At 49.0% G+C, this 57,671-nt stretch carries 43 protein-coding genes and 1 tRNA gene (1 of these 44 running past the window's edge); 18 read left to right on the top strand and 26 right to left on the bottom strand.

The genetic code is table 11. The annotated features are described in order from the left end of the window. The 4 genes from V5T57_RS16300 to rnhA all read left to right on the top strand — a co-directional run. Nucleotides 1-2,256, top strand: the 3' portion of a protein-coding gene (locus tag V5T57_RS16300) for a response regulator (protein WP_332892312.1). Its footprint begins 1,866 nt before the window's first position; only the last 2,256 of its 4,122 coding nucleotides appear in the window; the start codon falls outside the window, past its left edge; it ends in the stop codon at nt 2,254-2,256. Continuing rightward, nucleotides 2,253-3,932 (top strand): CheR family methyltransferase, encoded by a 1,680-nt coding sequence (locus tag V5T57_RS16295; RefSeq protein WP_332892311.1) that lies wholly within the window; start codon nt 2,253-2,255, stop codon nt 3,930-3,932. Before V5T57_RS16300 ends, V5T57_RS16295 begins: the two co-directional genes overlap by 4 nt. Nucleotides 3,933-3,947: 15 nt before the next feature. After that, nucleotides 3,948-5,963 carry a hybrid sensor histidine kinase/response regulator gene (locus V5T57_RS16290; RefSeq protein WP_332892310.1) on the top strand — a complete coding sequence of 672 codons (2,016 nt, stop codon included), beginning with the start codon at nt 3,948-3,950 and terminating at the stop codon, nt 5,961-5,963. Nucleotides 5,964-6,365: 402 nt separating this feature from the next. Next, nucleotides 6,366-6,854: a ribonuclease HI gene (gene rnhA, locus V5T57_RS21000; RefSeq protein ID WP_442918230.1), complete on the top strand. Its 489-nt coding sequence runs from the start codon at nt 6,366-6,368 to the stop codon at nt 6,852-6,854. A 1,854-nt stretch (nt 6,855-8,708) separates the two neighbouring features. Here the strand turns inward: rnhA and V5T57_RS16280 are convergent. Beyond that, nucleotides 8,709-8,784: transfer RNA gene (locus V5T57_RS16280), tRNA-Phe, on the bottom strand. Between the two features lie 92 nt (nt 8,785-8,876). Between V5T57_RS16280 and prmA the strand changes: the two genes are divergently transcribed. From prmA to V5T57_RS16250, 6 genes are all read left to right on the top strand, one after another. Beyond that, on the top strand, nt 8,877-9,776 hold the full coding sequence (gene prmA, locus V5T57_RS16275; protein ID WP_332892308.1) for a 50S ribosomal protein L11 methyltransferase: 900 nt from the start codon (nt 8,877-8,879) through the stop codon (nt 9,774-9,776). Between the two features lie 100 nt (nt 9,777-9,876). Then, a complete protein-coding gene (gene mtnA / locus V5T57_RS16270; protein ID WP_332892307.1) occupies nt 9,877-10,935 on the top strand; it encodes an S-methyl-5-thioribose-1-phosphate isomerase in 1,059 nt (352 codons plus the stop codon). A 218-nt stretch (nt 10,936-11,153) separates the two neighbouring features. Then, nucleotides 11,154-11,906, top strand: a complete 753-nt coding sequence (locus tag V5T57_RS16265; RefSeq protein ID WP_332892306.1) for a motility protein A — start codon at nt 11,154-11,156, stop codon at nt 11,904-11,906. A 51-nt stretch (nt 11,907-11,957) separates the two neighbouring features. Beyond that, complete coding sequence (locus V5T57_RS16260; RefSeq protein ID WP_332892305.1) at nt 11,958-12,728, top strand: OmpA family protein; 771 nt, start codon at nt 11,958-11,960, stop codon at nt 12,726-12,728. A gap of 182 nt (nt 12,729-12,910) precedes the next feature. Further along, on the top strand, nt 12,911-13,513 hold the full coding sequence (locus V5T57_RS16255) for a PilZ domain-containing protein (protein WP_332892304.1): 603 nt from the start codon (nt 12,911-12,913) through the stop codon (nt 13,511-13,513). Between the two features lie 15 nt (nt 13,514-13,528). Next, nucleotides 13,529-15,097: a hypothetical protein gene (locus V5T57_RS16250; RefSeq protein ID WP_332892303.1), complete on the top strand. Its 1,569-nt coding sequence runs from the start codon at nt 13,529-13,531 to the stop codon at nt 15,095-15,097. A 416-nt stretch (nt 15,098-15,513) separates the two neighbouring features. Here the strand turns inward: V5T57_RS16250 and V5T57_RS16245 are convergent, their stop codons facing one another. From V5T57_RS16245 to V5T57_RS16215, 7 genes are all read right to left on the bottom strand, one after another. Continuing rightward, entirely contained in the window at nt 15,514-18,354 is a 2,841-nt protein-coding gene (locus V5T57_RS16245; RefSeq protein WP_332892302.1) for an FAD-binding and (Fe-S)-binding domain-containing protein, read from the bottom strand. Nucleotides 18,355-18,368: 14 nt separating this feature from the next. Continuing rightward, nucleotides 18,369-19,028 carry a LutC/YkgG family protein gene (locus tag V5T57_RS16240; RefSeq protein ID WP_332892301.1) on the bottom strand — a complete coding sequence of 220 codons (660 nt, stop codon included), beginning with the start codon at nt 19,026-19,028 and terminating at the stop codon, nt 18,369-18,371. After that, on the bottom strand, nt 19,021-20,445 hold the full coding sequence (locus V5T57_RS16235; RefSeq protein ID WP_332892300.1) for a LutB/LldF family L-lactate oxidation iron-sulfur protein: 1,425 nt from the start codon (nt 20,443-20,445) through the stop codon (nt 19,021-19,023). Before V5T57_RS16235 ends, V5T57_RS16240 begins: the two co-directional genes overlap by 8 nt. Continuing rightward, entirely contained in the window at nt 20,435-21,190 is a 756-nt protein-coding gene (locus tag V5T57_RS16230; protein WP_442918229.1) for a (Fe-S)-binding protein, read from the bottom strand. The genes V5T57_RS16235 and V5T57_RS16230 overlap by 11 nt, the downstream gene beginning before the upstream one ends. A 15-nt stretch (nt 21,191-21,205) precedes the next feature. Next, nucleotides 21,206-22,591, bottom strand: coding sequence for a TRAP transporter large permease (locus tag V5T57_RS16225; RefSeq protein WP_332892298.1), 1,386 nt, complete (start codon nt 22,589-22,591; stop codon nt 21,206-21,208). After that, nucleotides 22,591-23,175 (bottom strand): TRAP transporter small permease subunit, encoded by a 585-nt coding sequence (locus V5T57_RS16220; protein WP_332892297.1) that lies wholly within the window; start codon nt 23,173-23,175, stop codon nt 22,591-22,593. The genes V5T57_RS16225 and V5T57_RS16220 overlap by 1 nt, the downstream gene beginning before the upstream one ends. 124 nt (nt 23,176-23,299) lie before the next feature. Further along, the gene (locus tag V5T57_RS16215) at nt 23,300-24,355 is read right to left on the bottom strand and encodes a TRAP transporter substrate-binding protein (protein ID WP_332892296.1); all 1,056 of its coding nucleotides are present in this window, start codon (nt 24,353-24,355) and stop codon (nt 23,300-23,302) included. Nucleotides 24,356-24,721: 366 nt separating this feature from the next. Between V5T57_RS16215 and V5T57_RS16210 the strand changes: the two genes are divergently transcribed. Then, nucleotides 24,722-25,519, top strand: coding sequence for an FCD domain-containing protein (locus tag V5T57_RS16210; protein ID WP_332892295.1), 798 nt, complete (start codon nt 24,722-24,724; stop codon nt 25,517-25,519). Nucleotides 25,520-25,729: 210 nt separating this feature from the next. On the opposite strand, the gene amt is transcribed toward V5T57_RS16210, so the two are convergent. The 3 genes from amt to V5T57_RS16195 all read right to left on the bottom strand — a co-directional run bounded on the left by amt (nt 25,730) and on the right by V5T57_RS16195 (nt 32,192). Next, the gene (amt, locus tag V5T57_RS16205; RefSeq protein WP_332892294.1) at nt 25,730-29,524 is read right to left on the bottom strand and encodes an ammonium transporter; all 3,795 of its coding nucleotides are present in this window, start codon (nt 29,522-29,524) and stop codon (nt 25,730-25,732) included. Nucleotides 29,525-29,756: 232 nt separating this feature from the next. Further along, on the bottom strand, nt 29,757-30,092 hold the full coding sequence (locus V5T57_RS16200; protein ID WP_332892293.1) for a thioredoxin family protein: 336 nt from the start codon (nt 30,090-30,092) through the stop codon (nt 29,757-29,759). 9 nt (nt 30,093-30,101) lie between these two features. Next, a complete protein-coding gene (locus tag V5T57_RS16195; RefSeq protein ID WP_332892292.1) occupies nt 30,102-32,192 on the bottom strand; it encodes a protein kinase domain-containing protein in 2,091 nt (696 codons plus the stop codon). A gap of 439 nt (nt 32,193-32,631) precedes the next feature. Between V5T57_RS16195 and V5T57_RS16190 the strand changes: the two genes are divergently transcribed. Both V5T57_RS16190 and V5T57_RS16185 read left to right on the top strand, forming a co-directional pair. Next, entirely contained in the window at nt 32,632-33,657 is a 1,026-nt protein-coding gene (locus V5T57_RS16190) for a YjgN family protein (protein ID WP_332892291.1), read from the top strand. Nucleotides 33,658-33,677: 20 nt separating this feature from the next. Continuing rightward, nucleotides 33,678-34,727 (top strand): M48 family metallopeptidase, encoded by a 1,050-nt coding sequence (locus V5T57_RS16185; protein WP_332892290.1) that lies wholly within the window; start codon nt 33,678-33,680, stop codon nt 34,725-34,727. Between the two features lie 114 nt (nt 34,728-34,841). Here the strand turns inward: V5T57_RS16185 and V5T57_RS16180 are convergent, their stop codons facing one another. Beyond that, nucleotides 34,842-35,354 (bottom strand): bactofilin family protein, encoded by a 513-nt coding sequence (locus V5T57_RS16180; RefSeq protein WP_332892289.1) that lies wholly within the window; start codon nt 35,352-35,354, stop codon nt 34,842-34,844. Next, nucleotides 35,276-36,157, bottom strand: a complete 882-nt coding sequence (locus V5T57_RS16175) for a M23 family metallopeptidase (RefSeq protein WP_332892288.1) — start codon at nt 36,155-36,157, stop codon at nt 35,276-35,278. The genes V5T57_RS16180 and V5T57_RS16175 overlap by 79 nt, the downstream gene beginning before the upstream one ends. Nucleotides 36,158-36,434: 277 nt before the next feature. On the opposite strand from V5T57_RS16175, the gene V5T57_RS16170 reads away from it, so the two are divergent. Beyond that, the gene (locus V5T57_RS16170) at nt 36,435-36,854 is read left to right on the top strand and encodes a secondary thiamine-phosphate synthase enzyme YjbQ (RefSeq protein WP_332892287.1); all 420 of its coding nucleotides are present in this window, start codon (nt 36,435-36,437) and stop codon (nt 36,852-36,854) included. A 48-nt stretch (nt 36,855-36,902) separates the two neighbouring features. After that, complete coding sequence (locus tag V5T57_RS16165) at nt 36,903-38,465, top strand: tetratricopeptide repeat-containing sulfotransferase family protein (RefSeq protein WP_332892286.1); 1,563 nt, start codon at nt 36,903-36,905, stop codon at nt 38,463-38,465. 90 nt (nt 38,466-38,555) lie between these two features. On the opposite strand, the gene V5T57_RS16160 is transcribed toward V5T57_RS16165, so the two are convergent. Further along, complete coding sequence (locus V5T57_RS16160) at nt 38,556-40,070, bottom strand: SpoIIE family protein phosphatase (RefSeq protein WP_332892285.1); 1,515 nt, start codon at nt 40,068-40,070, stop codon at nt 38,556-38,558. A gap of 574 nt (nt 40,071-40,644) precedes the next feature. On the opposite strand from V5T57_RS16160, the gene V5T57_RS16155 reads away from it, so the two are divergent. Then, nucleotides 40,645-42,855: a SulP family inorganic anion transporter gene (locus V5T57_RS16155; RefSeq protein WP_332892284.1), complete on the top strand. Its 2,211-nt coding sequence runs from the start codon at nt 40,645-40,647 to the stop codon at nt 42,853-42,855. Nucleotides 42,856-42,907: 52 nt separating this feature from the next. On the opposite strand, the gene V5T57_RS16150 is transcribed toward V5T57_RS16155, so the two are convergent. Next, nucleotides 42,908-44,698 carry a tetratricopeptide repeat protein gene (locus tag V5T57_RS16150; protein WP_332892283.1) on the bottom strand — a complete coding sequence of 597 codons (1,791 nt, stop codon included), beginning with the start codon at nt 44,696-44,698 and terminating at the stop codon, nt 42,908-42,910. Between the two features lie 255 nt (nt 44,699-44,953). On the opposite strand from V5T57_RS16150, the gene V5T57_RS16145 reads away from it, so the two are divergent. Continuing rightward, nucleotides 44,954-45,310, top strand: coding sequence for a hypothetical protein (locus tag V5T57_RS16145; RefSeq protein ID WP_332892282.1), 357 nt, complete (start codon nt 44,954-44,956; stop codon nt 45,308-45,310). A 16-nt stretch (nt 45,311-45,326) separates the two neighbouring features. Here the strand turns inward: V5T57_RS16145 and trhP are convergent, their stop codons facing one another. From trhP to V5T57_RS16090, 11 genes are all read right to left on the bottom strand, one after another. After that, nucleotides 45,327-46,610, bottom strand: a complete 1,284-nt coding sequence (gene trhP, locus V5T57_RS16140) for a prephenate-dependent tRNA uridine(34) hydroxylase TrhP (RefSeq protein ID WP_332892281.1) — start codon at nt 46,608-46,610, stop codon at nt 45,327-45,329. Between the two features lie 49 nt (nt 46,611-46,659). Then, nucleotides 46,660-47,067: a group I truncated hemoglobin gene (locus tag V5T57_RS16135; RefSeq protein WP_332892280.1), complete on the bottom strand. Its 408-nt coding sequence runs from the start codon at nt 47,065-47,067 to the stop codon at nt 46,660-46,662. A gap of 27 nt (nt 47,068-47,094) precedes the next feature. Then, nucleotides 47,095-49,200 carry a two-component system response regulator gene (locus V5T57_RS16130; RefSeq protein ID WP_332892279.1) on the bottom strand — a complete coding sequence of 702 codons (2,106 nt, stop codon included), beginning with the start codon at nt 49,198-49,200 and terminating at the stop codon, nt 47,095-47,097. Between the two features lie 495 nt (nt 49,201-49,695). Further along, the gene (gene nrfD, locus V5T57_RS16125) at nt 49,696-50,889 is read right to left on the bottom strand and encodes an NrfD/PsrC family molybdoenzyme membrane anchor subunit (protein ID WP_332892278.1); all 1,194 of its coding nucleotides are present in this window, start codon (nt 50,887-50,889) and stop codon (nt 49,696-49,698) included. 15 nt (nt 50,890-50,904) lie between these two features. Next, nucleotides 50,905-51,636 carry a sulfate reduction electron transfer complex DsrMKJOP subunit DsrO gene (gene dsrO, locus V5T57_RS16120; protein ID WP_332892277.1) on the bottom strand — a complete coding sequence of 244 codons (732 nt, stop codon included), beginning with the start codon at nt 51,634-51,636 and terminating at the stop codon, nt 50,905-50,907. 86 nt (nt 51,637-51,722) lie between these two features. Then, on the bottom strand, nt 51,723-52,067 hold the full coding sequence (locus tag V5T57_RS16115; RefSeq protein WP_332892276.1) for a hypothetical protein: 345 nt from the start codon (nt 52,065-52,067) through the stop codon (nt 51,723-51,725). Between the two features lie 194 nt (nt 52,068-52,261). Then, nucleotides 52,262-52,555 (bottom strand): sulfurtransferase complex subunit TusB, encoded by a 294-nt coding sequence (gene tusB, locus V5T57_RS16110; protein ID WP_332892275.1) that lies wholly within the window; start codon nt 52,553-52,555, stop codon nt 52,262-52,264. A 25-nt stretch (nt 52,556-52,580) separates the two neighbouring features. Beyond that, the gene (locus V5T57_RS16105; protein ID WP_332892274.1) at nt 52,581-52,982 is read right to left on the bottom strand and encodes a DsrE family protein; all 402 of its coding nucleotides are present in this window, start codon (nt 52,980-52,982) and stop codon (nt 52,581-52,583) included. Nucleotides 52,983-53,000: 18 nt separating this feature from the next. Beyond that, entirely contained in the window at nt 53,001-53,357 is a 357-nt protein-coding gene (gene tusD / locus V5T57_RS16100) for a sulfurtransferase complex subunit TusD (protein ID WP_332892273.1), read from the bottom strand. 453 nt (nt 53,358-53,810) lie between these two features. Next, nucleotides 53,811-55,256, bottom strand: a complete 1,446-nt coding sequence (locus V5T57_RS16095; protein ID WP_332892272.1) for a cobyrinic acid a,c-diamide synthase CobB — start codon at nt 55,254-55,256, stop codon at nt 53,811-53,813. A gap of 32 nt (nt 55,257-55,288) precedes the next feature. Then, nucleotides 55,289-56,155, bottom strand: a complete 867-nt coding sequence (locus V5T57_RS16090; protein WP_332892271.1) for an Mrp/NBP35 family ATP-binding protein — start codon at nt 56,153-56,155, stop codon at nt 55,289-55,291. A gap of 414 nt (nt 56,156-56,569) precedes the next feature. On the opposite strand from V5T57_RS16090, the gene hemH reads away from it, so the two are divergent. After that, nucleotides 56,570-57,580: a ferrochelatase gene (gene hemH, locus V5T57_RS16085; RefSeq protein ID WP_332892270.1), complete on the top strand. Its 1,011-nt coding sequence runs from the start codon at nt 56,570-56,572 to the stop codon at nt 57,578-57,580. The last annotated feature ends 91 nt before the right edge of the window (nt 57,581-57,671 follow it).

Below are 57,671 nucleotides of genomic sequence, written 5' to 3'. Positions count from 1 at the left end.
CACTCAGAAGCGGCCACCCGTCAGGCCGAAGCCCAAAGCCGTCAATTGCAAGAAGCCAATGCTCAAATGGAAGAGCAGCAACAACAGCTGCAGCAACAGACCGAAGAGTTGCAACAAAGCAATACACAAATGGAGGAACAGCAGCAGCAGTTGCAGCAGCAGTCTGAAGAGCTACGCCTGAATAATGATGCCCTGCAACACTCCCAAGAGGCACTTAACCTACGCGCTCAACAGCTGGAAGAGGCCAATCAGTACAAGTCTGAGTTCATGGCAAATATGTCCCATGAACTCAGGACTCCTCTCAATGCCATCATCTTAATATCCAATTTAATCTCTAGAAATGAAGAAGGCACCATTGATGCTGAGACCGTGGAACGGGCACGGGTCATGTATAATGCCGGTAATGATCTGCTACGTTTGATTAATGATATTCTTGATCTCTCAAAAGTAGAAGCTGGCCGCATGGAGGTCTACCCTGAGAGTATTGCCAGTCGAGAGATATTAGAAGAGCTGGAAAAACTGTTCCGTGAAACCGCCCAGGAAAGTCGTGTCACCTTTAAGGTAGAAGACGACTTGCAGAGCTACTTTGTCAGTGACCGTCAGAAGGTCATTCAAGTTTTACGAAATCTGCTTTCAAACGCCTTTAAATTCACCCCTAAGGGTACGGTCACACTTAAACTGGAAAATACGGATCACCCCCGATGTCCTATCCGTTTAGCTGTGATCGATACCGGTATTGGTATTCCTAAAGATAAGCTGAAACATATCTTTGAAGCCTTCCGTCAGGTCGATGGTTCTGTCTCCCGCCAGTATGGTGGAACGGGATTGGGGCTCTCCATTACCCAACGTTTTGCTCAGATTTTAGAAGGCGAAGTGGAACTACAGAGCGAAGAAGGAAGTGGCAGTACCTTTGCCCTACTTTTGCCTCAGGATGAAGCGTTACTTCCTCTCGAACCCGAACCACAGATTGTCCAAACAGATCTTGAGTCTGTTGTGTTTGATGATAGAGACCCCAGCCCTGTTGAGGGGCAGGCCATCTCTTCTACCGAACCACTTTCTGCAGCATCCAGTCAGGATATCTCCCCAGACAGTCAAAAAATTCTGGTCATTGATGATGATCCTCTATTCTTGGAGAACATTGCTCACCTCAATCTCGCACAAGGTTTAGGTACCCTCTCTGCTCAAACAGGGCAAGAGGGGTTGGTTTTGGCGCAAAACCACCATCCTGTGGGTATTATTCTTGATCTTGTACTGCCAGACTTACGCGGAGAAGAGGTGCTGGAACGCTTAAAAACCAGCCCTGAGCTACGGCACATACCTGTCTATATCATCAGTGCACATGACAAACAGCGGGCCTTAATGGACCAGGGTGCCATCGGCTTTTTGCAAAAACCGGTGAGTGATGCACAAATTGCATCAGCCCAAAGGGCACTGTTACAGCGGGTCACCGCCAACTACCATACACTGTTAATTTTGGAAGGTCCGGCATTACAGCAAGATTTGATTGTTGAAAAAACCATGAGCTATGGTGCTCAACAGGTGGTAACACAAGATCCTACAGATGCCTTAAAGCAGTTGGCCCGTCAGCCTTTTGATCTCTTTCTAACCGACTATGATCTGCAGGGTATGGCGTGTGTTAATTTGTGTCAGCAATTGCGACTAAGACAGCCAGATTTACCGATCATTATCTACAGCAGCACAACGCTGAGCGAAGAGCAGTTAGGAGAGCTGCACCGTTTTACCGATGATATTATCCAACAAGCCCCTAAAGCCAGCCAACGTATCTTCCGTAGTATTGAGCGTTTTCTATCATCGGCAAGCTCTGAAACAAGCCCTGCGTCTTCCTCGATCCCGACCCCACTGAGCCCACAAAAAAGGCTGGATGGTCAAACCATCTTGGCGGTGGATGATGATCCGAGAAATCTCTTTGTCCTTTCGGCTTCATTGGAGCAAAACGGAGCTAGAGTGCTCAAAGCTCTTAATGGGCTAAAAGCTTTAGAGATGCTGGAACAGCACCAAGTTGATCTCATTCTCATGGATATCATGATGCCTGAAATGAATGGTTATGAAGCCATGCAGAAAATCCGTAAAAACCCACTCCATAGCAAGCTCCCTATTATTGCCTTAACAGCAAAAGCCATGAAGGAAGATCGACAACAGTGCCTGGAAGCTGGTGCCAACGACTACCTATCCAAACCCGTGGACTATGAAATTCTTGTCAACATGGTTCACGCTTGGATCCAAAATGAGTCATGAGCCTCTCTGTTGAACAGCTTCCTCATGGGCAGAAGCAGATCAATGTTTTAGGTAAGATTGATCCCGAGCTTGAAACAGCCCTGTTGGTCGCGTTGGAAGCCCCGTGTTCAGGGCCTATGGAGATTATCTTTTATGATGCACCGACCCTAACGGTTGCCATACTCAAAGCCTTAGTTATCCTGCAAGCCCAGGCACATGGTGTGGTGATCATTGCCTACCACCCAAACCTTGTTCAAGATCTACATCGGTTAGGTTTGCCTTGCCGTTTTAAAGGGATGATCCGCAAAGATCATCAGCCCAGCCCTATTCAAGCGCTTGCAATAGGGGGCTCTACCGATAGTCTCGACAAACTTCTCAATATTGTTGCCCTACTCCCTGTGAGCCAGTGCGTCCTGTTTGTCATTCAACACATATGTGAAGATAGGCTCTCCTATCTCGATCAGCTCCTTCAAAGTCGTACGGACTACCGTATGGTTGTACCACATCATCTATCTCCTCTTGAACCTGGCACCATTTATGTTGCCCCACCTGGCTTAAATATGCGGGTTGCACATGGTTTAATCTATGTTACAGAAGATGCTAAACAGGACTATGCCAGACCATCCATAGGGGTGCTATTTGAGTCTTTGGCACGGGAGTTCGGGCCTAAACTTTTGGCGGCACTGCTCTGCGGAGAGGGTAGAGATGGTGTCGATGCCATGGGCTTGATTAAACAGTTGGGGGGGTTAGCTCTGGTTGAGCAAGGATCTGACTGTTCCGCGACATCTATGGTAGAAAGTGCCGTGGTGGAGGAGAAGTTTTCACTGGTTCTCTCTTGGCAAGAGATCGCCAGTTTTTTTGCCGCTGCAGCACAACCTGAACTTCCTGCCAGCAGTGCGCTAATCGATACCTTTTTACAGGGGGTCGAAAGTCGCTATGGCTACGCGTTTAAAAACTATGCCCCTGGCACTTTGCAACGTCGGGTACAAAAAATCATTTCTGAATCAGGCATGGACAATTTTTTCCACTTTCAGAAAGAGGTTCTCACTAAAACAGGTTGTTTTGAACGCTTGTTCCAAGCTTTTTCCATTGGCGTTACACATTTTTTCCGACACCCTGAACAGCTCGACCACCTGCAGACCTATCATTTTCCCTACCTTCAGAGCTTTCCTCATTTGCGTATTTGGGTTGCAGGTTGTGCTACCGGTGAGACCTGCTACAGCTTGGCGATTCTTCTTCATGAAGCCGGGCTTCTACCCCGTACCCAGATATACGCCACAGACATTAACCCCATTTTTTTGCAACAGGCACGCAACGGGCTCTATCCCCTATCCGGACTGTCCGAAGCCAGCCAAAATTATCAATTCAGTGGTGGTCGTTACCATTTTGAAAACTATATCCATCAACATGGCCCTTTTTACGCGATGGATCCGATGCTTCAGGATAAAATCCTTTTCTGTCAGCATTCACTAGCAAATGATGGTGTTTTCAATACGTTCCAGTTGATTTTATGCAGTAACGTTATTATCTACTTTAATCGAACATTGCAAACAGAAGTCATGGATCTTTTTTCTCGCTCTTTGCATAAAGATGGGTTACTCATGCTCGGCCCTAAGGAAGGGCTAAGTGGAGGTGATGGAGAGAGGCATTTTAAAGCTGAAAATGCTAAAATGCGTATATACCGTTTAAAACTGTAGCCTTGGATACTTCTTTTGTCTGACTTTCACTATCATATCTTGGTTGTAGACGACACCTCAGCCAACCGTTTTACACTCAAAGCTGTGCTGGCTAAACTTGAGCATGCCATTGTGCTTGAGGCTGATAGTGGAGAACAGGCCCTAGTGGTCACCATTGAACAGAAGGTAGATTTAATTCTGCTGGATATTCAAATGCCAGGCATGGATGGTTTTGAGACAGCTCGCCTACTTAAAATGTCTGAAAGTACGCGAGAGATCCCCATTATCTTTATTACCGCCGTTTATAAGTCAGAATCCTTTGCCAAGCAGGGTTACCAGGTGGGGGCTGTTGACTACCTCACCAAACCCATTGACGAAAATCTGTTGCTCAACCGTATATGGCACTACACCCGCCTTTTTCAGCGCGAAAAGAGCTTGCAACGCACGCTTGATGAGTTACACCAGAAAGATCAAGCCTTACAGTACGCCAACAAACGTCTGGAACATACCCTTTTAGAACGTACTGTGGAGCTGGATCGTGCCACTGATGCCATCATATCAGCCAACGCTTTTGGGGATATTATTTTCTGGAACCACGGTGCAGAACGGATGTTTGACTATGACAAGGAAGAGATTTTAAAATCTCCTCTCACTCGCTTAATTCCCCACCATCTGCACGCCCGCTTTACAAAAAACTTTCAGGAAGTCATAAGTGATGGGGAGCTAAAAAGCCCGGATAGCATTTTTGAATTTACAGGTCTGCGTGCCAACGGACAGTCTTTCCCCATTGAGATCTCCATCTCTTTTTTTGGGGGGGAGGAGCATCAGTTTTTCTCAGCTGTGGTGCGTGATGTCAGCCAGCGCAAAGCGATTGAAGCCCAGCTTCGTCAAGCAAAACAGGCTTCAGAGTCGGCCAACCGGGCCAAAAGCACATTTTTGGCAACCATGTCGCATGAAATTCGCACCCCTCTCAACACTATTTTAGGCATGGGGCAACTGCTGGAAGAGACCGAACTTTCAGAGATGCAGCAGTGGTGTGTCAATATTTTAGGAAACTCAGGTAAAACCCTACTGACCTTAATTAATGATATTCTTGATCTTTCTAAAATTGAAGAGGGCCAACTTTCTCTGGAGTATACCTCATTTGACCTTCCAAAATTGCTGAGCGAGACCCTGGAACTGTTCGCCTATACAGCACTGGAAAAAGGGATTGAGCTGAGACATCGTTTTGATGATACGCTGCCACAATGGGTCATGGGAGACCCCACCAGACTACGCCAAGTCTTGTTGAACTTATTAGGTAATGCCGTCAAATTCACCAAACAGGGACATGTGCAATTTTCCGTTCGCGTACAAAAAGATCATACCCTGTACTTTGCCATTCTTGATACAGGGCCAGGCATACCCGAAGAGCGCCAACAAGAAATATTTTGCCCCTTCACCCAAGCAGACTCAAGCACCACACGTAAACATGGTGGTAGCGGCTTAGGGTTGACCATCTGCCGACGCTTAATTGAGCTTATGAAGGGTCAAATACAGTTAACAAGTGAACTAAACAAAGGCTCTACATTTAGCTTTTACCTACGCTTAGACCCTGCCAGTCCAGATCAAATTCCACTCCCAAAACCCAAGATCGAGGCTCACGACAAGCTTAGTGAGCAAATAAACCAAAATGCCCTCACCATTTTGGTTGTCGATGATTCCGATGATAACCGTATTTTAATTGAAGCCTTTTTAAAGAAAAGCCCCTATCGGCTGATTATGGCAAGCAATGGTCTTGAGGCTTTACAACAGTTTAAAAAACAAAAATTTGATCTTGTCTTAACTGATATTCAAATGCCTGTTATGGATGGTCATGAGTCTATTCGTTTAATGCGTAGCTGGGAAGCCAGCCAAAACAACCAGAGCCGAACACCCATTGTGGCCCTGACCGCTCATGTGATGAAAGAAGAAGCTGAGCAAATTCGTCACGTAGGTGGAGACCTGCACCTAAGCAAACCCATCCAAAAGAGCCGGTTGCTGGAAGTTATTCAAGATCTTACCAGCAACTAACGATCTTCTTGAGCAACACGGCCTCAACCCACGCTACCCTCATATTTATTCAATAGGATAAAAGGTTCCCAAGGCTACCTGTGATCGGTATGCTTGCCCTCTTTTTAATACCCACTAAGGATCATGTTGCTGATGGCTGCCAAGAAAAGTCCAACCGACCTGCTTATACAACGCATGACGGCTCTACAAACCCGCATAGATCATGCCTCAGCAGAGCTCAAAGAGGCGACCTCTGAAGCTAAGCAGCTACTTGGAGAAGCCAAGCAACTCCTCTCAGAACAGGCCCTCATGGACCTTATGGGTGGAAAGCCCTCTCTCCAAGAGCCACAACACACAGACCCTCAACCGCCCTCGCCTCAAACCGGCAAGGCGGAGCCTCAAGCAGGCAATGAACAAAAAGGCTTGTTTGATACATCTTCAGCGGATACTGAGCCCGTTATTATTTATACGGATGGGGCGTGCAGCGGTAACCCTGGACCAGGTGGATGGGGTGTTCATGGCCAATTTGGGGATCAAGTACGCAACCTACAGGGCTGGTCAAGCAATACGACGAACAACCGTATGGAAATGCTTGCCGCGATTCATGCCTTGGAACCTATGGCTGCAGGCAGCCGGGTAACCTTAATTACAGACTCTTCTTATGTGAAAGATGGCATCACCAAGTGGATTCATGGCTGGAAGAAAAGAGGTTGGAAAAAGAGTGATGGCAAACCTGTCCTCAATACCGACCTTTGGCAACGCCTTGATGCGGCACGTCAAGAGCTGGATGTGACCTGGAAGTGGATTAAAGGTCATGCCGGACATGAGGGCAACGAAAAAGCCGATCAACTGGCTGTTTCAGCTATTACCAAAGGCAAATCAGGTCAGTTGCAAGAGGACCCTGCAGGTTAACAGGGTTTTCTTTTCCTGGGGGGGGGATCCCCCCAGCAACTGTTGAGAGATATTTGTTTGATATGATCAGCTTGTACCTAAGCCTAAATGACCACTCAATCGCTTAGTATACCGATCAAACCACCGACTCTCTTTCCACCTAGGCTCTCCTAATCACAAAGTAGACTGGTACAGGTGCGTGGGTTGGTATTACGGTAGTTGCGAGCATCCCCCAAAGTTGGTTTTTTGGGGTAAATACGTGGTGCAGGGCTGCCTAAACTCGGTTTATCATAAGGAGATCTCGCGGGAATAGGATTGTAGGTACCCGTTGCATAGTTATAAGAGCCTGTAGCAGGCCCATAGCCTTTATGAGTCCAGCTATAATCGTTACCTTCATTATAATAACCCTGAGCATACACAGGCCCCACCACAAACAAAAACAGAAAAAACATGAATGACCTAGCCATACCACACCACCTTTTGTTGTTTTGGTTGTATTTTGGCTATTTTCACCTCGTGTGCTACAGGAGTCAAGTCCATTCCTTACAACTTTTAGCGTTTCTCTCAAAAAAACAAAAACTCTTTGACATGGTACTCCATCAACATCATCAGAATTATTCATGATATATCTCATATATAACGCTAAAAACAGAGGACTGGAAAAAACTAAACCTCAAAAAAAAAAACATCTTAACATCTCCACCCTCGACGCATAATAGTGCAGGGACGACTCCACACACACCAAGGAAGGCATTGATTATTTCATCCGCAGTTGAAATGTATCTATCGTGGAGACATGGTCCATTTTCATCCATAAAGAGACCAGTTCTACGACAAGAAATATGACCTCGTCTTTTTTGCATCACGCTGCACGAGCCCTACGGCTTAGCTGACCATACCGGCTACGATAAATTGACCGTGATGAATACATGGTAAAAAATCTACATTGTGTTCATTAGGTCAGTTCCTCGTATTTAGACCACAAACAGTGGCAGACCTTATGAGTTTTTGTTGTATTCCACCCTCCCATCATGACACGCCCGGGGGCCCGTTCGAATCATCAACAACAATCGCTTACACGCATTACCTGCCCCGTCCACTTTTACTTGAAGGGTATATTTAGGCATAAAGCCCTTTGTGCCTTTATTTCAGGTTTCTGGTATGCACCTCACGCAATATAAGTTTTGCAGGTTCACCATCTCTGGCCTTTCTGGAGTCGTGCCGAATTGAATGTATACGGCTTATCACAACACCCTAGATCGTTCATTTTTAAGTATCAGGCAGAACAACATGTGAACCATTCTCAGTGAACGGTAGAATATTGGGACCTTCAATCTCTTAACTTTGCCATCCCTCCCTACCCCAGAGCATTTTTTCAATGACTTACATCTACCACCTAATCCCCATCTCAGCTTCAGCCCATAAAAAAACCCTCCACGATGAGAGGGTTTGATTTAAGGTGTTTTAGCAACGTTTTATAGCCTACAGGCTAAAGCATTGTATCAAGAGTTCCTCATCCACCTTCTGTTTCTCTATCGCCACCCGAGTGACCTTATCAGCAGTGTCTTTTCCAACTTCCCGAATAAAGCTCAGCGGTTTACGGTGTCATCAAGCGTTTGCAAAGTTCACTTACATGCTTAATTAGCCCTTTTGCTGATGCCCGACTGTAAACAGACTTCAGCCCCCCTCCATACGAGAAAAAAGGCATCCATATTGTGCCCATTAGCCCTTCAAAACAGCTAAACATCCAACGACCCAGCAACCAGATCTAAACCGCTATAATTTTCTCAACAAGACACGAAAAAGCCCTCTCAGAAAACACTGAGAGGGCTTTGTATACATCGTCCTGATTCGATCTTCAGGAATATTCTCAAGTGGTGCCCAGGGGCGGAATCGAACCACCGACACGTGGATTTTCAATCCACTGCTCTACCGACTGAGCTACCTGGGCATAATCTTCAACCGTGTCGTTTAAGACCGTGTTGCTTGAGGTGGATAAGGTTATAATGCGCCACTCTCTTTAAGTCAATAAGGAAATTCACAATGTGGTCACTTTCTTTTGAAATACCTGCCATACATAGCGAACAGGTTAGCCAATGGCTCATGGATCAAGGCAGCATGGGAGCCTCTATTGAAGATATTGGCGATGCCCCTGTATTTGATCAGGGCGGCACCTTTGAACGCTGTCTGATCCATGGTTTTTTTGATGAACAACCCTCGACCACAGAGCTGGAGATCCCCCTACACCTACTCTTGCAATCCTTAGAGGTTGCACAGATGCCAACCCTTCAATGGCAAGAACAGCAAGAGCAAGATTGGCAAAATGCCTGGAAAGAGAATTTTCATCCGATTGAGGTCGGTGAAAAACTACTCATCCTCCCCTCTTGGCTGGATGCACCCCAAGACAACCAACGCATTGTGCTGCGCATCGATCCTCAACAAGCTTTCGGTACGGGGGGGCATGAAACGACCTATGGTTGTTTAGAGCAGCTGGAAAAACAGTGTCAAAACCACCCCCCACACACCATGCTGGACCTAGGTACCGGCTCTGGCATACTGGCTATTGCTGCACGTAAACTTGGCATACCCCAGGTTACCGCCACCGACAATGATCCCGTCGCTGTCGAGACAGCCCAAGAAAATGCCCGCCTTAATGGCATAACAGAAGGCTTAGATATTCTGTTAAGCGATACCGTCCCAACCCACATTCAAGCTGATCTGGTAACCGCGAACATCCTGGCACCTGTTATTGAATGGATGCTTAGCCAAGGGCTTAAGCAAAGCATACAGACCCAGGGGCATTTACTGCTTTCTGGCATTTTAGCTGGTGAACAGGCCAACAGCATCCGCCAAGCATGCCACACCCACCAATTACAGGTTACAGAGCCAATCCACACCTATGGGGATTGGGTGGTTATGCATGCCCAGCACAGCAGTGATTGACCCCTGGCACGATGCAGGTTAATTTGCACCGTTAGCTTGACCATAAAGACCGTTCTAACGGTCCTCTTTCTAAGCATTGAATGCAGCTAAGGAGTAAGGCATGAGTATCTTTGATGTGGCGGTCTGGGATGAAAATGAGGGACATGTGCGCATGCTTGACCAGCGCCGCCTACCCAATGAAGAGCTCTACCTAACCTACAAAAGTGCTGCTGAAATGGCCGTAGGGATTCGGGATATGGTCGTGCGCGGCGCCCCTGCTATTGGGTGTGCGTGTGCCTATGGTGTGGCGGTTGAGGCCAAACGCATCGCCCAGAATGGTACACCAAAAAACTGGGCAGAAGCGATGGCACCAGGTATGGAGACCTTACGTCAAAGCCGCCCCACAGCGGTGAACCTGACCTGGGCACTGGAACGCATGGCCCCCCTTTTAGAAAGCACCGCAGCGGAACAGGTTCCCCAGCGCCTTTTACAAGAGGCTCATGCCATTCGTGAAGAGGATATTGCCTCCTGCCGCGCTATGGGGGTTCATGGTGCCAAGTTACTGCCGGTAATCAAAGACCGTCCGACAGTTATCATGACACACTGCAATGCTGGGGCACTGGCCACCGCAGGGTATGGTACGGCCTTAGGGGTTATCCGTGCAGGGCACGAAGCTCAAGCGGGTAACTTACGCGTTATAGCCAATGAGACCCGCCCTTACCTACAAGGTGCACGTCTGACGGCATGGGAACTGATCAGAGATGAGATTGACACCACCCTTATAACCGACAACATGGCAGGGTGGCTCATGGCCAATGGTGAAGTCGATGCCATTGTTGTGGGTTCTGACCGTGTGGCCGCCAATGGGGATGTCGCCAATAAGATCGGTACCTACACCCTGGCTGTACTGGCCAATCGCCATCATATTCCTTTCTTTGTCGCAGCACCGCTCTCAACCGTCGATCTTCGCTGCCCGACAGGTGCGGAAATTCCTATTGAAGAGCGGCCCTCTGAAGAGGTCACCCACTGCATGACAAAAAACAGTGCCGCACAAGGTGTCAAGGTCCGCAACCCAGCTTTTGACGTGACACCAGCGGAACTTGTAACAGCCTTTATATCGGAAAAAGGGGTCGCTAAAGCCCCGAATAAGGAAAAAATTGCAAAGCTTTTCCAGATTTAACCGATCATAAGGGAAGGATGGTTCATGGCATTTTGACTTTTGCACCTTCTGTGAGTTATGCCCAAAGCAGCCTCCTAGGATGATTACAGGGTTGATGTGGAGGTTGCCCTCATCAATTACGCAGTTTTGGCACGCATTTCGCTTATAAAACGGCGCACAACCGTTTTTTGTCAACGTTCCGGCGCTCAGACCGTCCGGGGGGTGAAAGGGATACCGTTATGGATCTGGCAACAGTCATCGGCATTGTCATGGGTTTTGCCCTGATTCTCATGGCCATCATGCTCGGTGGTGATTTGGTAATGTTTATTAACGTGCCAAGTCTTCTCATCGTGATCGGTGGTACCATTGCCGCCATGTTCATTAAGCATAAAATGAGCGATGTGTTCGGCTCAGTGGGCGTCGTTATGAAGGCCTTTCTGGTCAAGCCTCAGAACCCTGAGCAGACCATTGGCCAACTTATCGACATGGCAAACATCGCCCGTAAAGATGGTATCCTGGCACTTGAAAAAGTGAAATCAGAAGATGCCTTCTTACAAGGTGCTGTTAACCACTGTGTGGATGGCGCGGATCCAGAGTTCCTGGAAAGCGTTCTCCGCAAGGACCTGGAATACTTGGCCAGCCGCCATGGTCGTGGTGTGGCGATCTGGGAAGGTATTGGTGAAACTGCACCAGCCTTTGGTATGATCGGAACACTGATCGGCCTCGTGCAGATGCTTGCCACCATGGATGACCCCTCCTCGATTGGACCAGCGATGGCGGTTGCGTTGTTGACCACCCTGTACGGTTCAATCTTCGCAAACGTGGTGGCCATTCCTCTGGCGGTTAAGCTGCAGATGTACAGTGCCGAGGAACAGGTGGTACGTGAAATTATCATCGACGGCATGATTGGCATTCAGAAAGGGGTTAACCCCCGGATGCTGCAAGAAGCCTTGAAAGCGGCTCTGCCCCCCAGCCAACGTGATGCCGATTGATTCTTGTTGAGTCAACCTGGATAAGAATCAAGGTCAAGGAGGCCACGAGGGATGGGTAAGAAATGTCCACCATGTAAAAAGGGCGCACCGGGTTGGATGGTAACCTTCGGGGATTTAATGTCCCTGTTGCTGACCTTCTTCGTGCTACTGCTCTCTTTTGCCCAGCTTGATATCGTGAAGTTTGAGAAGGTCTCAGGCTCCATGAAGGATGCCTTTGGTGTGCAACGTATTGAGCAGATCAACGCCATCCCCACCGGTAACACCATTATTGCTCCGGAGTTTGCCAGCGAGATGGTTCTGGTGCAGCTGCGTGAGAAAGTTGAAAATGTACTCGGTCCACTGGTTGATAATGGCGAAGCCGAACTCAGTAATGAGCAGGATGGCTTTGTCATGCAGGTGGATAGTGATAGCACCTTCCACCCTGGTACATTGCAGTTGAAGGAAGAGTTTCAGACTAAATTGATGGAAATCGCCAATATTCTGAACACCCATCCTGATACCCGTAACAATAAAATCCGTGTCATCGGCCATACCGATACCACGCCCCCTCCTGGTGGCCAGTACCCCACCAACTGGGCACTCTCTGCGGCCCAAGCGGCCTCGGTGGTCGGTTTTTTGACCAACCAGGGAGAAGTTGACCCCATTCGTATGGAGGTACGTGCCCAGGGCGAGGTTACCAATAAGTACGACAACGCCACAGAAGAGGGTCGTTCTAAAAACCGTCGCATTGAAATCTTAGTCTCTCGTGAGACGGTTCCGACCATTCTGGATGATTATGCGGATGATGAGACCTTACAAGGCGCACAGGACCGCATGCAATAACGGGCCATTCAGAACACGATATTCCTGATAAAAAGGGCCATGCGGTTTAACTGCATGGCCCTTTTCTCTTATAAATATACATAACCCACCATTCACTGCTTGTGATGGCTTGGCAGTCGGGTTTGGATAGGGTATTCTCCGATCTAGATTGAACGTTCATATAAGTCGGAGTTCCCACATCCATGGCGGATAAAGCTTCACAGTCCCAACAACAGCGTGAATTTGTACGCATTGATGATCTGTTGCCTCTCGCATGGCAACGCGTCGAGCCCGAAGCTTACGCCAAAATTTTTGAATATTACCAAAAACACAATATCTTCCCCCCCAAACAAGGTGGTGTGGGAGAGGTTTTAAAAACGCTGGATATTGAGGATATGCTACAGGATCTGGAACGTAGCGATCCCAACCTGTCACATATCCTTGGCCGCTTAGACCAAAAGCTAAACTTACTGCTTAAGCTGTTTCATCCCAATGATGATGATCTGCCAATGGCACTGACCCCTGTAAATTTAAGCGGGGGCGGGTTGGCTTTTTGGGAGCAAGATCCACCTCTTGAGAGCGGTACCATTATCCAAATGCGCCTTTCCTTATCGGAAGATGCTCTGTTTATTGTGGAACTCTTTGCCCGCGTTATTGTGGTCATTCCCAACGACCGGGATGGTATGACACGGGTAGCTGTAAAATTTGATCCTGTCCTGCCTAATGATAGAGAACAGATCATTCAACATATCTTCCGTCGCCAGAACGAACTCCTGCGCTCCAAAAAGGGCAGAAAACGCGCCTAACTGAGGGCAGACTCTATGTCCCACCGCTCCAAACAACTTGCAGCAGCTGCAAAACGCATAAAAGGTCACAAAGTGGCCTATGAAATCCCAACAGGCACCCCGTTCTGGTGGAAGCGGCTAACCCGACGTGAGATGGCCGCACGTATGCGTGTCTTTAGGGATGATGGACGCTTGCGTTTTACCCGCCTAGGGGTCTCCAGAGATATCCGTAAACTGCTGGCCAATGAAAAACCCATTCAATCTTCCCCTGGACGTTCTCAGCGAACGGATGTGTTTTCTGCACTGGACCATAAATTAACCCTGCTGTTACAAGGGGCCTCCCCAGCACCACCACAGACGGTTGTACACCGCCTGCCTGATGCAGCCATGATTACGGGAGAGGGGTTGATTTTTAAAGAGATCTCGCCGCGTCTTAAGGCTGGAGATTATATAGAAATACAGTTTGCCCTATCGAGTTCCCCCCCCATCTCCTCCCACGGCTATCTTGAGGTGGTAGAGGTCAGCCCCGATCCGGCTGATGCAAAACGCTATAATATTGTGTGCTGCTATGCCACCAGCACCTTCCCGGAGAAAGATGCCCCAGAGCCTGAGCCCGAAGAAGAAGAACCCGTACCGCCACCAACACCTGCACCTGCGCCTGAGCCTCCCCCTATAAGCGCTGCCGAGCAGAAAAAGCGTCAAGCTTACCGGGTGAACGACGATGTACCGTTCCGTTGGCGTGTTGTTCGTGATGGTGAGTTTGGCCAAATTGAACGTTATTTTAAAGCCAACAACCGTAATTTCCCACCGCTGCGCCAAGACCAGAGGTTTGATGGTTACGATAAAATGTGGGCTGATACACATCCCAGATTTCGTACCCCTAACCCTAAGGGGCATGCTGCCTTAAGTTGGATGTTCCGTCAGCTGACTCTACAATATAAACGGGGCAACCACCCTCAAGAGATGGACTTTACCTTAGAGGTCCTCAAACAGGTATTAGAGCTGGGAGAGATCCACGCCAGTAATTTTAGCAGTAATCGAATTAACGAAATGCTGGGACTGGTCAAACGCAAATTGGAGTTTATCGCCAAGAAGGATGAGGCTTATATCTCTGGTGAGACCGAGATCCACCAAAAAATGATCGCGAACCTGGTTCAAGTAGAAAAAAAACTGGCGCAAGTTGGAGAAAAGCTGGAAATGCAGGAGGGCAAGGTGGGTACAAAAGTACACTATCTCTCCGAGAACCTAGACCGTATGGATATTAGTGATTCGGATTTCCCAGAAGCGCATGAAGATGCTAATGCAGAGACCCTGCTCTACCCTGTTAACATCAGTGCCACCGGTATTGCCTACCGCACCCATAAGAAGAACCTTGCACAAGGTAGCTTTGCAGAACTACAGGTTGATCTTTCCGATGATGGTACCAACTGGATCACTTGGCGGGCCTTTGCCAAGCTGGTCATGATTAAAGGCCCTGACCCCAGCATGAACTACCGGGTTGCCTCCATGCTCCTGTTGCAACCACCGGGCATGGAAGACGCGGTCATGGCCCATATTCTGCGCAAACAGCGTGAAGAGATCGCCAGCGACAAGGTACTGAACTGATTGAGCCAAATAAACGGTCCAACAGCATAGGCGGGCTCACCTATTAACCGTGTGATACCACAACATGCCCAGTCACCGAGGAATACCCCCTCTCCTTCGCCCGCTTCCGAGCGAGTAGGTGCAACCATAACGCTCTAAACGGTATAAACGCCGTGGAACCACTGGGCAAATGGTCACAACACCATTGATCCTACGCCCCAACTACAGAGCATAGCGTGCGTTTTGCACATAGAGCTGGGTGTAAGCAGACCCTTAAAGGGCTGGACCTTAAATCCCACCTTAGAAATAATACAGACCTTAGGTTTAACCCGTCGAACGCCCCCCCCCTCTACTTGACAAAAAAATCCCCATGGCCGTTTAGCCATGGGGTGTGAAGCTTTGTGTCACCAGGGAGATGAGCAAACAGGCCCCTCTTCTTAGTTAGAGGTTTTAGCCTGAGTTAATCGGTCCATCAGGACGGCAATATGGTTGTAAGGTATACCAGCATGGCTGGCTAACCCAATTTGACAGGTCGGACTGGTCGAGAACCCCTCTTTCACTGATTCTGGAATCTCCTGTCTAATTTTTGCCAAGGCAGATTGGTTCAACTCAGGCTGGGTAAACCCTTTATCTCCCGCAAAACCACAACAGGTGACAGAAGGTGGCTGAATAACTTTATTGGCCAGCGCTTTTGCCAATACTGTTAACGTATCGGCCAACCCCATACGCCGCGTACTACACGTTACATGTAGCGCAATGGCATCCTCTTTTGACACAACCTCTACGTGGGGTAAAACCTGCTGAGTTAAAAAGGTAACCAGATCAACCAAATTGGGTAGCTTTTGCCCCACACTACGCTGCAACCGTAATGTACAGGGGCTTACATCCTGGATCACAGCCATACGATCACCGCCAGCGGCTATTATCGCATCTGCCATAGCAGCTGCTTTCGCATCCGCCAAATCCGCAAAACCTTTACTCTCAAAGGGCATACCACAGCAGTGTTGCTCTAAAGCTTCAGGGACAATAACCTGATAACCAGCTTTGTTGAGTAACGATACCACCACCTCTGGAAGAGGTCGGGTCTCTGACCCATCTGGGTCTGCACCAAAGGTACGGCTGGCACAACTGGGTAAATAGAGAACCGGCCCAAGCGGGAAATCTTCAGTACCAACCGACAAAGGTGGTACCCACTGGGCCGGTCCAGGCAGGCTTGCAGGAACGACGGGGGATCGTTCACCACTCACCTTACGAAGCGCCTTGCTCCACCCTTCAATCCGCTTACCACCCAACACTTTTCTGGTCACGGATGAAGCAGACAATCCAACTTGAGTAGCCTTCTGTACGGTACTGTAGTGGTCCGCACTCCACTGAGCTACCCGGTGAGCTTTGGCTGACTGTTTACGACCCCTTAATGATTTAATGAGTGCGCCCGCTTCAATTCCTACAGGACAAGCCGTTGAACAGAGACCGCAGGCGGCACAGGTATCCATACCTTGATAGGCATAACTCTCCTGCATAGCCCGAAGGGTTTCTTCATCACCACCTTCAGACTGTAGACGGCTGATCTCACGCCACCCAACCACCCGCTGCCGGGGTGTCAGGGTTAAATTTCGGCTGGGGCAAACAGGCTCACAAAAACCACACTCGATGCATAAATCCACCAAAGGGTCTGCTGCAGGTAGGGGTTTTAAATTTTTCAGATGAACGCGACGGTCACTATTCAAAACAACCCCAGGGTTAAGTAACCCTTGAGGATCCAGCATATGCTTGATGGTATGCATCAATTCGGTGGCCTGGGCACCCCACTCCAGCTCCACAAAGGGTGCCATATTGCGGCCGGTACCATGTTCAGCTTTTAAGGAACCATCAAACCGATTTACAACAACATCACACACATCATCCATCAGAGCGGCATAACGATCGACCTCTTCTTGATGGTTGAAATCTTGTGTAAAAACAAAATGTAAATTGCCAGCCAAGGCATGCCCAAACAGTACAGCTTGGTGATAACCGTGTTTATGAAACAGCTCGGTCAAGGTGCGAGTGCCAGCCGCCAGATGTTCTAGGGGAAAAGCGACATCCTCAATAATAACGGTTGTGCCGTTCTCACGCACACTACCTACTGAGGGAAATAACCCCTTACGTAAGTTCCACCAACTTGCACACTGGTCAGGATCGGTTGAAAAAGCTGGGGCATCCCTTGGTCCTGTCCCCTTGAGCAACGCTGTAAGCTGATCGATCTGTTGCTGTAATTGTTTGGCGTTCGGAGCGCGGGTTTCAACCAACAATGCTGCCACTTCGTCATCCAGTTTATGCAACCCTTCGGGCGCCCCACGCTGATCGGCAACGGCTCCCAACCCTGCCCGGTCAATCAACTCAGCCGCATCCACTGGCGCTTCTTTAAGTAGGGTCACGGCATGGCAGGCTGACTCGATATCAGGATATAACAACATCACTGTGGCTTTATGGGCATACTCGGGCACGGTGTGATAGGCCATTTCTGAAACAAAACCCAAGGTACCTTCCGAGCCAACCATCAAATGCTGCAGTATCTCAATGGGATCCTCAAAATCCACCAACGCATTCAAGCTGTATCCTGTGGTGTTCTTGATCGCAAATTTATGGCGGATCCGATTAGCCAGGGCATGATCTTGCCTGACCTGTTCAGATAAATCCTTAATAGCCTGCAACAGATCACCATGGCTCTCTTTAAAAGCTGCGACACTGTTGCTATCCCGACTATCCAGTACAGCACCATCAGCCAACACCAAACGCATACCCGCAACGGTATGGTAACTGTTCTGGGCGACACCACAACACATGCCACTGGCATTATTGGCAACGATTCCCCCAATTTTACAAGCGTTGATTGAAGCGGGATCTGGTCCAATTTTACGCTGGTAGGGTGCCAAAATTCGGTTGGCTTGGGCACCGATAACACCGGGACCAAAGTGGGCAATTTTCCCTTCATCTTCCAGGTAATGCCCACCCCAACCACGCCCTAAAACAGCCAAGACACCATTGGTCACAGCTTGACCTGAAAGTGATGTACCGGCGGCACGAAACGTCACCGGCGCATGGTGCTGACGGCAGGCTTCCAATAAGCGCAAGACCTCCTGCTCACTCTCTACCCATACCACCAATTTAGGGATCAAACGGTAAAAACTGGCATCGGTGCCATAAGCCAAGGTGCGTAAACCATCTTGGATCAGACGCGAAGCTGGAATGTGTACTTTAAGGTCGGTGTAGAGTGCCGCCGTATCAAACTCGGACATGACGCCCCTTCCCTTCAATGACGCGAACAAACCATCAAAACAATCAAACGCTTGGGCCCATGCACCCCATGGACAAGTGTTTGCTCAATATCTGCAGTTTTAGAGGGACCTGAGATCAGTAAGGCATTGGTGGGTAATCCTTCTTCAACCCAACCTTCATCCTGCATCATGGTCCATAAAGAGTCCTGAATGGTCTCCTCATACAACAGCGCCACATGGACTGGTGGCACCAAGGAGAGTGTTCGGGGCTCCTGAGGGGTCGGCCAAACAATCAAACCACCTGGATCAGCCACAGCACCATGTACCGTGGTAAAGCCAGCATCGGCCAAAAAGAGCCGATCTTTGAGACCCTCTACCGGCTGATCAAACGGCATTAGAGTGTGTGGTGCCATACCAGATTGCTGCAAAGCTGGCAACTGAGGCATCTTTGCCCCATGCCAAAGCTGCTTCCACCCTTCCTGGGCCACCAACTTGGCCAAGACTTGCGGCCAATCATCTGGGGATGTACGGATTACTTCAGTACGTTGCGCTTCCATGGCCGCAACAAACCGAGCTGTACGTTGCTCTGGTGTTGTACGGCTCTGCTCCATAATGCTATTGGAAGGCTCCAAAACCGGATGACGACCTGCGGAACCTTGCAAGCGTTTAAGGATCGCTTCTCGGGCATTACTCATGGTCAACTCCAATCTCATGTAACCTTTGATGGAGCGGTTTTTGTGCTGGTTTAGGGGGGACGCGAACCCGGCTCCATACCCGTAATCCGGGTAACCAACTGGGGATGGCCCATCGAAAGCTGGCTGCCAAACGTGCCATCACGCGGTATCGCCAAGGGCTAGCATGCAACCAGAACCAAAGATTCCACCCCACACTTTCGCTTGTAGAGCCACCACCACACCCTTGAATAGGCACCTCACCACACTTGGCTTTCTGGGCACGCAAATTGACCAACATTTTACCAATGGGTATGGCCACCGGGCACACCTCAGCACATCGCTGACAAAGGGTCGAGGCACCCGCATGATCAGGGTACTCATCCAACCCCTGCAACTGTGGTGTAAGAATTTTACCAATGGGACCCGGGTAGACGCCTTGGTAAGCGTGCCCCCCGATCCGCCCATACACGGGACAGTGGTTCATACACGCCCCGCAGCGGATACACTGTAAAGTAGCCCGTCGTTCGGGGTCTTCATAAATACCAGAGCGGCCATTATCCAACAGCACCAGATGAACCTCACGCGGACCATCCAGCTCTCCTTCTTTACGTGGAGAGGAGATCATATTGACGTAGGTGGTAATGGGCTGGCCCGTTGCTGAACGCGTTAACAGACTTAGAAGAGGCGGCACATCCTCTAGTTTTTCCACCACTTTATCAATACCGGTTACCGCAATGTGCATATCCGGTACCGTGGTGCTCATGCGGCCGTTACCCTCATTTTCAACCAAAACCAAAGTGCCCGTTTCAGCCACAGCCATATTAACACCGGAGATACCAGCATCGGCCTGGGCGAACTTCTCCCGTAAGACCGTACGGGCCATGGCTGTTAACTCTTCAGGCTCTTCACTATAGGGCGCACCCGGAATTTTCTCCTGAAACAGCTTGCCGATTTCATCCCGCTCCTTATGGATACAGGGCATAATAATGTGCGATGGTCCTTCACCGGCCAGCTGGATAACATACTCCCCCAGGTCACTCTCTACCACTTCAATACCATCGCGCTCCAAGGCACCATTCAGGTGCATCTCCTCGGAAACCATGGATTTACCCTTAACCACAGATTTGGCTTTGGCCCCTTTAAGCAGCTCAACGATGATACTGTTGGCCTCATCGGTGGTCTGTGCCCAGTGGACCTGTATACCATTGGCAATAAGCTTCTCTTCTAGCTGCACCAATAGCTCAGGCAGCTTGCTCAAAGCCCTTTGCCGGGCATTTTCACCACGGGCACGCAGGGCATTCCAGCGATCGACATCCACAAACTGAGCGGCCCGCTTCTCCATCAAGCCATCCATCGCCCGACGCAGGTTACTTCGCAGGCGCTGATCAGCTAGTGCCTTTTGGGCTGCACTGGGAAAATCTACGCGCTCACTCTGCATGGGTCCGCTCCCATAAAAATTCGGCAATATGGGTCCCACTAACGCGAGATTGAGTATGTTTGAGATGCCCATCAATGTTCATTAAACATCCACAATCCCCAGAGACCAGCTTGGTTGCTCCGGTCGATTCAGCATCCTTCACCTTATCTGCAACCATCGCCTCAGAGAGTTCAGGTCGGCGCACCGCAAAGGTTCCCCCAAAGCCGCAGCACTCTTTTTCACGCTGCAAGGGGCTTAGGGTAACCCCCGTGAGTTGGTTCAGTAGATGCTTAGGCTCATCCACCACCCCCATCTCCCGTTGACTGTGACAGGAGCCATGCCATGTGACCGATACAGGCTGACCTTGATCTGTTAGCTCAACGTTCAATACATGCACCAAGAACTCGGTCAGCTCAAAAGTACGGTTCGCCAACTGATGGGCCTGGACCTCATATGGCGTACCCGCCAGCAGTTCAGGGTAGTGTTTACGGATCATACCAGCACAGGAGCCTGAAGGCAGGACCACCGGCCAATCTTCCGGAAAAACACTTAATTGTTGAATGGCCATGGCCCGAGCCTCTTCCAACCGACCATTGCTATAAGCGGGCTGCCCACAGCAGGTTTGGTTTTTTGGATAGACCACCCTCACCCCTTCCCGCTGCAGCAACTGCATACCACACAGTCCCGCTTCGGGGTAGAAAAGCTCCACCAAACAGGTGGCAAAAAAGTAGACCTCTTTCGGTTTTTTTGGATAGTTCCGCCCCATCATATCCCCCTATCCTTAGCCGTAGGCCATGGCCGGCAGCCAAGTCACCAGTTGTGGAAACATAATCACAATGATCAGTCCCAAAATCTGTAGCAGAATAAAAGGTATCACGCCTTTATAGATATGGCCCAGCTTCACATCCGGTGGGCAGACCCCTTTGAGATAAAAGAGACTAAAACCAACTGGCGGGGAGAGAAACGACGTTTGAAGTGTTAAAGCCACCAGCATAACAAACCATACTACCTGGGGATTATCCACCACACCAAACCCATCGACCGGAAGATCCAAACCACCAACAACAGGGGCCACCAGGGGTAGTACAATCAAGGTGATCTCAATCCAATCCAAAACAAAGCCTAACAGAAAGACAATGAAGAGGATAAAGGCCACAATACCGTATGGTCCAAAAGGTAGACCATTGAGGGTGGATTCAATTAACTCATCCCCACCCAACTCTCTTAACACCAGGGCAAATACTGTGGCACCGATAAAGATGGCAAAGATATAAGCCGTGGTTGTAAAGGTGGCATGGGAGACTTCACGAAGCACCTTAAAGCTCAGGTTGCCATTAGCCCATGCTAACACCGTTGCCCCTAAAGCACCGACACCACTGGCTTCTGTTGCGGTCGCAATACCACCAAAAATGGAACCCAAAACAGCGAAGATTAAACCAACCGCAGGTAAAATGGAGATAAAGACATTCCACACCACCGCCAAAGTCACAGGTTCTGCATCATCAGGAATAGGCGCTTTACTGGGGTTTAGATAACTGAAGATCAAGATGTAACTGATATAAAGGCCACCCAACATCAAACCAGGGATCAGCGCCCCCATGAACAGATCGCCGACCGACAGCGCCAATTGGTCTGCCATAATGACCAGCATAATGCTTGGGGGAATTAAAATACCCAACGTACCTGCACCAGCCACGGTCCCCAAAGCCAAGCCTTTGTCATAGCCCTGTTTAAGCATGGCTGGTAGCGAGAGCAGCCCCAACAACACCACAGAGGCACCCACAATTCCGGTGGATGCGGCCAGAATAACCCCAATAGCTGTGACCGTAACAGCCAAGCCACCACGTACCCGGCCAAACAGTTCCTGCAGGGCTTTCATCAAACGCTCAGCAATGCCGGACTCATCCAACATCAAGCCCATAAATATGAACATCGGTAGGGCCACCAACACCCAGTTGTCCATCACTTTATAAATTCGGTTCACCGTTAAACCCAGGGTCAGGTAATCCAAACCTGTGGTGGCATCCCAATAAATATCGGCAATATAGCCCATACCGGCAAATAGAATACCAACCCCCGCCAAGACAAAGGCGATGGGAAAACCAGAGAAGAGCAGGAAGACAAAGGTGGCAAACATACCTACCACCAGCATATCGTTGATTTCCATTACACTTCTCCTCGCTTAAGCAGCGTGAAATCACGAATTAAGCGTGAGACAGCTGCCATAATCAACAGTCCAAAACTAAAAGGAATAACCCCTTTGATAAGCCAACGCATGCCCAACCCAGTGGGTGCGTCTGACCGTTCACTCACCCGCCAAGCTTCGTAGACAAAGTCTAAGCTGTGGTGAAAGACAATGATGGCAAAGGGCAGTAGAAAAAGAAGAATACCGACAATTTCAACAATACGTTTCCACTTGGGGGAAAAACGTTGATGCAGTACATCTACACGGATGTGGGCATCCTGGGTCAGGGCATAGGGTATCCCCAGCATCATGGCGCCAGCGTAGAGGTGCCATTGCAGCTCCTCGAACACAACCATGCCCATACTGAAGCCATAGCGCAGCACCACTTGGGTGATGATCACCAGGATCAGAACCACATTGAGCCACCAAGCCAGTTTGCCAATGTTGATCACCACAGCATCCATCTTATCAGCAATGGCCACATGGGTGGTTTCAGGATGCTCCCGAAGCTGATCAACTTTTTCAGCGACATGGGGGTGTTCTAAGGGTTTGTCAGGTTGGGACATGATGCCTCTCCCAGATCAAGCGTTTGGAAAGATCGCCGCACCCACACCAGGACAGGGAGTGCGGCGATCCAGGTCCGTGCACCATCGCAAGTATGGTGCACGGTTCGTCTAGGCCGTTTGCAGATTAACGACGGGGCAGAAAGGCGTTTTGCTTCCAGAGCTGGTACCCTTCACGGAAGGTACTCAGATCTTTCCAAGCTTTGGCAAAGAAAGCATCTTTCTTCTGTTCTTCGACCACATCCATCCAGGCTTCATGGAAGGTGGCCAACATACCTGGGGACCAACGCATGATCTTTACGCCATTTTTAGCCGCGTTCTCTTTCATCGCATCAAACTGGCTGTATTCGGCTTCAGCAATGGAGTCGGCCATAGAGGATTTACACACGGCCTCAACCTGAGCTTGCTGGGTTTTATCCATGCTCTTCCAGGTTTTTTTGTTAATCAGCAGTTCAAAGACTGTGGCTTGCTGGTGCCATCCAGGGAAGTAGTTATATTTAACAACCTTATGAAAACCAAGACGCTTATCCACGGCGGGCTGAGAGAACTCAGTCGCATCAATGGCTCCTTTTTCCAGCGCAGGGAAGATCTCACCACCTGGCAGCAGTGAGGTGGAAACACCCAGTTTTTCCATAACCTTGGCACCAAGGCCCATAAAGCGCATGCGAAGACCTTTTAAATCTTCTGGCTTTTCAATCGGTTTAGCAAACCAACCTGAAGTCTCAGGCGCGATAATGGCACACGGTGTAACATGGACGTTATATCCAGCTTTGTCGTACATCTCTTGATAGAGCTTACGACCGTTACCGTAGTAGAGCCACGCCATGTACTCACCAGACTCTGGACCAAAAGGGATGGCAGAGAACAGAGGAGCTGCGGGAATTTTACCAGCCCAGTAGGCAGCCGTAGAGTAACCCGCATTGATTTTTCCTGAGCTGACCGCACCCAGGATTTCAAAAGCAGCAACCAGCTTGCCGGGTTCATAGATTTTCATCTTCACACGACCATCAGAGATCACTTTAAGCTGCTCAGCCACCCGCTTAATGGGGGTTCCCAGTCCGGGCAGGCTGGTTGAGAGCGCCACAGGCACCTTCAACAACACTTTTTTACCTTTAGCCTGCACAGGCCCCGCAACGGAAGCGGCCATCACGGCGGCCATACCGATTACCATCAACTTCTTCATGAGATCATCCCTCACTTGAAAGGTTCTGGATCATTGTTATGACCATACGCCACCCCAACAACCCCCTGAATCACCATTCCTACCGATCAATTACGGCTAAATCGATATTTATTCGCTGTATGCGTGCCACCAACGTTAATTGGTTTGACCAAAACCGTCAATGGTAATATCATTTTACCAGCATCAAAAAATCAGATGGCTACGCATCGACAGCGTCTAAACCCTGTGGTAACCTAGGTTTCACACATTTTAAGTTGATGTGAGAGCGTGGAAGATTTACACATTTTCAGGGCTTCACCACCTGAAACAGCATGCTGTTTGGACAACTTGTTTGACACGGGTCAAGCACCCGCGGAGGCTTTTTTTATGAGTTATGAACCCATTCGTCAGGCAAAAATTAGCGATACCATCGCCGAACAACTGGAGAGCCTGATTACCGAGGGCGTACTGGAGCCTGGTGAAAAACTCCCCCCTGAAAGAGATCTTGCCCAACAGCTAGAGGTCTCCCGCCCCTCCTTAAGAGAAGCACTGCATAAACTGGAGACCCAGGGCTTTCTTGAAAGCCGACAAGGTGGGGGAACCTATGTCAAACGTATTATTGAGCCCACCTTTACCGAACCCCTTGTACAGCTGTTCAGCACCACACCGCGGTTGGCGCATGATTATGTGGAGTTTCGTCAATCCCTGGAGGGAATGGCCGCCTACTATGCCGCCATCCGCGCGACGGAAGCGGATAAAACCATTATGACAGCCCGCTTTGAGGCGATGGAAAAAGCCCATAATTTTAGCGACCCCACAGAAGAAGCAGAAGCTGACGCAGATTTTCACCTCTCCATTGCTGAGGCTTCTCATAATCTGGTGCTCCTGCACATTGTTCGCGGCCTATTTTCACTACTAAAACGCGGGGTCTTTTTTAATAGAAAGCGTCTATACACCCGTAAAGGGAATCGCCAACGGTTACTGGATCAGCACCGTGCTATGTTGGAGTCTATTTTGGAAGGGGATCCAGAAGGGGCACAAGCAGCCGCCCATACCCACCTAACTTTTGTTCAGAATAATATGCGTGAAATGGGCGAGGAAAAAATGCGTGAAGAGTTGGCAGAACGCCGCTTGAAGAGCATGAAAGCTAAACTGGAAAAAAGCATTAAGGGAGAAGATTTGTAGCCCTCTACCCAGTGCTTTCACAGTAAGTTAGAGATTATCTAAGGAAACGCATGAACTATGATAACAGCAGCCACCCTCAATACTTCGGCCCCAACCCCTTAAGGTGACACCTACACACCTAATGATAATGCCAACCCCTTGGTTTAAAGAGATGCCTTGGGTTTAAAGGCAACCGTTGTGCTATTTCAGATCTTGCCACCCTTGACCCAGCTATACATGGATTGGATCAGGTTCTGCCATCGCTTTGTTACAGGGTTTGTATGGTTGCGTTGGCGTTTTATACGCGAGACAAAACGCTTTAAAAGCCTCTGCCTTCATAGGACGTGCAATACCAAAACCTTGAGCCCGATGACATCCAAGATCTTTAAGAAACGCCATCTGCTGTAGATCTTCTACCCCTTCAGCAATCACTTGAATACCCATACCCCTGGCCATTTGAACCATCGCTGTGACCAACGTACGGTTTTGGGCATCTTCAGGGATCCCAACTAAAAAGCGACGGTCCAACTTCAAGGCTTGAATGTTAAGCCGGCTTAACCGCGCCAGTGACGAGTAACCTGTACCAAAGTCATCCAACTCAACCTCAACGCCAAGCTTGGCTAAACTCTCTAATATGGCCCCAGAACTCTCCGGGTCGACCATAAGGCCACTCTCCACAATCTCAATAGCCACTCGGGATGGTGCCAACTCGTAGGCATCACAGGTGGCCATAAGCTGTGAGGTCAACCCGCCCCCCTCAACATGAAACTGTTTTGGCGAAGCGTTAATACTGATGCGTGGTGGTTCAAAACCGTCACCAATCCACTGGCGGATCTGACGAACAGCCATCTCCAAAACCACCTCCCCAACCTGCACGATCAGACCACTCTCTTCGGCCATGGGAATAAACCGATCGGGTGGCATAACCTCACCACTGGGTAAACGCCAACGCACCAATGCTTCAGCCCCTGACAGGCGTCCAGTCGCAACCTCAATTTGGGGTTGGTAAACCAAGAACAACTCCCCCCGACCCAAAGCCCGCTTTAAGCCTTGTTCCAACGCAGCCCGTTCTGTGATCTGCTCATTTAGGGATTCTGTGAAAAACTGTGCGTTATTACGCCCATGATCCTTGGCTTGGTAGAGTGCAGCATCCGCAGCCCGAACCAGAGCTTCATCATCTTGTGCATCATCTGGATACACCGCCACACCAATACTGGTAGAAATATTGGCCTCACCAGCCTTTAAATGGAAGGTGTTGGTCAGTGAGGTAATAATGCCCTCAGCAATGCGTGAAAGATCCTGTCCATTTTGGATGTTCGGCAAAATAACCGTGAACTCATCCCCCCCCAACCGTGCCACCGTATCGCTACTACGCACGGAATCATTAATACGCACTGCCGCTTTCTGTAATAACTCATCCCCTGCTTGATGGCCCAGCGTATCATTAATGGGTTTAAAACGATCCAGATCCAGAAAAAACAGCGCTACCCGCCCTGAAGCACGGTCAGCCTGGGCTAATGCCTGAGTGAGACGATCCTGAAAAAGTCGACGATTGGGTAGACCCGTGAGTTGATCAAAATTGGCTTGCCGCCAAATAATCTCTTCTTGAGCTTTCTGTTCTGTCAGATCTGTAAAAACCGCGATACTATTCTGGGTACTGCCATCTGGACGCCGAACAAGAGAGAGCGAGAGCCGCTCTGAGGCCAAAGCCCCCTGTTTACGCTGGCTCATCACTTCACCACTCCAGTGATCCTCCACGGCCAACGCTTCATCCATCTCTTTAAATAGGTGTTTGTCATAACGTGCTGAAAGCAAATGCTTGAGCTCCAGACCACGAACTTCCCGAGCCTCATAACCAGAGAGCTTACAAAACGCCTGGTTTACCTGCTCCACCCGCCCGGACATATTGAAAATTACCACCGATTCATTGGTACTTTCATAAACCGTAGCCGCCAGACGCAGTGCCTCTTCACTACGACGACGCTCAGTAACATCTTCAATAATGGCCACGACCATGGCACCTTGGCTCGCATCTAACACAATGCGAGAGATCACCATACGGGTCCAAATGGTCAGATCTCGCCCGTGGCATAAACAACGAACTTCACAATTTTCTTGATGAGAGTAACCTTGTATCACGGCATTTAACCGCTGGCTGACCTCTTGCCGGTCCTGAGGGTGTGCCATTTCACTTAAGGGGCCATGGGCTTCTATGCCATGAGGAAGCTCAAACATACGGATCAATGCGGGGTTGGCATCTAAGACCCGTTGCTCAGGGTCAATAAGTGCCATGCCTAAAGCCGCACTTTTAAAGATGGTACGAAACCGCGCTTCACTGGCCTTAATGGCATACTCTGCTTCTTTACGATCACGGATATCGCGGAAGGTACCAATGAGCATTTCACCCTCACCATGAGAGGCACGGGTAATCGCCATTTCCAAAGGAAAGGTCGACCCATCGGGTAGCCGTCCTTCTGACTCTTCATGATGCCCCAACCAGACCCGTTGCATGGTAAGTGCGGGGACAAGGTCGGTCAGGGTCAGGTGTTGAAATGCCTCTCCTGCTCGATCAAAAATCTCTTCAGCTTTTGGGTTATGGGCTGTAATCTGCCCATGCTTGGGATGCATGATCAAGATGGCATCCCCTGCGGTATGAAAAACAGCACGGGTCTTAACCACAGCCTCTTCCAGAGCATCCATGACATGGTTATAACGGTCTGCAATCAACCCAACCTCGCTGAACGGATCAACCTCCGCCCGTAACCCTACATTCCCGGTATCGGCCTGCTCCCTTAACACCCCTAAAAAGTCCGATAGTTCTGTACGGGTACCATGTTCTGAAATATTCAACCCTTGCCACTCTTGCTCAGGGGTCACCCGCATGGGGTAAACACGATTAATGGTACGGAGTAAAAAATAGGGAATAACAAAGGCAACGACACATGCTGCCATGATCCCTTGAAACTGAACCCACAGCTGAGACATACGGCTTAACCCTGTACCCAGCCTGTCCAGATCTCCGAGCAATGCGACTGCGAGCGTACCCCACACCCCCGCCCCGAGATGAACCGGAATGGCACTGACCGCATCATCAATACGATTTTTTATTAACAGCTGCTCAACCAGCATGGCCAACGGTCCAGCCACCAACCCCGCCAGTAAAGCGGCGATTGGACTTAAGGCATGCGCACCAGCTGTAACAGCAACCAAACCGGCCAAGGTTCCATTAATGGCCGAAAGAACGCTGGGATGTTCTTGGTGGAACCAACTCCAGGCCACGCCACCAATTCCCCCCCCAACAGCCCCTAAACATGTTGCCAATACCACCGGCCCAATGCGTTCATCTAAACTTAATGTGCTTCCACCGTTAAAGCCGATCCAACCGAACCACAAAATTAAGGCACCCAAGGCCGTAATAGGTAAATTGGAGGCGGTAATGGGATTGACCGATCCATCTGGATTAAAACGCCCAGTACGAGGGCCAATGACCAACAGCAAAGCCAAAGCAAACCACCCACCGACAGCATGCACGACCGTAGAACCGGCCCAATCCACAAAACCAGCTGCACCTAACCAGCCCAGACTTTGCCCACTGTCCAGGCCGTTCCATGCCCAATGACCAAATATGGGGTAGACAAAAAGTGCAATTAACGCCGAAAGAAACAGGTAGGCTCTAAAACCCAGGCGTTCAGCCACCGCACCAGAGACAATGGTAACGGCTGTCGAACAGAAGAGAGCCTGGAACAGAAAAAAGACCATTTGAAAGGGTTCATTTGACCCCACAGAAAAAGGCATGCCCCAACCCAGCCAACCACTGAGTGAGCTACCAAACATAAGGGGGTAACCCAGGGCCAGAAAGGCGGTCATGGAGACGGAAAAATCCACCAGATTTTTCATCGCTACATTGATACTGTTTTTAGAGCGGGTCAACCCGGTCTCTAGACAGAGAAACCCTGCCTGCATCAATAAGACCAGACCAATTGAGATGGTAACCCAGAGGATGTCCAGCAGTGCTTTATCCAACATAATCTCTACCAAAGAGGAGTGCCGATAACCTTATGGTATAAGGGCAAAGGGCAGGCCAATCCAAAGCAGAGCGGAATACTTTTAAAACAATCTGGTATTTTACTGAATAAACGGATGGTTACACAGGCTAGAATAATCAGGCTATAGACAGAAGCTTGGCTAAAATAAAAACTAACACAGATAAAAACATGATGCTTATTACAACAAGACGATTAAAAAATAAGCACCTTCTTCAAGAATTAATCAAACGGTTGATCCAAGCTAAAAAATCACTCTCTTCTATCACACCGGTACGCGTATCGACAATTTGCCCATGGCGGAACAGCATGAATATGGGCACACCCCTGACCCCATACCGGCGAGGGATGGTTGGATTATGGTCAATATCCAAACGTAGGCTCACCACACCAGAGAGCTGTTGAGCAACCTGTTCATAGACAGGTGTCATCTTACGGCTATTACCACACCAAGGTGCCCAGAACTTGACTAAGACCACCCCTGTGGCTTCCACCACGTTATGATCAAACTGCTCTTCGGTAATATCTAAAACAGCTGAGCATGTTGACATAAAGGCTCCTTAGCTCCGTTTAAGCCGAGCACGTGGACGACGACTATGGGCCTTAAAGTTGGTCATCTGTTCTACTTTGCTATCTAACTGTTTAAGAGGGGTTCGGGCACGACTCTCTCCAGCCTCTAACGCCGCTTCATAACACTCAATGGCTGTCCCTAGATCTTGATCAACCCCATTACCACGCTCAAACATACGCCCTAAATGAAAATGGCCAGCACCCACACCTGCATCGGCAGCTTTCTGGTAATAGGCCAAAGCTCTAGCCAGATCTTTACCATCCATGGTTAAGCCTTGCTCATAGAGCAAGCCCAACTGATCCAGGGCTTGGGGCATACCCAATTCAATGGTCCGTAAAAACCACGCTTCAGCCATCATGCCATCCGGCTGTCCATGCAAACCCTCTTTATAAATGAGGGCAAGCTCATAGGCTGCAGAGGCCAGCCCCAATTCAGCTTCACGCTCCAAGAGATCCATAGCTGCCTGTAAATTACTGGCAACCCCCAGCCCATGCGCCAGAAAACGACCCAAGGATACCTTAGCCTCTGGCAAGCCCCACTCTGCGGCCTTTTGAAACAGCGTAAAGGCCCGATGCAGATCTTTCTTCACACCCCGCCCAAGTTCATACAACTGCGCCATTTGGTAATGGGCTTGGGGATGATCCTGAACCATCGCCAGTTCAAACCATGGCCCTGCTTTTTGAAGGGTCAGTTTTTTTGCCCGCCCTTCACGAATCATCAACCCCAAATACATTTGCGCGTCAGCGTTACCCTGGCCTGCTGCCAACTGAAAACAGTGCAGAGCTTTTTTATGATCCTCAGCTACACCATTGCCTTGCCGGTACATCTTCCCTAACTGAAACCAAGAGGGGGCATGATGACGTTTAGCCGCTTGATAAAACCAGCGCTTAACATCATCCGGCGTCTCATCCAACGCTTCAGCCACATCCATAAATAGGTGACCCAGTTGATACATCGCCCCGACATCACCCAAGGTTGCGGCCCGCTGGTACCACACAGCCGCCATCAATGGATCGGCATGATCCCCAACCTGCTTCATCCATCCCAGAGCATTCAGCGCAGTCGCCGAACCATGACTGGCGGCTTCACTGTACGCACGCTGGGCTTCATCATGATCCTTCTGCAACCAGGCACGGTCGCCATCCCGCAACACCATAAGCAGTGGTGTTTGATGAGAATCCTCCAGGCTTTTTTGCTTAAACAGCGTTTGAACCCCTGCCAACCATGATTGAACGGATTGTGGACGGGCGGCCGGTTCTAAAATTAAAGCGGCATCAATCGCCTCTAAGAACGCATCAGGATAACCCCCTACCCCTAATGTTTTCGCCGGAATTAATGGATCATCCCAGCCATACTCCCGTTGATAGCGCTGCCTTACCCGTGCATCACATGGAACAAAGCCCGCCACACTCTCATAGAGGATCGCACCCAGGCTATAAATATCACTCCAGGGGCCAATGTGCTGCTCACGGCCCAACGCTACCTCTAAGGCACTGTAACCCACGACCGGTGTGGATATTCCCCGGTTGGCCTCACTACTGTTCTGCTTTTCAATACCAGAAAACCCGATACAAACCGGTATACCATCATCCAAATCCATAAGAATATGTTCTGGTTCCAGATCCAGGTGCAGAATATTTTGCGTATGTAGTTTACGTAGGGCAGAACCAAGGTCACAGGTAAGGTTCAACAGTTCACGGGGGGTCAGGCCACGCCTTTTTAAACGTAACGCCAAGGGCTCCCCATTAACATGAGGTAACACCATAAACAAACCACCATCGATATGAAGGCTCTCTCGTGGGGTTGCCAGCGATGGATGACGGAGGTTCTGCAAATAAGTGACCTGAGTCAAAAAGGCCGCCTGATAGCGTGCCAGAATGGTTTCACTACCGATAATAGGCTGAAGATGCCCTTCCTCACCACGACGGGCGTAGCGGTGCGGCATAAACTCTTTGAGCGCCACACGGTCACCATTGGCGTGATGAGCCAGATAGGTTACCCCAAGACGACCACGACCCAGGCAACGCTGAATGGTATAGTCACCGATACGGGTATAATTGGGCAGAACGTCACTAAACATCGCATCTCATAAGGTTTTAGGCGAATTCACTTCTGCTATCATGCCACGTTACATGAATTTTTTTTAGTGCAATTATCATTTGTTATGATTTGTCTGCTTCTGACATTCTGGCAGAGTATACAGGGACCTTAACTGGAGTATTGACCAAAGTCTGGGAAGATAAGCGGTCAGCTTGGTGAAAACATGTAGATAATGGTGCATACCCCCTTGTGACATGGTATAAAAAAATGCGTAAAAACATACCCATTGCCAATGTAGGCTTAAGTTTTACTACACTGTTTAACCTATTATTTTAATTTATTATCACATCAAATAACTCGATAGGTCTGCCATGGAAACCACCACACGGCCCCCGCCCCCTTTGGCGCCGCAAGCAAGCCAACCCCTTAACGAGGAACACCCACCTGTGCAAGAAGAGCCTCTTGAGAAACACAGGGTTATGTTTACAGCTAGAGCTAGAGATTACTTTAAGATCTGGATTGTTAACTGGGCTTTAACCATTTTGACATTGGGTATCTATTCAGCGTGGGCCAAAGTACGGCGTAACCGCTTTTTTTATAACCATACCATTATAGATGGCCACAATTTGGAGTATACTGCAGATCCTATTCGTATCCTCAAAGGTCGTATTATTGCAGCTGCATTTGTTATACCCATGGTGGTCTTGGAACAGATGCAGGACCTTCAATTAAAGCTCATCAGTAATGCCATTTATTTCATGATCCTCATGCTACTACCAGCCGTTATTGTTATGGCTATGCGCTTTAGCTTACGCAATACCGAGTATCGTGGCATACGCTTTAACTTTGAGGGAAAGATGGGAAAATCCTATCTGGTCTATATGCTCTGGACCATCATAGGCTCTGTCTCCATGGGCTTACTTTTTCCCATAGCATATAAAAAACAGACAGAATATTTATTGGTGAACAGCCACTTTGGACAAAGCCCATTTCAGGCCAAGCCACCGCTCTTAGATCGACATTTTTATGGTGTTTTTCTTCTCTTTTTCCTAGAAATGGCCGTCTTAAGCGGAGGGTTGCTGGCACTCAATTCACTGCTAAGCGATATCTCTACAGAGTTTCCAATTGAATACACCTTCATCTTCTCTGCCATCCCGTTTGTACTCTTTGTTGCTTTTTTTATCGCAGTAACCTCTGTGTTTAGAGCCGCTGTCTTTGAGCTGGTTTGGAGTCAGACCCATTTGAGCACCCTCTCTTTTTCATGCGACCTGAGCAAAAGCCGTATTTTCTGGATTGCTCTTAGCAACTTGTTTTTACGTGTGATTTCACTGGGTTTTTTAAGTCCTTTGGCCACCATTCGCATGAAAAAATACATGCTTTCTTCGATACAGGTAGAAACGACAGCCACGGCTAAAAATCACTTTTTGGCTGATAATCGTGATAACCAGTCAGGTAGTACCGCAGAAGGTTTGGATGATCTGGTTGGATTTGACTTTGGTATCTAACCCTTAACGGAAACCAACCGATGACCCTACTTCATGGACAGCACTTCAATGGACAGGATAGCCAGAGCCGCCCAGCTCAGATGGAGTTGACCGATCAAGGAATTATGCGTTTTAAGGATGCCACAGGCACCTTACGCTCTCTTTACCCCCATGATCGATCGGTCAGCCCTCCCATGGGTAATACCCCCATGCGCATTCGGTTTGGAGAGGGCGAGCAGTTTGTTACGGAGCAGATTGAAGATCTGCAGCACTATTTGGCCAAACATGAGGAGGGTCGGCTCGAGCGGGGCGTTCACCATATGGAGCAGCGGTGGCGCTGGGTGACGGTTTCACTCTTGGTGGTAGTGGCTTTTATCTGGGGGATCTTCCAGTATGGCATACCTTGGACGGCACAGCTTGTTACAGCCATGCTTCCCACATCAGCTGATCAGCATTTGGGTAAACAGAGCTTAAAGTTACTGGATTACTTAGCCTTTAAAAAAACCCACCTTTCAGATAAAGATCAAACCCACTATCAAAAGCTCTTTCAACAGACGGTCGCAACCCTACCCAAAAGAGAGCACTTACCTTATACCCTGCACTTTCGATCTGCCCCAAAGATTGGCGCCAATGCGCTGGCTCTACCTTCTGGCGATATGATCGTGACAGATGCCTTTATCAAACTGCTTAAAACTGACCAGGAGTTTCAGTCGGTTTTAGCCCATGAAATTGGCCATATCTATCAGCGTCACAGTGTGAAATTGGTGGTACGCTCGGCACTGCTCTCTCTTACAGCAAGCATGCTTATTGGCGATCCAAGTAGTAGTTTTAATGATATCGCCATGAGTGCAGGGCTAATGGTACAACAGTTAAGCTATGGGCGAAGTTTTGAATCACAAGCGGACCAGTTTGCCATTACCTTCATGAAGGCGCAGCAAATTCCCGCCTCAGCTTTTGTAAATATTCTGTCACGGCTGGAGCAAAGCCATAGAGTGAAAAAGAAGGAACAACAGGGGTTGGAGTACTTCTCGAGCCACCCTCTCACCAGCAAACGTATTGCCCATATTGAACAAGCACTGGGCACACATTAACCCATTGGCCAACCTTTGCTATTACGGTAAAGAGTGTTCAGATGGTAGGTAGCAGGATCAGTTGAAATCAAAGGTCAATACGGGAAGGTAAAAGAAGAACTCTACACAGAGGGCTCAATCGGTTGGAGTAGGTTTTTGTACGGCAACCATCTCAGCCTGAACAATCTCTTCACTGGCCCCACCATGCGGTAACACAGTGGTTGCCTCTTGAGATGAAGAGTCTAAGGGCAGCGCTTTCACATCATCGCGGCTGAGGCTCTGCTTTAATTCTTCAGAAGATTTTTGTCGGCTTCTGCCTTCAAACTGGCTACCACGCTCCACCACCAGAATATGGGAAGCAATCTCACCCGCCGCATGGCCCGTCCCCATAATCTCTACTTCATCACAGTCAGCTTGGCCTTCAAAACTCCCCGTAATGACAAAGCGCTGGGCATAGACTTGCCCTTCAATACGACCTCGACCACCAATAGAGACCTCACCGCTACAGTGCACTTCTCCTACCAGCAGACCATCAACATGAAGGTCGCAATCACTCTGGATCAGCCCTTCTACTTTTGAGCCAGATGCAATGACGGTTGTGCCGGATCGCTCAAACGACGGTTGAGAAGATTTACCAAAGAGTGCCATCGCACCCGCCTCTCTTCAAAGATAGTGTCGTAATTTTCAGCACGCCAGCTGACAAAACGGGCGGGGTCCAACTTGCGGTGAACAAAACGTACCTCATAGTGAAGGTGTGGACCACTACTTTTACCGCTGTTACCTGACAGCGCAATACGGTCCCCTTTACCGACAAAAGCCCCAGCCTTCACTAAGGTTTTACTTAGATGGGCATATACCGTACGAAACCCAAAATCATGGCGCACAATCACAAGGTGACCATAGCCACTACGTTTATGGTTGCCTGCAAACTCCACCACACCATCGGCAGTAGCCCGTACTGTGGTACCAATGGGGGCACGCATATCCAGGCCACCATGGAACTCCCGCTTACTGCTTATGGGGTCAACACGCTCACCATACCCACTGGTAATTTTACGGGAGTAGATCGGCCGCCCATTCGGTAGACGGTTGAGCAGGTAACGCTTAACCCGCTCACTATTGGTCGCCGCCAGAACCAGAGCATCCGCTTTAGCTTGCGCATCCTGATACTTCTGCTGCACCTGATTGATCACCACATCCTTGTTCTGGCTCAGCTGCTGCAACTCTCGGTTTTGGGAGTGAAGGTGTGAGAGATCAGTACGGGTCGCGGTTAGACGACTTTGTAATTTTTCCGCATCTTTATAGAAGTAAACCCCTAAGGCTCCTGACCCTAGCAGCGCGCCAACCCCCAACATCACCACAATAACCACCGCACGCAACCGCGAAAAGGAGACCCGCAAATGCTTGGCCCCCTCATGGGTGGTGATGGTAATGGTGAAATGTTTGCGCATGGCGCAGCCGTCCTAACGATCTCGGGTCATAAGTCGATGACGAAAGAGGTTATGACCAACCGATGCAATCCATGCTTATTTTCGGTATTGGTCTTCTCATTTTATCACAAAGTGCAACATACAGGTCAATAATCCCATGCCATGCAGCGGCTATTTTCGCCACAAGCAGAGGAAAAGTCTAGGGATGGTGAAGGTCGCTTGCTTGTAACACCAGCCAAAGCGTACCTTAGGCCTGTGCCATCCCCTTTCATGATCTGTCTTGGTGAGGAAAAATCCCTTGAAAAGCTACCGTAAAGAGCTATGGTTACAAGTACCTGGACGCCGCGGTTTTATCAATATCACCCCTCAGCTTGAAGCCTGCTTGGCCGATAGCGGCATTACCGAGGGCTTGCTGCTCTGTAATGCTATGCATATTACCGCCTCCGTTTTCATTAATGATGATGAGCCAGGATTACACCATGACTATGAGCGGTGGCTTGAAGAGCTGGCCCCACATGAGCCAATTTCCCACTATCATCACAACCGCACAGGTGAGGATAATGGAGATGCCCACCTAAAGCGGCAGGTGATGGGTCGGGAAGTGGTGGTGGCCATTACCCAGGGTGAGATGGACTTTGGCCCCTGGGAACAGGTCTTTTATGGTGAGTTTGACGGACACCGGAAAAAACGGGTGCTGGTTAAGATTATTGGTGAATAACAAACCATCCCCTCTTTACGCTTAGATCCCATGCATGCGAGGACCCCCATGCCCTTTAATTCGAAACTGCAACAGGCCATTGAGCTACACAGCCAAAAACGTTTGGAACAGGCTGAAGCACTCTATATACAGTGCTTGGAAAACTCAGAAGAACAGCCTATTGCCTTAGAAAACCTCTCTATTCTTAAACTGGAGCAAGGGGATAATGAGGCGGCCCACCGCTACGCCAACCAGCGCCTTAGTAAAAAACCATTGAGTATCAATGCGGTGAACAATATCGCGATGGTTTGTATGCGTATGGGAAAACTGCGGGAAGCTGATCACTATTTCACCCAACTGCTTAGTCAGTATTTTGATAATCCGAGTATGTTCCAGAATGCTGCTTTGGTTAAGTTTCAACTGGCTATGGAGGGTTTTCCCGTTGCGGAAGATCTTATGAACCTAGCCCAGAAAGGTGTGGATCACTTTCCTGAAAGTCCCGCCCTGCTCCATAATTTGGCTTTAAGCCATTTTATGAAGGGAAATGTAGAGGAGGCCTCAGCCCTCTATGGTGCGTGCATCCGCCGTTCTGAAGAGGATGCCCTCTCCTATTTACGTCTCTACAGTGGTCCAGGCAGTAAAGATGAGGTCATCTATGAAAACTTGGTTAAATTGACCAATAAAGGGCCACTTAGCGACCCCTTGGCACAGATTAATCTGTTGTTTGCCCGTGCGCATGCCGAACACGCCCGTGAAGATTATGAAACCGCCTATACCTTTTATCAGCAAGCCAACATAGCCTTAGCAAAAGCCCGCCGATCAGTTGTGCATCAAGAAAAGATGATGACCCTTAAGCTGGAAGAGATTAAAGAACAGCTTGATGGCTTTAAGCTCACGCCCTGGGATGGCCCAAACCCCATCTTCATACTTGGTATGCCCCGATCAGGCAGCACCCTGATCGAAGAGATCATTGCCCGCCATGAACAGGTCACACCTGGCGGAGAACTGCCCCTGCTTAATGAAGCATTAGGTGCCTTATTGGCCCCCTTAATGACCGGCGAGGCACTCTTGACAGAACAGGTTGCTGAAATCCTGTTAGAGAGCCGTAACTATTACCGCAAAGAGCTGAAAACCCGCCAGATTAGTAGCCCTTGGTATACGGATAAATCGCCTGGAAACTTCCGCTTTGCGGGCATTTTGCCCATCCTCTTTCCTGAAGCAAAAATCATTCACTGCCAACGGAACCCTGTGGCCACACTACTCTCATGCTTCCGTAGTTACTTTTTTGAAGGTCATGGTTGGAGCAGCACACCTGAAAACCTGGTGGACTACTACCACTACCATCAGCGTACTATGGCCACTTGGGACTCATGGCACCCGGGTAAAATTGAGCAGGTTCACTATGAACAGGTTGTCGGCAACCCTGAAGCAGAGACACAAAGACTGTATGCCGCTTTAGAGCTGGCCTGGAAACCAGAGTATCTAAACTTCCAAGCACATTCAGAACGCCCTGTTATGACACAAAGTTTAGATCAAGTTCGACAGCCGATCCATACTCACAGCCTGGACCAAGCCCAACATTACCCGGCTTTTACCGAAGCTGTGCAGACATTACTTAACACACCTAAGTAACATCTATAGATCACACCCCATAAGCAAAAAGGCCGATCTATCAGTAAGATAGATCGGCCTTTATTCGCACACTTAACGGATCGCAGAAAATCAGCAGGTGACAATAACCATTGAGAGATCATCATCCATCACATCACTGCCACTAAATGTAGCTAAACTTTCTAGAAGCGTTGCCTTTAGTGATTCAATATCTGGTGACTTTTGTGCCAACTCAGCCACACGCTCATCGCCGTACATAGACCCATCTCGATCCGATGTAACCTCAGAGATTCCATCGGTAAAGGCCACGACCCGATCTCCAGGCTCAACCTGCAGGGTACAGCCCCCAACCTCAAAACCATCGGAACCGATAACACCCAACGAAAGTGTGTGGCTTTTGTACATCTCAACTTGGCCATTACAGCGCAAGAGAAAAATGGGCGGGTTCCCCCCATTCCAAATAAACAGTCGCTTTTGAACCGCATCATACTCCACAAATGAAGCCGCCAAGAACAGTGTGGTTGGCAACTTCATATGTAGCTGGCGGTTCATCTCCGTTAGAATTTGATCCGGTGCATACCCTTTTTGGGTCATGGTGCAGAAGATATCCGTGACCATTGGGCCAGCCAATGCCGCAGTTAAACCGTGACCGGTAAAATCCCCCAAAAACACATGCCGAACCCCAGAGGGCCGGGTAGCTGCTATGAGGATATCACCCGATGCCCGCTCCATGGGATGAAAGATGGTGGAAACCCCCATCACTTCATTGGTGCTGTGGGCACGCATACGGTCAAGAATATCTGCAACAATCGAGCGCTCCCGCAACATCTCTTCATTGCGTGCCATCAGCGCTTTTTGCATCATTTTTTGTTCGGTTAGATCATGAATGATAGCAAAAAAACGTGTCTCCCCATCACTACTCTCAACTTTTGATACCGCTAACTGCACCACAAAGCTGTGCCCATCCCGATGCAGCGCCTTCACTTCCTGGCCACTACCCGAACTGGCGGTAATTTGATCTATAGAGGGGGTGTGTGCGACAGATTCTGGCCCAGATGAGGCTGAAGGCAGCAAGAGCTGAATACCCTGCCCAATCATAATGGCACGAACGTAACCAAACAGCCTTTCTAGCGCTGGGTTAACATCCAAAATAATACCATCTTCATCAAACACCACAATGGCATCTACAGCGGTACCGAATAGTGCAGCCAGCCACTGCTCGGAACTCTGCCTCTCCCGTACGGCTTGGCGTCGTTCCAACAATAAATGGGTACGCTGTTTCAGTAGGGACCAGTTTACAGGTTTCAGCAGATACTCATCGACCCCGACATTAAAAGCACGTTCAATATCGGCCTCATCATCGCTGCTGGTGAGCATGATAATGGGTAGAGTAGGCTTTTGATCATGGTGTTGACGGATATTACGGCAGACATCAAATCCAGTCATGCCTGGCATATCTGCATCCAACAGCATCAGATCAGGTTTATCCCCTGACTCAACGGCGGCAATAGCCTCCAAACCGTCTTTCATCAGAATAACCTGATAATCAAGCTCTCGGTAAAACTTATCCAACATCAGTCGGATGGTAGCTGAATCATCCACCACCCAGATTGTGTTGCGGTTCATAAAAGATTCCTAAACAAAAAACTCTTAAAACAACCCTCAAAACATGTACAACCGTGCTAGAGTGCCACGTTTGAGCTCAAGAACCAAGCGTTTGTTACTTTAGGAGACATTTTCATCCCAGAAGCACCCAATGATGGAGGGAAAAAAACACTCTGAACCCCTTTTTTTTCAAACAGCGTTCGAATACGCCCCTACCCTTGTTGAATATGATGGGTCGGTATTGACCACAGATTATTGGCAAATGTATGGGCTATATCCAATCTATCCCCCACGTGATAAAGCCCCCCACCCCCTCAAAGACCTATTTTCTTGTCTGCAAATACTTTAAGTATAGATAAGGGTTAAACTGCCGTTTCAATCCATACCGATAGGTCGAATAGATTATGGGGGAATAAGGCGACGGAAAAGGATCAATCATCAGGCTTGGCATCCTCTTCTACGCCCTGTACTATTCACCTGAGTGTTTACCATCATTCACAGCACACCCCATCTCTTCTCGTCACCTTAGAAGATGGGGTAAAGGTCACGGTTTGGCCAACCGCTACCCTGCAGTTCCAAAAGAATGGACCACAATGTGATACAAACAGTCAGGTTCCGCTGGGTTGATGAGTTAAATGGTGGCCTAACCGCAGCCGTTATTGCGCTGCCCTTAGCGTTGGCATTTGGTGTTGTGGCCTTTGCGCCGATGGGACCTGCCTACGCGGCTCATGGTGCCTTAACCGGCCTACTTGGTGCCGTTTATACCGGTTTTTTTGCCTCACTCTTTGGGGGGACGCCCAGCCAGGTTACCGGACCAACGGGTCCTATGACCGTGATCGCAACAGCGGTTATTGCCGAGACAGTACAACGCTTTGGTCATGATCTAAACACCGTTATGCTCTGTTTGAGTGTGGTCATTATTATTGGTGGTCTTACTCAACTTATTTTAGGCGTGATCAAGGGCGGACGTCTGATTAAGTTTGTGCCTTATCCCGTTGTTGCCGGCTTTATGAACGGCATTGCCATTATCATTTTCATCAGCCAAATTCCCCCTTTTCTAGGCATGCGGGATTTCTCCCACCTGCCACAACCTGATACACTTTTACCCGCGACCATCGTTGGTACAGGCGCTTTACTCGCTCTTTTGCTCTGTAAAAAACACACCCCAAAACTACCCAGCGCCTTGATTGCTTTACTCGTTGGTGTGGTTATTTATCAACTTCTGGCACTGCTCGGTATCGCGCCTTCTCAGGCAGATGCCAACCCCCTGGTCATTGGGCCAATTGTTAACCCCTTTGCCGATTTGAATCAATTACAACAAGCGATGCCACTGTTCCAAATGGATCAGCTGCCTCAGCTGCCTGCCAGCAGTTGGAGCTTTTTACTTTTTAATGGCATGGCTTTGGGATTATTGGGTGCATTAGATTCCTTATTAACTTCTCTGGTAGCAGACTCCATGACTCGTGGTCGCCACCACTCAGACCATGAGCTCAGGGGGCAAGGGATCGCTAATATTGTTAGCGCTCTGGGGGGTGGTTTGGCGGGAGCTGGGGCAACGGTACGTACCTTGGTCAATATTCAAGCTGGTGGTCGCACCCCTGTCTCAGGGATGATCCATGCACTCTGTATTCTACTGGTCACGGCTCTGCTCAGTAACTATGCCGCATGGATACCCTTGGCAGCTCTGGCAGGTATTCTTTTTTATACCGCCGTCACTATGATTGACTACAAAGCCCTACAGCTTATACGCAACCGTGAAGTACGCCATGAGTTTCTTATTATGCTGCTGGTCACAGGCTTAACGGTTGCCATAGACCTAATGGTAGCTGTTGGGGTGGGATGTGGCATCGCTCTTTTGCTGTTTACCATACGCCTGGTTCGTCAACCGATTGTTCATGAGCGTATTCGCGGTAATGAACTGTTTTCACGTAATTTCAGGTCACCAGAGGAGATGTCTTTTTTACAGGATGCCGGACAACGCACACTGATCTATAGCGTACAAGCCCACCTGTTTTTTGGAACCGTTGATGCTTTGGTACAGGAGGTTGAGCAAGATTGGCAAAGTGCTGACCGTTTTCTGTTTGATTTTTCAGCTGTGCGGGAAATTGATCTAACCGGTGTGCATATCATCACCTCTCTGGTCGCTAAATTGCTCGACGCCCAAAAAGAGGTTCATTTGTGTGGGCTACCCCATATGGAACAACATGCTTCTCCCCACTCTGTAAGGGCCATGTTAGAAGGTTTGGGTGGCCTGGAGGATGGCGGTGAGGTACACCTTTACCACAATTTAGATCTGGCCCTGGATGCAACAGAAACCAAACTACTGGCCAGCATGCCAAAGGCAGCCCCAAAACCGAGCGTTAAAGACCACCCAGCCATACCAAAAATGCGTCATTTGCTAGAACCGGTATGGGCCAATATGCAGGTTCAGACCCTCGCACCGGGAGAAAAGTTAACAGAGCCTGGAACAGCACTGAAGGCGGTTTGCCTGGTTTGTGAAGGGGAAATTTCTGTTTTCCGCCCAACCCCAAGCGGTTTGGTCCGTATTTCCAAAGCTGGGCCTGGGGTCTTAGTAGGCTTACGTGCGCTGTTTGAAGAGACCCACACCCAGGGTTCTTCATTGGTCGCTGAACAGGGGGCCAAGGTAAGGCTACTGCCTATCGAAGCTCTACACCAGTGGAGCTTAAACCAGCCACAAAGCTATATTACCTTCCAAAAAGCTATGCTACGTGCGGCCATAAGCCATTATGATATGTCTGCCAATGCGCTGATTTGGATGGAGCATCATCGCCATAATAGCCGTTGAGCCAAGGGCCGTGACTTAACCAGGGCCCAAACAGCCTACCCGCGATCTTGTACTATGGCTTTAATTTAACCCATTCCCGTAATGCCTGTGCCACCTCTTCAATCACATTTTCCCAGGGGTTGGCGAAACGTACCCCCCTAAAGATCTGCATGGTTGGATACCAAGGGCTATCCTTACGATCTTTAAGCCATCGGAAATCTGCCTTGCAGTATGCCATCATCCACACCGGTACGCCCAAACCACCGGCTAAATGTGCCACCGCCGTATCAATGGTAATCACCAGGTCCAGGTTTTTTATCAATGCTGCGGTGTCATGAAAACTGTGTAAGTGTGCTTCATCATGCTGCATTTTGTGCCACAAAGGGGTTTGCTCATCCCCAACCATGGGATCTTTTTGTAATGAGATAAAGGTAAGGCCTTCAATCTCACCCCAAGAGGTCAGCTCTTCTAAAGGAACCCTTTTATGCATCGCCTTCATGAACATAGGATTACCTGTCCAAACCAACCCCACTTTTTTTCCCCTCACCCCTTTAAGGTGTTTTTTCCACTGTTTAACTGTGGTGGTCTTGGGGTAAAGATAGGGTACTTGCCCAGGTATCTTATTCAGAGAAACCTTCAGACGATGGGGTAGACTCATGATCGGCAACCAATAGTCATATCCCGTTGCTGGTGCGTGATCTAAAAGCCACACTTTATCCACCACCGGCATCTGTTCAAACAACGCACTCAGCGCCGGGTGTGTGACGACAGCCAGCTTACATTTACATCTCTTTTTCAAAGGGGCCAACAGACGGGCCATCTGTAACTGATCACCAAACCCTTGCTCCCCAGCAATCAACAGCGTTTTACCTTTTAGGGGCTCTCCCTGCCAGAGAGGAGCATCGGGCGGTTGCTGTTCCATATAGTGGTGCGTTTGTGTTTGTGTGGCTTTAAAACGGGACTCATAAAGAGACCACCCCTCTTCATATGCGCCCTGCAACAACCGAACACAGCCCAAGCTATACTGTACAAAAGCATGATCTGGCCATTGTTTTAGCGCCTGCTCATACAACTGGGCCGCTTCATCATCCAGTTCAGCTTCCACATTACTCATAAGGTGGGTTGCCAAACTGATCAGCGCCCCACTTTTACCTTCTGAGAGTATAAGCGCTTGGCGTAAATGGTGGGTGGCTTGTTGGGCCAGTGATTTATCCTGCGCCAATGTCGTGCCCAGCGCATGGTGAATTTCCGCTAACTTGGGGTTCAACGTTAAGACACGTTGATAGGCTTTCGCAGCCTCTGGCAGGTGGCCACACTTAACTAAAGCTCTGGCCAAGCGCCAAGGCACTTCAATTTGATGGGGAATAAGGGACTCAGCTTCCTGCAACAGTTCAACCGCCTGGTCATAGAGCTTCTGTTCAAAAATATCAGCGCCCTGCTCAAGCAACACCTGCCCCAAGGTTTGGCCCATAGCCGGATCCATTTGGACCACACGTCGATAATCAGCCACAGCCTCAGCATAGCGCTTAAGCTGCCGATAGCAAAAGGCCCGATTACCCAAATAGACCGGATGGGACGGATCCAATGCAGCAGCCTGCCCAAAGGCCTCGATCGCCGCTTGCCAGCTGTGTTGTTCCAAATATAGGCGGCCGATCGCATCCGCTGTTTCTGCACACTGAGGCTGAAGTTGCTGAGCACGCATCAAAAAAAAGAGGGCACCCGACCAGATTTTATGCACGGTGTACAGCCGCCCCAACGCCAGACAGGCCGTCGCATCATGGGGGTTTTGCGCCAACGCTAAAAAGTGGGGTTGCTCTTCTGAGAAGCCTGTTTCGGGAATAAGGGTAGCTTGCTCACTTTTCACACGTAACCCCATTTTGCTTACCACAGTTATTGTCTATTTTTTTGTTACAGATCATGGACTATGTCTAAATATAGCTTCACTTAATCTAACGACAGAATAACAAGACATAAACAAACGAAATCTATCTAAAAATTAAAATTTTTTGGTAACTATCTGCCAGAATCACCCTCTAATTAGAGTAGGATATTCAATGGAGAAGCCCCTACCTATGAGGACGACATGAAGATATGTAAAAATGAGCAGAAAATCCTTATCATGATCAAGCAGACCCTGCTAGAGATTATGGCAGAACATCGGGATGAAATTCCCAATCACCCAGAAATCTTTGAAGTCTTTGATAATCTACCTAACCTCAATAAAAATACGCTGGTTGAGACGCGTTGCCCATCGTGCCATGGAGATGCCTGCTCATTCGGAGCAGAAATCAAAGACGAGCTGGAAGCCCTGATCAGCGCGAACTCCATATCTGAGATCGCAACAATTTTTGGAAAACGTGGCATCTATGTGAACGGGCGCCGTATGAAGGGTCAACACACTCATGCCATAGATACCAAGACAGGTAAAGCCATTGATGCTCCCGAGATCTCAGCGGATCAGAACATTAAACCCTAAAGATCCGAGGCTCTTATTACGAACAGCGGATGAGAAGCATCCCTTCATGGCTATCCGCAGGTATGGCCTCGGGGATCGGAATACGTACCTGGTGACCTGAACCTGGTGCAACCTCCATAGGGGTACCATCCAGCTTTTCCATCTGAGATAAGATAAAACGATGATTGCCCGTAGGGGTCATCAGTTCAAGCGCCTCACCCACGGCAAATTTGTTTTTCACCTCAACATGCAGCTGGTGGCCACGGCCATTTAATACCTCACCAATAAATTGCTGACTATTTTGGGTACTACCATGCTCATAGTTCTGCATCTCATCAGGGGCATGGCGGTCATAGAAACCTTCTGTATAACCACGGTTAGCCAGATCATCCAACTCCAGCAGCCAGCGCGGATCAAAAGCCTCTCCCCGAGCTGCAGCATCCAGCGCCTTGCGGTAGACCTGAACCGTACGGGCAACATAGAAGAAAGATTTGGTGCGTCCTTCAATCTTCAGGGAGTTCATACCCATTTCAGCCAGCGCTTCTACATGGCGGATCGCACGTAGATCTTTGGAGTTAAACACATAGGTACCGTGTTCATCCTCTTCCATGACCATCCATTCATCTGGCCGATCTTTTTCCTCAATCAGATACATAGGTCCAGGCTCTTCGGCCGGAACCACCCGTCCCTCTTCCGTCTGTGTGGCCGGAACCCCCTTGTAGGACCAACGACAGGCATTGGTACACGCCCCCTGGTTGGGATCACGATGACTCATATAACCTGAGAGCAAACAGCGACCGGAATAAGCCACACACAGCGCCCCGTGAATAAAAGCCTCCAGCTCCATATCCGGACAACGCTCACGGATCGTCGCCATCTCCTCAACGGACAATTCACGGGAAAGAATAATCCGTGAAATACCCATGGTCCCCCAAAACTTAACCGCTTCAGAGTTCACCACATTGGCTTGAACCGACAGATGTAGAATTTGATTGGGCCAATGCTGACGCAAGATATGAATGATGCCAGGATCTGAGACAATCAGAGCATCTGGCTGCATCGCCAGTACCGGTTCCATATCCTTTAAAAAGGTATCAATTTTAGTATCATGCGCCACAATATTGCATGCAACATAGAGCTTTTTACCCGCAGCACGGGTAAGGTTTAGCGCTTCTTGTAAGCCAGGAACATCAAAGTCATTTTCTCGTACCCGCAAACTGTAGCGCGGTAGCCCAACATAGATGGCATCGGCCCCATAGGCCATAGCATATTTTAAACTTTTTAACGTACCTGCAGGGGCTAACAGTTCCGGCGTGGACATAGAAATACTCGATGGGTTGCGGTGTAAGAGGTATGTTCTGTGAAATCGATCAGGCAGGGGCGGGCTGGTTAAGCACCTCATGACGGATGCTCTCCAGAATGGCGCCTGCTTCCTTGATTAACGCTTCGTCAATAGACAACTCTTTGAGCGTCTCAACCAAATTTTCGACCACGGCATCAAAATGGCTATCGTTGAGTCCCTTCTCTTCAACTAAATGCATATGGGCAGCCCTCATGGCTTGCCCGCTATAGCGAGGAGGCCCACCAAAAGCAAAAGTAATAAAATTTTTCTGCATGACGCGTTGCTGCGCCAAATCAACCTGATTAAAAAAATGGTTGATCCGCGTATCTTCCATTACTTTTGCGTAGAACAGATCCACACAGGCTGAAACAGCCTTCTCTCCACCCAAGCGTTCAAACAGAGAGTTAGTGCTGTATACGCCATCCACCGGGGCCATAGGTACTCCTGAAAAAAATGAGGAAGATTAGTCACTAAACTTGGCAAAAGCTTCTTGCATGAAGGTCTCAAAATTCTCTGCATTCAGCGGCCGACCATAGAAGTATCCTTGGATTTCATCACAGGATTCTTGAGCTAAAAAGGTCAACTGTTCCTCATGCTCCACACCTTCTGCAATCACTTCCAAGTTTAGACTGTGCGCCAGATTGATAAAGGCACGAATGATCGCGGCATCTTCAGAGTCTGTGGTGCAGTTTCGCACAAAAGATTGATCAATTTTTAGGGTATCGATAGGGAATTTTTTGAGATAGCTTAACGATGAAAAGCCGGTACCAAAATCATCAATCGCCAGCAAGACACCATAATCAGAAAGAATGGTCAACTTCTCCAGCGTCTCTTCCACATCACCCATGGCTATAGACTCCGTCAACTCCAACTCCAGAAAATGGGCCGGAAGACCACTCTCTTTCACTGTGTTGATCACCATATCGGTAAAGTCAGTAAGACGGAACTGAATACCAGATAGGTTAACGGAAATTCTTAACGGTACTCCCGTTTGATCCATCCAAACCTTACTTTGCCGACACGCCTCTTTCAGTGCCCACTGCCCCATGGGAATGACCAACCCCGTCTCTTCAGCCAACGGTATAAACTCACCCGGAGAGACCATGCCCTGTTCTGGATGTTGCCAACGGATCAAAGCTTCCATTCCAATCAACTTACCTGTCGCAACCTCCATCTGAGGCTGGTAGAACAGTAAGAACTCTTCCCGTTCAACGGCATTCCGCAGACCACTCTCTAAAAGAATACGTGCCAGGGAGGCAGTATTGAGCTCGGAGCGGTAGAACTGAAAGTTATTGCGTCCACTCTGTTTGGCGTGGTACATCGCCGTTTCTGCATTGCGCATTAAGGTACTTGGCTTTTCACCATCGATGGGGAAGATGGTCATACCAATACTGGTACCAATGGAAACCTCAACCTCATTAATCACCATGGGCAGTGCAATACGATCAAGAACTTCTTGCGCCAGTTGCGAAGCATCACGGTTACGGGACATCGCAGGCAGGATGATACCAAACTCATCCCCCCCCAAACGTGCCAAGGTTGTTTTAGCCGGACAGATCTCTTTTAGACGGTCAGCAATTTGCGTGAGTAAGTTATCGCCAACCTCATGCCCCATTGAGTCATTAATAACCTTAAAACGATCCAGGTCAACGATCAGAATGGCCACCCGACTACCGCTGTCTGCCGCTTCAGCCAGCGTCTGGTTTAGACGATCATTAAAGAGCAACCGATTGGGCAGCTCTGTTAAGGCATCATGACCCGACAGGTAGAGCAGATTCTCTTCAGATTCCTTAATGCGGGTTAGATCCGAAAAAACCCCAACATAGCTCTCCGTCTGTCCATCCGGTGTACGGATAGCGCTTATGTTGACCCATTGGGGATAGATTTCTCCATTTTTTCGCCGGTTCCACACCTCACCCTGCCATTTGCCATCATCCAGCAAGGTACGCCACATTTTATTATAGAAGCGGCTGTCATGCCGACCAGACTGCAACAGATTAATATTTTTGCCCAACACCTCTTGTCGATCATAACCGGTAATCGACTCAAAGGAGGGGTTGACGTTGGTAATCTGAGCTTCACTATCGGTAACCACGATACCCTCTGTCGTGTTTTCAAACACTTTTGAGGTCAAGGTTAACTGTCGCTCAGCCATCATCATTTTATAGAGAAAACGTACCCTGTTTTGCAGGCTAACCCAGTGAATAGGTTTGGGGACATAATCCGACGCCCCTACTTCGTAGGCACGGTTAATGGACTCATCATCTTCTAGACTGGTAATGATCAAAATTTGAATATGCGCCGTCGCAGGATCTTCTTTGATGCGTTTACACGCTTCAAAGCCATCCATGACCGGCATTTTAGCATCCATCAAAATGACATCGGGTTGATCTTTGGGGATCTTGTCGATGGCTTGCTGACCATGCTCCGCGGTCACATAGGACCACCCAATCTTTTTCATAAAGTGGCAAAGCAGGGTTTGAATGGCTGGATCATCATCCACCACCATGACCAAAGGCGTACGCCCGTTGGCGTCCAAACTATGCTCTTGCGCTGCAGGTGTCAGCATACGATTTTAAATCCGGTATTCTTGCCACGTCTATAAAAACAGATCCACTTAACGGTTATACACCCTAGACAGGTGCCTAACAGTAGAATCTGTTTTTTCCTGATATCGCTGTAGAAGAGTGGTTTCCAGCAGATTAAAGCATGGCAAAGCTTACATCTGTAGATACACATCCTAAAACGCTATCTATGAAATTATAACCCTTTCATTCTTGCAAAAAAATAGACGCTTCGCTATGGAAAAGCGATAAAAAAAAGCCACAGGAAAAAGTGGTCTTTTAGATCTTTTATCGAATGTCTCTTATCGAACAGATCAGCATAGTGTCTGTTGTTTTATTTCACACGAAGCAGCCCTCTTAAAGGGTGTGATATCGAAGCTTAGTACACCTTAAAATATAGGGCCAGACCATCACCTTTTCTTCCTCCAGCCCATCATTTACTAAAAAAAAAGCCCTCACAATTATGAGGGCTTTTTTTTAGATGTTACGTGCGTTCAGGCTTATGGGTTCCAGGGCGTCCAGGACTCTGGAGCTTCACCCTTTTTGGGTAGCAGACGGAAAAACTTAATACCCAAAACATAGATCAAACCTGCAACCGCAACCCCCCCTAAGCCAAGCAGCAACTCAGGCATTGCAGGCACATAATTGCCCACAGAGCCATCTTGGAAGCTACTGCTTACCTCATACCCTGGGAAAGGGTTAAAGGGATAGGTTTGTCCAGCCAACAAGGTGTGGGCAACAAATGAGACCTCACCGATAATCGCTGCAATCGCAGCCACCATAATGCCGTTAATATCTGAACCCCAAGTTTTATGGGAGAGGATATACAGCGGGGTCAATAGACCAATGATGACAATGCCACCCCAGTACAGCCAAGCCCAAGGGCCCGTCAACAACCAAGTCTCTACCTCATAAAAAGAGGGGCTATAACTCTTGGTGAACTTCTCTACAGCCATGAGGTAGAAGACCATCAAGGTAAAGAAGAGCAGCATATTACGCATACCGAAGATCAATTTATCATCCAATTGACGCTTGGTTTTGCGGTAGGTATAGACCAGTAACAGGGCACAAATTGCGGTTCCAGAGGTTAAGGAAACAGCAATAAAGGTGGGTGCTGTAATGGCCGAATGGAACACTTCACGGGCATGAATGACACCAAAGATAGAACCTGTGCCGGTTGTCAGGATGACACGCCCCGCAAAAGCGGCACTACCTGAGAGTTTGACGAACTTTTCATTGCTCATCATAGCCCAAAGGTAGAAGAAACAGAGCACAACAAACCCTGAGTAGAGGAAGACGTTCCAGGTAAACATGGACTTAAAGTTCATGTGCACCATGGTTAAGAGCATCCGTTCAGGGCGGCCTAAATCCAACACCAGCACCATCAAACCACCAACCAGCAGGGCGATGGATAAGAATGCAGAAAAACGGCGGAACTGCTTAAAGTGGTTATGGGCAAAAACCGTTGCCATGGAGGCAAGGTTCAAAGCACCCGAGGCCATCACCAATAAAGAGATGGCAAAAATGTGGGGTAACCCCCAAACCACTTTGTTATTCATACCGGTCACACCGTGACCGTTCACTTCAATATAGAAGAAGGTCAAAATACCAATACCTGCCAATGCCATAAGGCTCATCAACAACGTATAGTATTCGCGGGAGTTGCCCTGGATCGAGGTAAACTTGCTGATCATGATCGCCGCCCTCCCTTATAGGTTCGTATAATGAACATGAGGCTTCAGCCCCAGATCATCACGAATGGTTCGACTGTTGACCGAAGCCAGCTTTTTGGAGATCTCTGATTCAGGATCATTAATATCTCCAAACAACATAGCCCCACTCTTTTTATCGCATGCTTCCACACAGGCAGGCTGCTCACCTTTATCAATACGGTGTACGCAGAAGCTGCATTTCTCGACCACACCTTTAGCACGGATCGGAACTTCGCGGTTCAACTGTTCAGCTGCTGTGGTATTTTCATGATAAACCAGTGAACGTGCTTTGTAAGGACAGGCGATCATGCAGTAGCGGCAACCGATACAGCGGTGTTTGTCCACCAATACCAGCCCATCCGGACGGATGAAAGATGCGGTTGTGGGGCAAACATCCACACAGGGTGGATTTTCGCAGTGGTTGCACAAAACCGGAAGGCTTTGATCAGGCTTTTTGCCTGTCTTGTCCTTAATGGTGATCTTGCGAATATATTGAATTTGACGGGACTCATCCTCAATCTGGGGGATGTTGTTTTCCGTCGCACAGGCGGTTGTACAGTCCGTACAGTCATCGCCGCACTTGCTGACATCAATGAGCATCGCCCAACGGGCACCCGCATCTGCACCTTTAGGGGCAGGCGCTGCGATAAGACGTAATCCAGGGGCTACCATAGCCCCGGCAGCGATAGCACCACCTACGCCAAGAACCGTTCTTCTATCCATCGTCATGGTTCCGTTCCTGTTGGTCCGTCTGGCGGTGCTGCTATTATACAACCAGCTAACACCGCAGATTAATCGTAAGAAGCCCCTGAAAATCAGGGATAGATGTGGCACGTAAAGCAGTCAGGTTTTACCCCAACATAGGTGTGACACTGATCACAAAACTGCTCACGGCTGGTGTGGCAGTTGGCGCAGCTAAGCAGGCTTTCTGCTGGTTCACGCATACCTAAACGAACCGTATCCACCCGCTTGTGTTTCATCAGCTTCATATGGTTACGTGCCATATCGGCGGTATCCCGGATACACGCTTCCCCTTGAGCTTTTTGTAGCTTAATGGGGCCATGCATACGGTAGCCCTCTTCAGCATCTGCTGGGGCTGAGACTACCACCAGACCCATGGCAAGGGTCAGTGCTACGATGAACGATCGAAACCAAACCACGTTCTCTCTCCTTAGGTAGGGGTGCGCGGGAAGCAGAGGCTACCAGCACAAGCCATCCCTTATGATCCAAACGGCATTAAAAACCGCTCCTTCTCCACCCCCCCAAATATATGGGACCAGTGAAGATCAGGAACGGTCTTTAAAACGGTTCCCACACACAGGTAACAGCGTCACCTGTGTGTGGGATGATCCCATTACAGCCAAGAGTGGGTCTTATTCTGATCCACCAGATCGACAAAGCCGGCATAATCGGTTACTTCGATGCCATCGATCACATTCTTGATACCACGTGCTTTAACATCCGCACTCAGGGCATAAACTTTAAACTTTTTACAAGCTTCCACCAACATCGCCTCTTTAGCGGTACCAGTGGCGGCACCGTAGGCCGCATCTTCCATCAGCAGAATGCAGTCGCCTTCGGAAGCAAAACGCAAGCAGCTATCCAGGCCGTTATTCTGAAAGGGCGATTTGTTTACCATGTGCAGCATTGATCAAATCCTCTCGCCGGGTTGATTAGAAGGGCATGATGTTATGTTGCTCAGCCATCATCTTAGCAATTTCGTCGGCATCGATAATCGTAGGACGAATGTCCTCTTCAGTATCTTCGTCCTCACCAATCACCAGAAGGTCGGCTTCAGTCATGCCGCGATCTTCCATAGACTTACGGTCCACGTACACCTTCTCGATCTCGTAGTCTACCAACACACCGTAGGTAGCTTCAAAACCTTTGATACCCAGCTCTTTGGTATCCTGACCTGCACGCAGTGCATTGACACCATCATCCATGAAAACCACGGAGATGTCGGCGTCATAAGCCGCCATGATCAGTTTCACTTCCAGACCCTCATACACATAAATGCTACCGTGGGGGGCCTTACGCACAGTGAACATGATTTTTTTGATATCGTCAGACATTGTTCGTCGCCTCCCTGATCAGTCGCCAAATACAACCATCTTATCGGCCTCAATGGCCATCATGGTCAACTGACCAAGACCAGAGATGCGCACATTATCTACCAGCACATCATCAACGATACCGCGACGTTTGGCCGCTGCAATGCAGACCACAATGTCGATACCCTTGGCACCCAACTCTGACCAACGGTTGGCGATGTGGCGGTCATCCTGTGGGGGTTCCATCAGCTTAGTGACGTTATAAACGCCATCATGATAGAAAAAGATGCCCCTACACTCGTGACCCTTTTCCAGCGCCGCATTGATAAAGTTATATGCGCTGTCGGATGCCTCGTGGTTATACGGGCCCTCGTAGACCAATACCGCAAATTTCATGTTTTTCCGTCCTCCATCTACGTTAACGAGGAATATGGACGCCAAAGTTATTTTTACAGTGGCTTGCCAGTGAAAAGCACCCCCACATAAAAAATGGCGCAACCAAACAACCATGCGCCACCTCCTGCGGGAGGGGATTTCCTCAAGAAAGACCCGTAATAGAACGTCCGAATATTAGCATATCACGGGATCGTGATATTCGGTAGGGTAAAAAACACCCTGTGCTCTAATCCAAGTAGTATTAAACACTTGGCGAATCTTTTTCCTACAAATCAAGAGAAACACCCTCTTCCTAAAAAGCGCATAAAAAAGGGCAATGACTCAAAACTTGCGCGACATTGTGACGTAAAGTTTCGAAAAAGTCCATGCATTGTGGTGATGGGGCGCATCACATCGAACATATACTGTTAGATGCAAATAGGAAAAACGAAGGAAGGAATTGAAAAATACAGATTAATCTGTGTACGCACCACGTTCTTTCCAAAAACGGGCCAAAAACGGTGCCCATTCTGGTGCACCTTCGACATGAATATGTGCATACGAAGCAAAAATGTTGTTATAGAGAATACCATCATGCCATCCATCCACCCCGCTTCCCCGGGTTACTTGGTAGGCAAACCGCACCCCTTCTGCCAGTTTAGATACGTTGGAATAGTGGAATTCATGACAACAAATTTCCTGATCCTTAGCCGGCCAGGGCAGCTCACCGGTACCATGCACTTTCATATAACCATACCCTTGCGGTTTGGCATTCATGGTGATCTCAATAGGTAGAGCCCCAGCCAACTCAACCCGCTTACCTTGCCATAAAAGCCGCTGACTGAGCACCATCAACCCACCGCACTCGGCATAGATGGGCATACCTAATTCACTACGGGTACGAATGGCATCTAACGTGGCCCGATTTTGCTGAAGATGCTCCATAAACATCTCAGGAAACCCCCCGCCAATGTACAGACCATCCACATGGGGTAGAGGCACCTCTTCAAGCAGACTAAAAGGGACCAGCTCAACGCCGTTTTGAGTCAAAGCCTCCAAATTATCTGGATAATAGAATGAAAAAGCCTGGTCTGCCGCATAACCGACTTTAACCGGTCGACCACCGATATAGGGCGCCTTGCTGGCCAGAGGGGGGGCTTCTTCAGGTACAGCAATGGGGGTGGCGCTCTTGGCCAATGCCATAATCTGATCTAGATCCAGATGCTCCTCCATCATCCGCCCCATCGCTTCCACAGCATGGGGCGCCCCCTCCTTCTCATTCGCAGGCACCAACCCTAAATGACGTTCATCAATAACGATCTCGCGGGTTCGGGGAATGGCCCCCAGAATAGGTATGGGGCAAAATCGCTCAATAGCCGCTCTTAGGCGCTTCTCCTGCCTAGGGGTTGCCACATTGTTAAGGATTATACCAGCAATGGTTTCACCACCGGGAAAATGCAGATGACCACACACCAAGGGTGCCACACTGCGGGCCAAATTTTTACAATCCACCACAAGCAATACCGGCGCACCCAGCCCTTTAGCCAAGGCCGCACTACTATCTCCACCCTCTAGATCCTGACCATCAAACAGACCAAGGTTTCCCTCAATCACCGCAACATCCGCCCCTTCCGCATGGGTTACAAAACTACGCAACACCTTAGGCCGGCCCATAATGAAATCATCAAGATTTCGGCATTCACGCCCAGCGGCCAGCGTATGCCAACGGGGATCGATATAGTCTGGCCCTTTTTTAAAAGGCTGAACCACCAGACCCCGTGCAGCAAGGGCAGCATTAAGCCCGACGGATATAAGGGTTTTACCCGAACTTTTACGGGTAGCAGAAATAAACAGGCGGGGAATACGGTAGGGCATGGGGGCCTCGAATCGTGTGCAGAGGTCAACAGGTGGATCGATCACAACAGATCCACCTGTATTCCTTATCGGCCCGATTAAGCGGTTTCTTCAGCTGCCGCTTCTGCAGCTTCGACTTCCGCCACCAGTTTTTCAGCGATCTCCATGTAGCGCTGGGCATGCTCAGAGTCTGGCTCTGCCATTACAATAGGCAAACCATTATCCCCACATTCACGAATGGCTGGAACCAAGGGCACCTCACCAAGCAGGGGAACCCCACTTTTATCTGCAACGGATTGCGCACCACCGGTAGAGAAAATATCCGTGCGCTCACCGCAATGGCCACAGCTGAAGTAGCTCATATTCTCAACAACACCCAGAATAGGTACGTGCGCAACATTAAACAGAGAGATACCACGTTTAACATCTTGCAGTGCGACATCCTGAGGGGTCGTCACAATCACCGAACCCGCCACTTCAACTTGTTGTGCCATTGAAAGCTGAATATCACCCGTACCAGGGGGGAGGTCGATGATCAAATAGTCCAACATCTCATCATACCCGGTCCAACGAACCTCATGGAAAAACTGCTGAAGCACCTGAAACAATACAGGACCACGCCAAACCAGCGGCTGCTCCTCTTCCACCATAAAGCCGATGGACATTAAGGGCATTTTATGGGCGATAACGGGCTTAATACGCCCCATAACATCAGGCTCTGGGCGGTCATTGACCCCTAGCATAGTCGGAATACTGGGACCATAGATATCTGCATCCAACAACCCCACCTTATGTCCTTGACGCTGTAGAGCAAAAGCCAGGTTTACAGAGAGTGTTGACTTACCCACCCCACCCTTCGCGCTGTAGACGGCGATCACATGCTTAACCCGATCTACCTGCTGCTTTTTGGGCATGGGGTAGGTCTCGGTATCCATATTCTCAGCGGTCTTACTATTCTGTTCCATGTCATATCCTCAATTGGGGTACACCAGCTTTGGGGGATGTTACCCGAAAATCCTCTGCTTTAGCTGCCCTCTTTCGGCATGCAGAAGAAAAATTGGTTCCACAAAATATCAAATTTAATGGTATTACCGCCACCCTTGCTGGTTTAGTTTCCCCATAGCTTCGGTAACTTGGCTCATTTCATCTATCTGCACACCCCATTCATCATATGCATTTCTCCCTTACTGCAGATGGGTTTTATCTTTGCTCAAAGCGGTTGTGAACGGTATATATGAGGGTTGAAACCTGAGCGTGGCGATGTGCGGATCACCACCATTTGACCTTTGTTAAAAAACAGGTTTCCATAACAATAATAAAAACAGTCCGCCCCAAATGGGGGGGAAACTTGGCCGCACCTGTGAAGGAGCCGTAAGCCCATGGCCCATGCCGAAACAGCAATATTATTGGTGCAACTTGGCACCCCCGACGCCCCAACAGAAGAGGCGGTACGCCGTTATTTAAAACAGTTTTTGAGTGACCGCCGCGTTGTAGACATGAACCGCCTTATCTGGTGGCCGCTGCTCAATGGTGTCATTCTGCGAACCCGCCCTAAAAAGAGCGCTAAACTTTACGAAAAGATTTGGCGAGAGGATGGTACCTCTCCCCTACTCCACTACACCCGCGCCATGCAGCACGAGATGGCTCGTCGTTTTCAGGGCCGCCACAGTAGTGGTGTTCGGGTTGATTATGCCATGCGGTATGGCAACCCTGGCCTACGGTGTAAAGTTGGCTCCCTGGTACGAGAAGGGGTACGCCGACTGCTCATTGTCCCCTTATTCCCCCAGTATGCCGGTGCCACAGTGGCATCTGTCATGGATGAGGTGATGCGCCCAATGCATATACACCGGCTTATGCCGACCTTGCGCGTCATGACCCCTTACTATGCCCAGGACGCCTACATCAATGCCTTGGTGGAGAGCCTTGAAGGGGTTGACCTTAGCGAACCTGACCATCGTCTTCTACTCTCCTATCACGGCCTACCCAAGCGCCATGTGGATGAGGGAGACCCTTATGAAAACCACTGCCAAACCACCACGCTACTGCTCACAGAAGAGCTGGATTTACGCCATGATCAGTGGTTGATGAGTTATCAGTCCCGCTTTGGTAATGAACCTTGGCTAGAGCCCAATACTGAAGATTTATTTAAAACCCTACCCAGCCAGGGTATTAAAAAACTCACGGTCATGTGCCCAGGATTTGCCTCTGACTGCCTGGAAACCCTAGAGGAGATTGGGGAGACCGGGAAAGAGACTTTCTTAAAAGCAGGTGGCGAGTCCTTCAATTACATTCCTTGCCTCAACATTGAGCCTTATTGGGCGGATGCTTTGGAGAAGATGATTGAGGATGAAATGCACGGCTGGCTACATAACCCACACATGGACATGTAATAGCTAAGACTCATTCACACAAAAAGCCCAGCCTATATTGGCTGGGCTTTTTTTTACTTAACACCCATACTCTTACTTTTATTTCTTATGC

It is taken from the genome of Magnetococcus sp. PR-3, assembly GCF_036689865.1.
GTDB lineage: Bacteria > Pseudomonadota > Magnetococcia > Magnetococcales > Magnetococcaceae > Magnetococcus.
The sequence above is the reverse complement of the archived record's forward strand: the minus strand, read 5'-3'. Positions and strand labels throughout refer to the sequence as shown.

Coding starts and splice junctions, on each gene's coding strand:
- V5T57_RS16185 (WP_332892290.1), top strand. CDS start 33,678: ATGACCCTACTTCATGGACAGCACTTCAATGGACAGGATAGCCAGAGC.
- V5T57_RS16245 (WP_332892302.1), bottom strand. CDS start 18,354: ATGTCCGAGTTTGATACGGCGGCACTCTACACCGACCTTAAAGTACAC.
- trhP (WP_332892281.1), bottom strand. CDS start 46,610: ATGTCCACGCCGGAACTGTTAGCCCCTGCAGGTACGTTAAAAAGTTTA.
- V5T57_RS16215 (WP_332892296.1), bottom strand. CDS start 24,355: ATGAAGAAGTTGATGGTAATCGGTATGGCCGCCGTGATGGCCGCTTCC.
- V5T57_RS16190 (WP_332892291.1), top strand. CDS start 32,632: ATGTTTACAGCTAGAGCTAGAGATTACTTTAAGATCTGGATTGTTAAC.
- V5T57_RS16130 (WP_332892279.1), bottom strand. CDS start 49,200: ATGCTGACACCTGCAGCGCAAGAGCATAGTTTGGACGCCAACGGGCGT.
- V5T57_RS16265 (WP_332892306.1), top strand. CDS start 11,154: ATGGATCTGGCAACAGTCATCGGCATTGTCATGGGTTTTGCCCTGATT.
- prmA (WP_332892308.1), top strand. CDS start 8,877: ATGTGGTCACTTTCTTTTGAAATACCTGCCATACATAGCGAACAGGTT.
- V5T57_RS16230 (WP_442918229.1), bottom strand. CDS start 21,190: ATGGGGCGGAACTATCCAAAAAAACCGAAAGAGGTCTACTTTTTTGCC.
- V5T57_RS16090 (WP_332892271.1), bottom strand. CDS start 56,155: ATGGAACAGAATAGTAAGACCGCTGAGAATATGGATACCGAGACCTAC.
- V5T57_RS16295 (WP_332892311.1), top strand. CDS start 2,253: ATGAGCCTCTCTGTTGAACAGCTTCCTCATGGGCAGAAGCAGATCAAT.
- hemH (WP_332892270.1), top strand. CDS start 56,570: ATGGCCCATGCCGAAACAGCAATATTATTGGTGCAACTTGGCACCCCC.
- V5T57_RS16135 (WP_332892280.1), bottom strand. CDS start 47,067: ATGGCCCCGGTGGATGGCGTATACAGCACTAACTCTCTGTTTGAACGC.
- V5T57_RS16255 (WP_332892304.1), top strand. CDS start 12,911: ATGGCGGATAAAGCTTCACAGTCCCAACAACAGCGTGAATTTGTACGC.
- V5T57_RS16220 (WP_332892297.1), bottom strand. CDS start 23,175: ATGTCCCAACCTGACAAACCCTTAGAACACCCCCATGTCGCTGAAAAA.
- nrfD (WP_332892278.1), bottom strand. CDS start 50,889: ATGATCAGCAAGTTTACCTCGATCCAGGGCAACTCCCGCGAATACTAT.
- V5T57_RS16105 (WP_332892274.1), bottom strand. CDS start 52,982: ATGTCTGACGATATCAAAAAAATCATGTTCACTGTGCGTAAGGCCCCC.
- V5T57_RS16210 (WP_332892295.1), top strand. CDS start 24,722: ATGAGTTATGAACCCATTCGTCAGGCAAAAATTAGCGATACCATCGCC.
- tusD (WP_332892273.1), bottom strand. CDS start 53,357: ATGAAATTTGCGGTATTGGTCTACGAGGGCCCGTATAACCACGAGGCA.
- tusB (WP_332892275.1), bottom strand. CDS start 52,555: ATGCTGCACATGGTAAACAAATCGCCCTTTCAGAATAACGGCCTGGAT.
- dsrO (WP_332892277.1), bottom strand. CDS start 51,636: ATGACGATGGATAGAAGAACGGTTCTTGGCGTAGGTGGTGCTATCGCT.
- V5T57_RS16250 (WP_332892303.1), top strand. CDS start 13,529: ATGTCCCACCGCTCCAAACAACTTGCAGCAGCTGCAAAACGCATAAAA.
- V5T57_RS16145 (WP_332892282.1), top strand. CDS start 44,954: ATGATCAAGCAGACCCTGCTAGAGATTATGGCAGAACATCGGGATGAA.
- mtnA (WP_332892307.1), top strand. CDS start 9,877: ATGAGTATCTTTGATGTGGCGGTCTGGGATGAAAATGAGGGACATGTG.
- V5T57_RS16160 (WP_332892285.1), bottom strand. CDS start 40,070: ATGAACCGCAACACAATCTGGGTGGTGGATGATTCAGCTACCATCCGA.
- V5T57_RS16240 (WP_332892301.1), bottom strand. CDS start 19,028: ATGAGTAATGCCCGAGAAGCGATCCTTAAACGCTTGCAAGGTTCCGCA.
- V5T57_RS16235 (WP_332892300.1), bottom strand. CDS start 20,445: ATGCAGAGTGAGCGCGTAGATTTTCCCAGTGCAGCCCAAAAGGCACTA.
- V5T57_RS16180 (WP_332892289.1), bottom strand. CDS start 35,354: ATGGCACTCTTTGGTAAATCTTCTCAACCGTCGTTTGAGCGATCCGGC.
- V5T57_RS16200 (WP_332892293.1), bottom strand. CDS start 30,092: ATGTCAACATGCTCAGCTGTTTTAGATATTACCGAAGAGCAGTTTGAT.
- V5T57_RS16165 (WP_332892286.1), top strand. CDS start 36,903: ATGCCCTTTAATTCGAAACTGCAACAGGCCATTGAGCTACACAGCCAA.
- V5T57_RS16260 (WP_332892305.1), top strand. CDS start 11,958: ATGGGTAAGAAATGTCCACCATGTAAAAAGGGCGCACCGGGTTGGATG.
- V5T57_RS16175 (WP_332892288.1), bottom strand. CDS start 36,157: ATGCGCAAACATTTCACCATTACCATCACCACCCATGAGGGGGCCAAG.
- V5T57_RS16225 (WP_332892298.1), bottom strand. CDS start 22,591: ATGGAAATCAACGATATGCTGGTGGTAGGTATGTTTGCCACCTTTGTC.
- V5T57_RS16195 (WP_332892292.1), bottom strand. CDS start 32,192: ATGTTTAGTGACGTTCTGCCCAATTATACCCGTATCGGTGACTATACC.
- amt (WP_332892294.1), bottom strand. CDS start 29,524: ATGTTGGATAAAGCACTGCTGGACATCCTCTGGGTTACCATCTCAATT.